This is a genomic window from Streptomyces sp. NPDC001732 (genome assembly GCF_053596315.1).
Genome location: NZ_JBSFFY010000004.1, coordinates 168,016 through 211,339 on the forward strand (window position 1 = coordinate 168,016; position 43,324 = coordinate 211,339).

General features: G+C 71.7%; 40 protein-coding genes, 1 tRNA gene and 1 other RNA gene (1 of these 42 cut by a window edge). 13 read left to right on the plus strand and 29 right to left on the minus strand.

What is annotated here, in order from left to right:
- From ACWCXX_RS07275 to ACWCXX_RS07290, 4 genes are all read right to left on the minus strand, one after another.
- On the minus strand, positions 1 to 819 hold the 5' end (the start) of the coding sequence (locus tag ACWCXX_RS07275; RefSeq protein WP_451125216.1) for a DEAD/DEAH box helicase. It extends 963 nt beyond the left edge of the window; 819 of the gene's 1,782 nt are visible here — the first part of the coding sequence; its start codon is at positions 817 to 819; the stop codon falls past the left edge of the window.
- A 151-nt stretch (positions 820 to 970) separates the two neighbouring features.
- Positions 971 to 1,360 (minus strand): type II toxin-antitoxin system death-on-curing family toxin, encoded by a 390-nt coding sequence (locus ACWCXX_RS07280; protein WP_451125218.1) that lies wholly within the window; start codon positions 1,358 to 1,360, stop codon positions 971 to 973.
- Entirely contained in the window at positions 1,357 to 1,557 is a 201-nt protein-coding gene (locus ACWCXX_RS07285) for a ribbon-helix-helix protein, CopG family (protein WP_026290595.1), read from the minus strand. Before ACWCXX_RS07285 ends, ACWCXX_RS07280 begins: the two co-directional genes overlap by 4 nt.
- Before the next feature lie 40 nt (positions 1,558 to 1,597).
- Entirely contained in the window at positions 1,598 to 3,016 is a 1,419-nt protein-coding gene (locus tag ACWCXX_RS07290) for an MFS transporter (RefSeq protein WP_451125370.1), read from the minus strand.
- Between the two features lie 282 nt (positions 3,017 to 3,298).
- Between ACWCXX_RS07290 and ACWCXX_RS07295 the strand changes: the two genes are divergently transcribed.
- The 4 genes from ACWCXX_RS07295 (at position 3,299) to ACWCXX_RS07310 (ending at position 6,517) form a co-directional block, all read left to right on the plus strand.
- Positions 3,299 to 3,370: transfer RNA gene (locus ACWCXX_RS07295), tRNA-Cys, on the plus strand.
- 306 nt (positions 3,371 to 3,676) lie between these two features.
- Positions 3,677 to 4,570 carry a hypothetical protein gene (locus ACWCXX_RS07300; protein WP_451125220.1) on the plus strand — a complete coding sequence of 298 codons (894 nt, stop codon included), beginning with the start codon at positions 3,677 to 3,679 and terminating at the stop codon, positions 4,568 to 4,570.
- 57 nt (positions 4,571 to 4,627) lie between these two features.
- A complete protein-coding gene (locus ACWCXX_RS07305) occupies positions 4,628 to 5,158 on the plus strand; it encodes a carboxymuconolactone decarboxylase family protein (protein ID WP_451125222.1) in 531 nt (176 codons plus the stop codon).
- 84 nt (positions 5,159 to 5,242) lie between these two features.
- Positions 5,243 to 6,517 carry an MFS transporter gene (locus ACWCXX_RS07310; RefSeq protein ID WP_451125224.1) on the plus strand — a complete coding sequence of 425 codons (1,275 nt, stop codon included), beginning with the start codon at positions 5,243 to 5,245 and terminating at the stop codon, positions 6,515 to 6,517.
- Between the two features lie 463 nt (positions 6,518 to 6,980).
- Here ACWCXX_RS07310 and ACWCXX_RS07315 read toward each other — a convergent pair whose 3' ends face one another.
- From ACWCXX_RS07315 to ACWCXX_RS07355, 9 genes are all read right to left on the minus strand, one after another.
- Positions 6,981 to 9,320 (minus strand): xanthine dehydrogenase family protein molybdopterin-binding subunit, encoded by a 2,340-nt coding sequence (locus ACWCXX_RS07315; RefSeq protein ID WP_451125226.1) that lies wholly within the window; start codon positions 9,318 to 9,320, stop codon positions 6,981 to 6,983.
- On the minus strand, positions 9,317 to 11,764 hold the full coding sequence (locus tag ACWCXX_RS07320; protein WP_451125228.1) for a 2Fe-2S iron-sulfur cluster-binding protein: 2,448 nt from the start codon (positions 11,762 to 11,764) through the stop codon (positions 9,317 to 9,319). The genes ACWCXX_RS07315 and ACWCXX_RS07320 overlap by 4 nt, the downstream gene beginning before the upstream one ends.
- Entirely contained in the window at positions 11,761 to 12,657 is an 897-nt protein-coding gene (locus ACWCXX_RS07325) for an FAD binding domain-containing protein (RefSeq protein ID WP_451125230.1), read from the minus strand. The genes ACWCXX_RS07320 and ACWCXX_RS07325 overlap by 4 nt, the downstream gene beginning before the upstream one ends.
- 335 nt (positions 12,658 to 12,992) lie before the next feature.
- Positions 12,993 to 14,627: a beta-N-acetylhexosaminidase gene (locus tag ACWCXX_RS07330; RefSeq protein WP_451125232.1), complete on the minus strand. Its 1,635-nt coding sequence runs from the start codon at positions 14,625 to 14,627 to the stop codon at positions 12,993 to 12,995.
- A 4-nt stretch (positions 14,628 to 14,631) separates the two neighbouring features.
- Positions 14,632 to 15,480 carry a carbohydrate ABC transporter permease gene (locus tag ACWCXX_RS07335; protein ID WP_451125234.1) on the minus strand — a complete coding sequence of 283 codons (849 nt, stop codon included), beginning with the start codon at positions 15,478 to 15,480 and terminating at the stop codon, positions 14,632 to 14,634.
- Positions 15,477 to 16,451, minus strand: coding sequence for a carbohydrate ABC transporter permease (locus tag ACWCXX_RS07340; RefSeq protein WP_451125236.1), 975 nt, complete (start codon positions 16,449 to 16,451; stop codon positions 15,477 to 15,479). Before ACWCXX_RS07340 ends, ACWCXX_RS07335 begins: the two co-directional genes overlap by 4 nt.
- Before the next feature lie 2 nt (positions 16,452 to 16,453).
- Positions 16,454 to 17,758, minus strand: coding sequence for an extracellular solute-binding protein (locus tag ACWCXX_RS07345; RefSeq protein ID WP_451125238.1), 1,305 nt, complete (start codon positions 17,756 to 17,758; stop codon positions 16,454 to 16,456).
- 248 nt (positions 17,759 to 18,006) lie between these two features.
- On the minus strand, positions 18,007 to 18,294 hold the full coding sequence (locus ACWCXX_RS07350; RefSeq protein WP_148838236.1) for a DUF3039 domain-containing protein: 288 nt from the start codon (positions 18,292 to 18,294) through the stop codon (positions 18,007 to 18,009).
- Positions 18,295 to 18,324: 30 nt separating this feature from the next.
- Entirely contained in the window at positions 18,325 to 18,885 is a 561-nt protein-coding gene (locus ACWCXX_RS07355; RefSeq protein WP_451125240.1) for a YqgE/AlgH family protein, read from the minus strand.
- Positions 18,886 to 19,161: 276 nt separating this feature from the next.
- Between ACWCXX_RS07355 and murA the strand changes: the two genes are divergently transcribed.
- The gene (gene murA, locus ACWCXX_RS07360) at positions 19,162 to 20,505 is read left to right on the plus strand and encodes a UDP-N-acetylglucosamine 1-carboxyvinyltransferase (RefSeq protein ID WP_451125242.1); all 1,344 of its coding nucleotides are present in this window, start codon (positions 19,162 to 19,164) and stop codon (positions 20,503 to 20,505) included.
- A 281-nt stretch (positions 20,506 to 20,786) separates the two neighbouring features.
- Here murA and ACWCXX_RS07365 read toward each other — a convergent pair whose 3' ends face one another.
- The 8 genes from ACWCXX_RS07365 to ACWCXX_RS07400 all read right to left on the minus strand — a co-directional run bounded on the left by ACWCXX_RS07365 (position 20,787) and on the right by ACWCXX_RS07400 (position 30,713).
- A complete protein-coding gene (locus ACWCXX_RS07365; RefSeq protein ID WP_017237029.1) occupies positions 20,787 to 21,068 on the minus strand; it encodes an HU family DNA-binding protein in 282 nt (93 codons plus the stop codon).
- Between the two features lie 419 nt (positions 21,069 to 21,487).
- Positions 21,488 to 22,921, minus strand: a complete 1,434-nt coding sequence (locus ACWCXX_RS07370; protein WP_451125244.1) for a malic enzyme-like NAD(P)-binding protein — start codon at positions 22,919 to 22,921, stop codon at positions 21,488 to 21,490.
- A gap of 585 nt (positions 22,922 to 23,506) precedes the next feature.
- A complete protein-coding gene (locus tag ACWCXX_RS07375; protein WP_451125246.1) occupies positions 23,507 to 25,954 on the minus strand; it encodes a HelD family protein in 2,448 nt (815 codons plus the stop codon).
- 270 nt (positions 25,955 to 26,224) lie between these two features.
- Complete coding sequence (locus ACWCXX_RS07380) at positions 26,225 to 26,836, minus strand: CGNR zinc finger domain-containing protein (RefSeq protein ID WP_451125372.1); 612 nt, start codon at positions 26,834 to 26,836, stop codon at positions 26,225 to 26,227.
- Between the two features lie 197 nt (positions 26,837 to 27,033).
- Positions 27,034 to 27,618 carry a GNAT family N-acetyltransferase gene (locus ACWCXX_RS07385; protein ID WP_451125248.1) on the minus strand — a complete coding sequence of 195 codons (585 nt, stop codon included), beginning with the start codon at positions 27,616 to 27,618 and terminating at the stop codon, positions 27,034 to 27,036.
- A 139-nt stretch (positions 27,619 to 27,757) separates the two neighbouring features.
- Positions 27,758 to 28,126, minus strand: coding sequence for a DUF4259 domain-containing protein (locus tag ACWCXX_RS07390; protein WP_451125250.1), 369 nt, complete (start codon positions 28,124 to 28,126; stop codon positions 27,758 to 27,760).
- A 79-nt stretch (positions 28,127 to 28,205) separates the two neighbouring features.
- Positions 28,206 to 29,414, minus strand: coding sequence for a uroporphyrinogen-III synthase (locus ACWCXX_RS07395; protein ID WP_451125374.1), 1,209 nt, complete (start codon positions 29,412 to 29,414; stop codon positions 28,206 to 28,208).
- A 300-nt stretch (positions 29,415 to 29,714) separates the two neighbouring features.
- A complete protein-coding gene (locus tag ACWCXX_RS07400) occupies positions 29,715 to 30,713 on the minus strand; it encodes a LysR family transcriptional regulator (RefSeq protein WP_451125252.1) in 999 nt (332 codons plus the stop codon).
- Positions 30,714 to 30,795: 82 nt separating this feature from the next.
- Between ACWCXX_RS07400 and ACWCXX_RS07405 the strand changes: the two genes are divergently transcribed.
- Complete coding sequence (locus ACWCXX_RS07405) at positions 30,796 to 32,058, plus strand: MFS transporter (protein WP_451125254.1); 1,263 nt, start codon at positions 30,796 to 30,798, stop codon at positions 32,056 to 32,058.
- Positions 32,059 to 32,091: 33 nt separating this feature from the next.
- Here ACWCXX_RS07405 and ACWCXX_RS07410 read toward each other — a convergent pair whose 3' ends face one another.
- Both ACWCXX_RS07410 and ACWCXX_RS07415 read right to left on the minus strand, forming a co-directional pair.
- Positions 32,092 to 32,571 (minus strand): TrmO family methyltransferase domain-containing protein, encoded by a 480-nt coding sequence (locus ACWCXX_RS07410; protein WP_451125256.1) that lies wholly within the window; start codon positions 32,569 to 32,571, stop codon positions 32,092 to 32,094.
- A 16-nt stretch (positions 32,572 to 32,587) separates the two neighbouring features.
- Positions 32,588 to 33,940 carry a Tat pathway signal protein gene (locus ACWCXX_RS07415; protein ID WP_451125258.1) on the minus strand — a complete coding sequence of 451 codons (1,353 nt, stop codon included), beginning with the start codon at positions 33,938 to 33,940 and terminating at the stop codon, positions 32,588 to 32,590.
- Positions 33,941 to 34,201: 261 nt separating this feature from the next.
- Here ACWCXX_RS07415 and ACWCXX_RS07420 point away from each other — a divergent pair, with 261 nt between their 5' ends.
- The 6 genes from ACWCXX_RS07420 (at position 34,202) to ACWCXX_RS07445 (ending at position 38,136) form a co-directional block, all read left to right on the plus strand.
- A complete protein-coding gene (locus ACWCXX_RS07420; protein ID WP_451125260.1) occupies positions 34,202 to 34,399 on the plus strand; it encodes a hypothetical protein in 198 nt (65 codons plus the stop codon).
- On the plus strand, positions 34,396 to 34,734 hold the full coding sequence (locus ACWCXX_RS07425) for a DUF6415 family natural product biosynthesis protein (protein WP_451125262.1): 339 nt from the start codon (positions 34,396 to 34,398) through the stop codon (positions 34,732 to 34,734). Before ACWCXX_RS07420 ends, ACWCXX_RS07425 begins: the two co-directional genes overlap by 4 nt.
- Before the next feature lie 65 nt (positions 34,735 to 34,799).
- Positions 34,800 to 34,955, plus strand: a complete 156-nt coding sequence (locus ACWCXX_RS07430; RefSeq protein WP_451125264.1) for an albusnodin family lasso peptide — start codon at positions 34,800 to 34,802, stop codon at positions 34,953 to 34,955.
- A gap of 79 nt (positions 34,956 to 35,034) precedes the next feature.
- Complete coding sequence (locus ACWCXX_RS07435) at positions 35,035 to 36,855, plus strand: albusnodin/ikarugamycin family macrolactam cyclase (protein ID WP_451125266.1); 1,821 nt, start codon at positions 35,035 to 35,037, stop codon at positions 36,853 to 36,855.
- A complete protein-coding gene (locus tag ACWCXX_RS07440) occupies positions 36,852 to 37,574 on the plus strand; it encodes a lasso peptide biosynthesis B2 protein (protein ID WP_451125268.1) in 723 nt (240 codons plus the stop codon). The genes ACWCXX_RS07435 and ACWCXX_RS07440 overlap by 4 nt, the downstream gene beginning before the upstream one ends.
- 4 nt (positions 37,575 to 37,578) lie before the next feature.
- A complete protein-coding gene (locus tag ACWCXX_RS07445; RefSeq protein ID WP_451125376.1) occupies positions 37,579 to 38,136 on the plus strand; it encodes a GNAT family N-acetyltransferase in 558 nt (185 codons plus the stop codon).
- Positions 38,137 to 38,217: 81 nt separating this feature from the next.
- Here ACWCXX_RS07445 and ssrA read toward each other — a convergent pair.
- The 5 genes from ssrA to ftsE all read right to left on the minus strand — a co-directional run bounded on the left by ssrA (position 38,218) and on the right by ftsE (position 42,126).
- Positions 38,218 to 38,587: a transfer-messenger RNA gene (gene ssrA, locus ACWCXX_RS07450) on the minus strand.
- A gap of 139 nt (positions 38,588 to 38,726) precedes the next feature.
- Positions 38,727 to 39,215 carry an SsrA-binding protein SmpB gene (gene smpB / locus ACWCXX_RS07455; protein WP_451125270.1) on the minus strand — a complete coding sequence of 163 codons (489 nt, stop codon included), beginning with the start codon at positions 39,213 to 39,215 and terminating at the stop codon, positions 38,727 to 38,729.
- Between the two features lie 18 nt (positions 39,216 to 39,233).
- Entirely contained in the window at positions 39,234 to 40,427 is a 1,194-nt protein-coding gene (locus ACWCXX_RS07460) for a S41 family peptidase (RefSeq protein ID WP_451125272.1), read from the minus strand.
- A gap of 68 nt (positions 40,428 to 40,495) precedes the next feature.
- Entirely contained in the window at positions 40,496 to 41,413 is a 918-nt protein-coding gene (ftsX, locus tag ACWCXX_RS07465; protein ID WP_451125274.1) for a permease-like cell division protein FtsX, read from the minus strand.
- 23 nt (positions 41,414 to 41,436) lie between these two features.
- Complete coding sequence (gene ftsE, locus ACWCXX_RS07470; protein WP_451125276.1) at positions 41,437 to 42,126, minus strand: cell division ATP-binding protein FtsE; 690 nt, start codon at positions 42,124 to 42,126, stop codon at positions 41,437 to 41,439.
- Between the two features lie 270 nt (positions 42,127 to 42,396).
- Between ftsE and ACWCXX_RS07475 the strand changes: the two genes are divergently transcribed.
- Positions 42,397 to 42,597, plus strand: coding sequence for a hypothetical protein (locus tag ACWCXX_RS07475; RefSeq protein ID WP_451125278.1), 201 nt, complete (start codon positions 42,397 to 42,399; stop codon positions 42,595 to 42,597).
- A gap of 146 nt (positions 42,598 to 42,743) precedes the next feature.
- On the opposite strand, the gene ACWCXX_RS07480 is transcribed toward ACWCXX_RS07475, so the two are convergent.
- A partial coding sequence (locus tag ACWCXX_RS07480; protein WP_451125279.1) for an LPXTG cell wall anchor domain-containing protein occupies positions 42,744 to 43,324 on the minus strand: 581 nt, incomplete at its 5' end.

Below are 43,324 nucleotides of genomic sequence, written 5' to 3' on the forward strand. Positions count from 1 at the left end.
CTTGTCGGCGGCGGCCAGCACATTGGGGATCCACTCCCCGGTGGGCGCCAGGGCGGTGCGCCAGGCCTGCCCGATGGCGTCCTTGGTCATCGGTTCGCCGAGCCGGGCGGCGATCTCGTCACCGGCCTTGGTGCGCCAGCGCATGTTGCCGCTGTAGCTGAGGAAGATCACGGGCCGGACGACGCCGTCGGCGAGCGCGTTGCCGTAGCCGTACGTGTAGTCGGCCGAGGAGCGCCGGATGCCCTCGTTGTCCTCCTCGTACGCGACGAAGGGGATCGGGTTGGTGTCGGACCGGAACGGCGTACCGGTGAGCGCGAGCCGCCGGGTGGCCGGGTCGAACGCCTCCTGGCACGCCTCGCCCCAGGACTTCGAGTCACCGGCGTGGTGGATCTCGTCCAGGATCACCAGGGTCTTGCGCTGCTCGCAGCGGTTGCGGTGCAGCATCGGGCGGACGCCGACACCGGCGTAGGTGACCGCGACGCCGTCGTACTCCTTGCTCAGCGGACCGGCGCTGTAGTCGGGGTCGAGCTTGATGCCTATCCGGGCCGCCGCCTCGGCCCACTGCTTCTTCAGGTGCTCGGTCGGCGCCACGACGGTCACCTGCTGCACGACGTGGTGGTGCAGCAGCCATGAGGCGAGGGTCAGCGCGAAGGTCGTCTTCCCCGCGCCGGGGGTGGCGACCGCGAGGAAGTCGCGCGGTTGCTCCTGGATGTACTTCTCCATGGCGCCCTGCTGCCAGGCTCGCAGCTTGCCGGCCGTGCCCCAGGGGGCGCGGCCGGGAAAGGCGGGTGAGAGGTGGTGGGAGGCGGTAGTAGTCACGGTCTCCGGTTCGGGTCTCTCGGGTACGTGGGGCGCTGTCCGGCCGGGCCGGAACCGACCCGCACGCGATACGACAACCGGGCCACCCTACCGGGGGGCGGCGCGTGAACCGCCCCGAACTACGCCGCCCCGTACGGAACTGCGATGGCTCTCACACGTCGTCGACGACCAGTTCGCGCAGCCCCTGGGAGATGGCTTTCACCTCGTCCATTTCCCCGGTGGCCACCGCGACGACCAGGCGTTCCGCGGCATCGATGTCCGGGTGCAGGTCGATCCCGTTCATCGCCAGGAAGGTCACGCAGGACAGCCAGGCCGTGCGTTTGTTGCCGTCGAAGAGCGGGCGATTGACCGCCAAGGACTGCAGGAGCGCGGACGCCTTGTCGATCACGTCCGGGTACGCCTCCTCGCCGAACATGGCTGCGGACGGGCGGTGTGCCGCCGATTCGAGGAGCCCGGCATCGCGCACGACGATGTGCATGTCCGAGCAGGCGTGTTCGGCGATGACGAGGATGTCCTCGGAGCTCAGGTAGACGCAGGTCACTTGAGCCGCTCCATGAGCTCGCTCCACTTGGCCGCCTGCTCCTTGGCCGTCTTGCGGACGATGGCCTGCTGAGCGGTCCTGGCGAGGTAGTCGTCCACGGCCTGGAGCAGTATGGCGTGCATGCTGGTCCCCTCCTGCTCCGCACGCTGCTTGAGGGCTTCGGTCTGGTCGTCACGGAGACGCAGGTTCATGGCCATACCAAAACGGTACCATCCGATGGGGCCAGACTGGTACCAGCTACCGCGCCCGCACCCGGGCCGCCACCCACGCCCCGACCAGCGCCACCCCCGCCATCGGCAGGAAGACCACCGCGAACGCCGCCGGGTGGGACCCCGAGGCCCCCGCCTCCACCACCTCGCGCACGGCCCCCACCGCGCCGCCGCCGAGCGCCGCGAAGGCCGCTCCGCCCGCGGCGAGCAGCAGCACGTTCGACAGCCCGTCGGAGATCTGGAGGGCGGCCGAGTTCGCCCCCGCCTCCTCCGGCGCCGACAGCTTCAGCAGCAGCACGCTCGTCGAGGCGATCACCATGCCCATGCCGAAGCACCCGAAGGCCCAGCCCACGGCCACGGTCCAGACCGGCACCCAGCCGATCAGCACGGACGGCGCGGCCGCTATCGCCGCGGCGACCAGCACCATGCCGCCCACCATCAGACGTTCCCGGTACGGCTCCAGGCGCGGCCGGGACTGCACGTACGAACCCAGCGCCCAGGTCACGCCCCCGGCCGCGAGCGAGAAACCGGCCATCGTCGGGCTGAGCCCGCGCTGGGTCACCAGCATCAGCGGCACGAACGACTCGGCGGCGATGAACGACCCGGCCGCCACCCCGCGCAGCAGCACCACCGAGGGCAGCCCGCGCGCCGCCCGGATCGTCCCGGTGGGCAGCAGTCCGCGCACCGCGGGCACGAGCAGCACGAAGCCGGCGGCGGCCGGCAGCAGCGCGAACCAGTTCCGCTCCTGCCCGGCGTACTGGAGCAGCGCCGCACCCAGCGAGATCCCGAGCGCGAGCAGGATGCGCCGCCGGTCGTACGGCTCGACGGGGGCCGCGGGATCGGCCGGCCCGGACGCCCGCCGCCGGATCGCGGGCAGGGCGAGGGCCAGCGGGAACACCACGAGGGCGGGGATGCCGACGAAGACCCAGCGCCACCCCAGGTGCTCGGTCACGGTCCCGGCGGCGAGCGGCCCGACGACCGACGGGATCACCCAGCTCGCGGCGAAGGCGGCCAGGATCGACGGCTGCAGCCGCTCCGGGTACGCCCGGCTGATCACCACGTACAGCGCCACGATCACCAGCCCGCCGCCGAGCCCCTGGACGGCCCGGCCCGCGACGAACACCCACATGCTCCCGGCGGTCCCGCAGAGCAGCAGACCCGCCGCGAACGCGCTCATCCCGGCGGCGAGCGGCCCCAGCGGACCGCGCCGGTCCGCCCACTGCCCGGAGAGCACCATGGCGAAGAGGCTGGTCGTGAAGTACGCCGAGAACGCGTACGCGTACAACGGAATGCCGTGCAGCTCCCGGGCGGCGACCGGCATCGCAGTGCCCACGGCGGTCGCCTCGAAGGCGATCAGGAACACGACGGAGACGATGCCGACACTGAGCGCCCGATAGGTGCGCCCGAGCACTCCCCCGGCCCCGGCGGACGGGGCGGCCTTCGTCATGTCGACCCCGGTATCGGTACGGGTACCGGGGGCCGTCGCCGTGTCCGTGTCGGTACCGGCGTCGTTACCGGCGTCTCGGGGATCCAGGGCACTCATGAGCCCAAGAGTAAGGGGCAAGACTTCAGGTGAACCCTGTCGTGGGGCGGTCCCTCGCTCCACCCTTGGTCGTAGGACCACCCGGCCGGTCGTGAACGCCGCATGGCAGTCGTGTTGCGCCCCGCCCCCTTCCCTTGAGCCGCGCGGACGCCGGGCCCTACGGTCGAGACGCAACCAGGAACACACGGCCGTGTGCCCGAGTGGTTGAGGGGCTCGACTGCAACTCGAGTTACACCGGTTCGAATCCGGTCACGGCCTCCGCGCACGGGGTCCGGGATCTCTTGATCCCGGACCCCGTGCCCTTTTCCCACCGGCGCCGCTCGGGCACGTACTCACGGGGCCCGGCCCCCTCCGATTCGCCCCTCCCCTTCACACCGCTCCCGCCCTCACCGTCTTGCGTGACGGGTCGGCAGGCGGGCGACCCCCTCGGCGGACCCGCCTCGGCAGACCCCTTCGCGAAATTTCGACCACCAGGACTCCCGGAATACCCCTGGGGGGTATACGGTTGTGCTCAACGTCCTGAACGAACGGCGCCGGAAGGCGCATCACACCAGGGGAGATGTCATGAGGAACCACTCCGACCACGACCGGACCAACCACGGTGCCCACGGCGGTCACGGCGGTCACGGCGCTCATGGCAGCCACGGTGCTCACGGGGGCCACGCCGGTCACGGCGGCGCCCAGCCCGGTGGGCTGTCGGTCTCCGAGAACGGGTACACCCTCGAACTCGACTCGACGATCCTCACCGCCGGTGTGCAGCCGATCAGCTTCCGGGTGACCGGCCCCGACGGGCAGCCGGTGACCGAGTTCGTGTCCGAGCACGAGAAGGAACTGCACTTCATCGCCGTCCGGCGCGACACGGCCGGGTTCCAGCACGTGCACCCCGTGATGGACGAGAAGGGCACCTGGAGCGTCGAACTGGCCCTGGAGCCGGGGGACTGGAGGTTCTTCGCCGACGTCCACCCGGTCGGCCACGACGGGACCATGACGCTGGGGATCGACGTCGCGGTCGCCGGGTCGTACGAACCGCGCCCGCTCCCCGGGGCCACGGGGATCGCGCAGATCGGCGAGTACACCGTCTCGCTCGACGGCGAGCTCCTGCCCGGCGCGGCGAGCGAACTGACCCTCACCGTCAGCCGGAACAACCGTCCCGTCACCGACCTTCAGCCCTACCTGGCCGCGTACGGGCACCTGGTGGCACTGCGGGTCGGCGACCTGGGCTACCTCCACGTCCACCCGGAGGGCGGGCCCCGTGACGGCACCACCGCACCGGGACCCGAGATCTCCTTCATGGCGGTCGCGCCCTCGGCCGGCACCTACCGCCTGTACCTGGACTTCCAGCACGACGACGCCGTCCGGACGGCCGAGTTCACGGTGCGGACCACCGCGACCGCTGCCCGCCCGGACGCCTCGCCCGAGCACACGAGCCACCACCACGGCCACCATGCGCACCACTGACCGCGCGGGCGAACGCCCCTGCAAACACACGCCCCTGCATCGGAAGGAAGGAGCGTCATGCCCCGCCTGACCCGACTCACGCCCGACACGGCGGTCGGCGCCTCGCGCGACCTCCTCGCCGACCTGGTCTCACGCCATGGCCAGATCGGTGACATGGTCTCCACGATGGCGCACTCGCCGGCCGTGCTGGGCGGCTACCTCCAGCTCAGCCGGGCCATGGGGCGAGCCAAACTCGACCGCAGGATCAGCGAACGGATCTCGATCGCCGTCCAGGCCCTGCAGGGCTGCGGGCTGTGTCTCGACGCGCACGTCGGTGCCGCCCGCGCCCTGGGAGTGGACGAGGAGGAGATCGAGCGGGCCCACGCGGGCACCTCGGCCGATCCCGCGATCGCGGCGATCATCGCCCTCGCCCTCCGGATCCACCGCGAGCCGACGTCGATCACCGACGAACAGGTCACCGCGCTGCGCGAGCACGGCTACAGCGATCGTGCGATCGCCGATGTCGTCGGCGTCGTCGCACTCAACGTCCTCACCGGCGCCTTCAATCTGCTCGCGGGCCTCACACCCGGGAGCGACACCGGTGCATAGCAAGAACACCCCCGCCTGTACTCGCGGGGCTCGGTCTCCGCCCCGGGGCCGTGCCCCGCCGCCTGGACACGGAAGGAACCCGCCATGCGTCTGTTCGCCATCCGCGACTACCGCCATCTGTTCGGCGCCCAGGTCATCGCCCTGTTCGGTACCGGGCTGACCACCGTGGCCCTCGGGCTGCTCGCCTACGACTTCGCCGGCCCGCGTGCGGGCACGGTCCTCGGCACCGCCCTGACCATCAAGATGGTCATGTACGTACTCATGGCCCCGCTGGCTGCCGCGTACGTCGACCGGCTCCCCCGAAGAACCCTCCTGGTCCTCCTCGACGTGGTCCGCGGTGCGGTGGTCCTGGCGCTGCCGCTGGTCACCGAGGTCTGGCACGTCTACGTCCTGATCGGCCTGCTCCAGGCCGCCTCCGCGGCATTCACCCCGACGTTCCAGGCCGTCATCCCCGACGTCGTCACCGCCGAGTCCGACTACACGCGCGCCCTGTCCGCCTCCCAGGTCGCCTCCACCATGGAGAGCCTGCTCAGCCCCGTGCTGGCGGCCGTCGCCCTGACGTTCATGAGCTTCGACCGACTGTTCCTGGGCACCTCCGCCGGATTCCTCGTCTCCGCCCTGCTCATCCTGTCGACACGCATTCCCGACGCCCGTCCCAGCACCCACACCAAGGCGTGGGACAAGGCGGCAGCGGGGATCAGGACCTTCCTCAGGACACCGCGGCTGCGCGGCATCATGGCGCTCAACCTCGTGGTCGCGGCGGCCGGGTCGATCGTCGTCGTCAACACCGTCAACTACGTCCGTGACGAACTCGGCGGCTCGCAGTCGGACGTCGCCTGGATGCTCGCCGCCTCCGGCACCGGAACCCTCCTGGCCGCCCTCGTACTGCCCCGTGTGCTCGACCGGGTCCCGGCCCGCACCGTCATGACGACCGGCGCCGGAGTCCTCGTCGGCGGCACGGCCGCCGCGGTGACGCTCATCGCGGCCGGCCTCACCACCTGGACCGGTACGGCGATCGTCTGGACCATGATCGGCATCGGCATGGCGCTGATCATCACCCCGACCGGCAAGGTCCTGCGCGCCTCCGTCGGACGGAACTCGATCCCCGAGGCGTTCGCGGCCCAGTTCTCCCTGTCGCACCTGGCCTGGCTGGTCACCTACCCCATCGCGGGGTGGCTCGGCACGACCGCCGGCTTCGCCCTCGCCTGGTCCGTCCTCGCGGTCCTCGCCGGGGCGGGAGCGATCGGTGCCCTCCTCCTGTGGCCGCGCCACGACGGCCGAGGAACCGTGGTCAGCCTCGCGACACCCGCCCGGCACGCTCCCGGCAAGGACCGGTCCACCCTGTCCAAGGCCGCGTGAAACACCACGCGAGACCCCACGCACAGCACGCACCGGCCAGACCCACCGAGAAGGCCGTGGCCGCCGTGTACACCCCGGCACCATCTCGGCCCGGATGAGAACGACAGCGGCTCCCGGCCCGCCTTCTTCTCCACCTTCACCACGCACCGACACCACCGCACCATCGCCCGCCTTTCTCTGTTGGGCCTGGTAGATGCGCTCGAAGTCGGGGATGTCATCGGCTTCGGAGACACCACGCATCATGCGGATCAGGCTGCTGCGGCCGTTCTGGATCTGCGATTCGTCGCCCTGGCCGATCTCCCCCCGTGCGCTGCGCGACACGTGAACGTCAGCAGCGTTCGATCGACCGGTCAACCCGAAACGGTGATCGAAGGGGGGCAGTTCCAGGGGACGGGGCCGCAGCGGAGTCGATGGTGCGATCCGGGTTGCACCCGCGCCCCGGATCGCACCGTCCGTGCAGGGCTCAGGAGTTGGGGACCGCCACCGCTGCCTGGGGGCGGATCGGGAGGCGGTTGATCGGGCGGCCGGTTGCCGCGCGTACGGCTGCCGCCACGGCTGCCGGGGAGGTCACCACGGGTACCGCCGAGGCGGGCTTGGCGCCGAAGGGGGCGACCACGTCCCGTTCCTCGACGAGCTGGACGATGCGGATGTCCGGGGCGTCCAGGGCGGTCGGCAGTGTGTAGCCGGTGAGGTCGGGGTGGCGGATCAGGCCGCGTGCGCTGCGGAGGTTCTCGGTGAGGGCCGCGCCGATGCCCTGGGTGACGCCGGCCTCGATGCGGATCGCCAGCTGGGCCGGGTTGAGGACCCGGCCGACGTCCTGGGCGAGTGCCATCTCCACGACCCGCACGGAGCCGATCTCGATGTCGACGTCCACCACCGCGCGGATCGCGCAGAAGGCGAGGCCGACGAAGGCGTCGCCCTGGCCGGACTCGTCGAGGGGCTCGGTGGGGTGCGGGCGGCACTGGGCGGTGGCCCAGAGCTCCTTGCCGTCCATGGCTTCCGTGACCGTCGTGGAGAGCACCCCGTCGTACGAGGTGATCTTGCCGTCGGCGATCTGCAGCAGCTCCGTGGACATGCCGAACTTGTGGGCCAGGGGCTGGAGGAGCTGGGTGCGGACCATCTTCGCGGCCCGTTCCACCGCTCCGGCCGAGACCCAGGTGTGACGGCCGTGGGCCGCCGGGCCGGCCGGGGGCTGGTCGGTGTCGACGGAGGCCACGTGGACCTCTTCGATGCCCAGGGTCTCCTGGACGACCTGGCGGGCGAGGGTCGAGAAGCCCTGGCCCGTCTCGACCGCGGCGCAGATGACCGTGGCGACGCCGTCGTGGACCCTGACCGTGGCCGTGGAGACCTCGTCGGCGCCCTCCGCGCCGAGCATGTGGACCATGCCGAGCGCGTAGCCGACCCCTCGGCGCACCGCGCCCGGTTCGCCCGCGCCCTCCGGGCCGCCGGGGAGCAGCCAGTCGTCCTCGGGGGTGTCCTTGGGCAGCTCGGGCAGCGGGAAGTCCCGTACTGCGGTGAGGAGTTCGGAGACGGGCGCGGGGCAGGTCACCGTCTGGCCGGTGGGCAGGATGTCGCCGGTGGCCAGGGCGTTGCGCAGGCGCAGCTCGGCCGGGTCGATGCCGAGCTTGGCGGCCAGCTTGTCCATCTGGCCCTCGTACGCCGCGCAGACCTGCATCGCGCCCTCGCCGCGCACATGGCCCGACGGCGGGTTGTTCGTGCGGACCGCCCAGCCCTCGATGAAGGCGTGCGGGACGACGTAGGGGCCGCAGGCGAACGCGACCGCCGCGGCCAGCGACTCGGACGATGCCTCGGCGTACGCGCCCGCGTCGAGCAGGATCTGTGCCTCGACCTTCACCAGCCGGCCCTCGGCGTCCGCGTGGTGGCGGTAGCGCAGCAGCGTCGGGTGGCGGTGGGAGTGGCCGAGGAAGGACTCCTCGCGGGTGGCGGTCAGTTTGACGGGGCAGCCGGTGCGCAGCGCGAGCAGGCCGAGCGGGAGCTGGAAGCCGGGGTCCTCGCGGTCGCCGGTCGCGCCGGGCACTCCGGTGACGACGATCTTCACCCGTTCCGGTTCGAGGCCGAAACAAGCGGCGGCCAGGTCTCGGTCGGTGTGCGGGTCGGTGGAGGCGGTGTAGATCTCCACGCCGCCGTCGGGGCGGGGCACGGCGAGTCCGGCCTCGGCACCGATCGGGGCCGGGTCCTGGCGGCCGATGCGGTACAGGCCCTCGACGACGACCTCGCCGGTGGCCTCGGGGTCCCCGTAGCGCAGCGGGATGTGGCGGATCAGATTCCCGTCGGGGTGCAGCGGTTCGGCGGCGAAGGACTTCTCCGGATCGGTGACCGGTTCGAGGACCTCGTACTCGACGGCGATGGCTGCGGCGGCGAGCCGGGCCGTGTCGGGGTGGTCGGCGGCGACCGCGGCGATCGGCTCGCCGTGGTGGCGGACCAGGTCGGAGGCGAAGACCGGGCGGTCGACGATCCTGCGCCCGTACTCCCGCTCGCCGGGGATGTCCTCGTGCGTGACGACCGCCCGTACCCCCGGCATTGCGGCGGCGGCCGAGGTGTCGACGGACAGGATGCGGGCGTGCGGGTGCGGGGACCGCAGCACGGCCGCCCACAGCAGGCCCTCGGCCCAGAGGTCGGCGGCGTACGGGAAGGTGCCCTCGGTCTTGGCACGGGCGTCGGCGGACGGCAGGGAGACGCCCAGCCCGAGCACGGGCTGCTCGGCCTCGGGGCCCTCGAACGCCGGGGCGGTGATCCGGGTGCTGGTCGTGCTGTTGGCAGCGGTGGCCGCGTCGTTGCTCACGCCATGCCTCCGTCCTGCGAGTTCGGCTGGACGCCGCCGACGGCGCCCGGGGACACGTCCGGTGCGGGCCCGGCGGGGTGCGGGGAGTCGGCGTGGGGGCTCCACACCTCGTCGGCGCCGGGGGTCGCCTGGGACGGGACGCGGTTCGCGTCGGCCTCCGGGGAGGGGGAGTCCGGCGCGGCGGGATCGGCGGCCGCCTCGCGGCCCGCGATGACCTCGTTCACCGCGTCGAGGACGCCCCGGTAGCCGGAGCAGCGGCAGAGGTTGCCGCAGAGCGCCTTGCGCGTTTCGAGTTCGCTGGGGGCGTGGTTGCCCTCCAGCAGGTCGTGGACGGTCATCGCCATGCCGGGGATGCAGAAGCCGCACTGGACGGCCCCGCACTTGGCGAGGGCGCGCTGGACGTCGGACGGTTCGCCGTCCACGGCCAGGCCCTCGACCGTACGGACCTCGCTTCCGGCCGCGGTCGCCGCGGGGACCAGGCAGGAGGCGACGAGCCGGCCGTCCACCTGGACGTTGCACGCGCCGCACTCGCCCTGTGAGCAGCCGTCCTTGGCACCGGCGAGGCCGAGCCGCTCCCGGAGCACGTAGAGGAGCGATTCGCCGATCCAGGCGTCGGTGACGGGTCGGTCGGCGCCGTTCACGTGCAGGACGTACGAAACGGCGGGGCGCTCGTCGGGTACGCCGAAGGGCGGGGACTCGACGGGACCTGCGGAGTCGGCGGAGTCGGTGAGACTTGCGGGATCGGCAGGTTCGGCGAGTTCTGCGGGTCCGGTGAGATCTGTGGGGTCGGCGGGCTCGGCCTCGGTGGGGCCGGGCTCCCCCGGCTCCACGGACCCGACGGCCTCGGGTCCGGACTCCACCCCGGGCTCGGAACCGGACCCGGCGGGCCGGGCCTCGGGCTCGGGGTTCTCGGCCCCGGGCTCGGGGGACTGTGCCTCCGGGGCCGGTTCGGCCTCGGCCTCGGCCTCGGGTACGTCGTCGGCCGAAGGCGCGGTGGCGGGCGGGGCTTCGGAGAGGGCCTCGGACGGCTCGCCGGACACGGCCTTTGCCGGGTGCTCGGCCGGAGCGTCGTCCGGGGCGGCGGCGGGAGAGGTGTCGGAGGGCATCCCCTGCGCGGAGTCCGCACCCGCGGAATCCGTACTCGCGGAATCCGTATCCGTGCCTGCGGGGTCCGCACCCCGGGCGGGGGCCTCTTCGGCAGCGGGCGCGGAGTCGTCCGCCGCGTCCGCCGGTTCCGGCGTCGGCTCGGGAGAGGGGGCCGCCCCGGGGACCTGCGCCGCTTCCGGGAACGATGCCGCCCCGGAGTCCCGCAGGGCGTCCTCGTAGGTCATGGACGACGTCACCGGCTCCACCGGAGGCGTCACGGCGGGCGCGGCGGGAGGCGCCGCGGCGGGCGTCGGCGCGAATGCGGCGCCCGGCACGTGCTCCGGCTCGACGTCCGTGTCGGGCGCCGGTCCCGTCGCGGGCTCGGCTCCGGGTTCGGGCACGGGCGCGGGCTCCGCGACCGGCTGCTGCGTCGCCCACGGGGCGGGCGCGCCGCCCGGCAGCGTGGCCGGGGGGGTCCGGTCGCCGTACCACTGTGCGGCCAGGGCCGAGGCCGCGAACTCGCCGGACTCCTCCGGGAGATCGCCCTCGGCGACCGGAATCGTCCACTGCCCCGTGTGACCACTGTGGCCGGACTGACCGCTGTGGCCGGGCTGACCTCCGTGCTCCACGTGACCGAACTGGTCGTCGTGCCCGGTGTGACCGAACTGCTCACCGTGCCCGGCGTGGCCGTACTGGCCGCCGTGCTCCGTGTGACCGAACTGCTCACCGTGCCCAATGTGACCACTGTGCTCGCCGGGGCCGCCCTGCCCGCCGTGACCGCCCTGCCCGCCCTGCCCGCCGTGGCCCGTGTGGATGCCGTACTCGGCGGACTCGGCGAAGTTCCACTGGCCCGTCGCCGCAGAGGTCTCCGGGTACTGCTCGTGCGGCAGCCCGTCCTGCCCGGTGTGCTGTGGAACCTGCCCGGCGTGCGGGGCGGGCCCGGTCTCCGTGATCCGCGGGATCCGCTGGGTCTCCTGGTGCTGCGGGTACCCGTACCCGTACGGCGACTGCTGCTGGTTCGGGTCCGGCCAGTGCACCGTCCCGGGGGCCTGGTACTCCGGCTCCGCGCCGGGCTCCTGCCCGTCCGGCGTCCGCGCGACCCAGTTGCCCGTGGACGCCGGGTCGAACCCGGCCGCGGGCGTCAGCGGCAGGATCATCGGCGGCACGAAGCCCTGGCCCGGTGCGGCCAGCGGGACGTTCGCCAGGTCCTCCGGCGGCAGGTGGACGAAGGCGGTCGCGTCGGCGTCGTACTCGCCGCCCTGCGGCGTCGGCTGCCAGCCCCCGTACTGCAGTGATTCCTGCTGCCCGTGCTGATCCTGCCGGTCGTGCCGGTCGTTGTGGTCCTCGTTGTTGCTCACGACAGTGCCCTCCCCAGCGCGCGTCGGGCGAGCGCGGCGACGGTGCGCCGCAGGTGCAGTACGGCCGGGGGCAGTGGTGGTGCCTCTCCCCCGTCGGCGGGCGGTGCCTGGTCCGGGATGCAGGCCGCGGCGACGTACTCGCCGAAGGCGGCCAGCGCGTCGGGGGCCAGCCCCCGTTCCCCGTCCCAGTCGATCAGCGAGGCGATCCAGTGCTCGGCCTCCAGCGGCCGCAGCGGCATCGGCGCGATGGCGCCGACCGCGCAGCGCACCCCGCGCCGGGCGGGGTCGAGGACTATCGCGACGGACGCGGTGGCACGGCCGGGGCCGGTGCGGCCGGTGGCCTTCAGGAAGACCTGCGGGGCGTGCAGGAGCGGCACCCGGACGAAGCCGATCAGCTCGGCGGGTTCGAGCATGGCGCGGCCGGCCAGCAGGTGCGAGACCGGGATCTCGCGGCGGGCGCCGCCCGGACCCGCGACGACCAGATCGGCCTCCAGTGCGGCGAGCACCGGCAGGGTGTCACCGGTCGGGGCCGCGGTGGCGATGTTGCCGCCGAGCGTCCCGGCGTTGCGGATCTGGGGCGGGCCGGCGGCACGGGCCGACGCGGCCAGGGCCGGGATGAGGGCGGCGAAGTCGGGCCGCCCCATGCGCGCGTGGGTGAGTCCGGCGCCGAGCAGGGCGTGGCCGTCCTGGTAGTGCCAGCCGCGCAGCTCGCTGATCCGGCCGAGACCGACCAGCCCCGAGGGGCGCAGCAGCCCCTTGTTGACGGCCGCCATCAGGTCCGTGCCGCCCGCCACGGGAACGGCGGCGGGCATGGCGCCGAGCGCCGCCACGGCCTCGTCGAGCGAGGCCGGCAGCGTCACGGACTGCGTCGCCTGCGGTGCGTGCGTGGTCAACCCAGCTGCCCCTTCCCGGTGTCCGGCTGTCCGGCTGTTTCGCCGTACGGTACGTGCTCAAGGCCTGGACGTGGCAACTCTGGCACATCTTCGGATCGGACCGACGCGAGGGTCCGCGAAGGACATGTTCGTACCCGGTCACGGGAATACTCCCGTTTCGTACTGCTTCGGCGCGGAGTACGAATTGATGCTCTTCACCATGGCTTGTACTGGTTGTTCTGTTCCGGTTGTTCCCTGTGCACGGGGCGAGGCGCACAGGGCGAGTTCCGGACAAAAATCGACGGCCGGCACGCCCGTCGGGGGGCGTGCCGGCCGCGTGCCGGTTGCGATCGGGATCACACGTTCGGGGGTGGTCCCTCCAGCGGGCGTCCCAGGACGCCGGGGCGCTGCTGGCGGGGCAGCGGGCCGCCCGGCGGCCGGTAGTCGACGCCCAGGGCGTCGAGTCGGGCGTAGTGCGCGGTCATCCGGCGTTCGAAACCGGCGTAGTCCCGCTCGGCGGAGTGCGGCAGCGGCGACCAGGCGACCTCCGCGAACGCCGCCAGGCGCGGGAAGACCTGGTAGTCGACGCGGGCCCGGTTCTGCATCACCTCGGTCCACACGTTGGCCTGGGTGCCGAGGATGTGACGGGCCGCCTCCTCGGAGAGGCCCGGCGGTACGGGCTCGAAGCGGTAGACGTCCTCCAGGGTGCGGACGAAGCCGATGGGCATCGGTTCGTCGGGGCCGCCGTCCTGACGGTGGTCCAGGTAGACGTGCTGCTCCGGGCACATCACGACGTCGTGGCCGGCCTCGGCGGCGGTGATGCCGCCGCCGTAGCCCCGCCAGGAGGAGACCGCGGCGCCCGTCGGGAGGCCGCCTTCGAGGATCTCGTCCCAGCCGATGAGCCGGCGTCCGCGCGCGGTGAGCCAGCTGTCGAAGTGCCGGATGATCCAGGACTGCAGCTCGTCCTCGTTGGCCAGGCCGAGTTCCCCGATCCGGCTCTGGGCGGTCGCGGATTCCTTCCACTGCTCCTTGCGGCACTCGTCGCCGCCGATGTGGACGAACGGCGAGGTGGCGGCGGGGAAGAGGTCGAGCACCTCTTCGAGGACGCCCTCGAAGAAGCGCAGGGTGTGGTCGGTGGGGGCGAGTACGTTCGCGTTGATGCCCCAGGTGTCCCAGACGGTCAGGGCAGTGGTGTCGACGACGTCGGTGTTGCCCAGTTCGGGGTAGGCGGCGATGGCGGCCTGCGAGTGGCCGGGAATGTCGATCTCGGGGACGACCCGGATGTGCCGCTCGGCGGCGTACGCGACGATCTCCCGGATGTCGTCCTGCGTGTAGAAGCCCCCGTGCGGGGTCTCGTCCCACAGCTCCGACGCCCGGTGGCCGTGCTTCGTGCGGGACCGCCAGGAGCCGACCTCGGTGAGCCGGGGGTGGCGCTTGATCTCGATGCGCCAGCCCTGGTCGTCGGTCAGGTGGAAGTGGAAGACGTTCAGTTTGTGCGCGGCGAGGAGGTCGAGGTAGCGCAGCACGTCGTCCTTGGGCAGGAAGTGCCGTGCCACGTCGAGCATCATGCCGCGCCAGGAGAAGCGGGGCCGGTCCTCGATGTCCGCGAAGGGGACGGCGCGCCGTGCGCCGGGGCTGACGGGTGCGCGGCGGAAGGCTTCGGGGCCCAGGAGCTGACGGAGGGTCTGGGCGCCCCAGAAGACGCCCGCGGGTCCGCCTCCGGTGATCTCGACGCTCTCCCCGGTCCCGGTGGACAGCCGGTAGCCCTCGGCCTCCAGGGCCGGGTCGATGCGCAGCCGGACGGTGTTCGTGGCGTTCTCGCCGCCGGGGGCGAGCGGCAGGCCGAAGGCGGCGCCGAGGGTGGCGCGCAGCCAGCGTTCGGTGTTCTCCGTGCCGGGGGCCGCGGTGATGGTGGTGGACGGGTCGAACAGGAAACCGCACCGCCCGTCGTCACCGATGTGCACGGGGGCCGGGATCAGTTCCATGTCCATGGCGTCAGTCCTTTACCGCTCCGCCGAGTCCCGAGACCAGGCGGCGCTGTACGAGTACGAAGAAGACCAGCACGGGAACGGTCATCACCGTCGATGCGGCCATGATCCCTCCCCAGTCGTTCTCCTCGGGCTTGAAGAAGACCAGCAACGCCATCGGGAGCGTCGACTGCGAGGTGTCGCTGATGATGAACGACTTCGCGAACAGGAAGTCGTTCCAGGTGGAGATGAACGAGAAGACGCTGGTGGCCACGAGGCCGGGGAGGACCAGCGGGAAGAGGATCTGCCACAGGAAGCGGGTGCGGCTCGCGCCGTCGATGTACGCGGCCTCCTCCAGTGCCTCGGGCACGGCCCTGACGAAGCCGCGCAGCATCCAGATCGCGAACGGCAGCGAGAGGGCGAGGTGCGGCAGGATCAGCGAGCCGAGGGTGTTCAGCTGGCCGAGGTCCCGCATCAGGAAGAACAGCGGGATGGTCAGCGCCTCGACCGGCACCATCTGCGCGATCAGGAACATGATCAGCAGTGTGGTGCGGAAGCGGAACCTGAACCGGGTCACGGCCGTGGCCGCCAGGAAGGCGACCAGCGCGGAGGCGATGACGACGGTGCCGGCGACGATCAGGCTGTTGAGGAAGTAGCGGCCGAAGTCGTTCTGTTCGAAGACCCGGCGGAACGAGTCCAGGGACGGCGCCAGGGTCCAGGGGCGGGCCTCGGTGGACTGGATCTCGCCTGCCGGTTTGAAGGCGGAGAGCACCATCCAGTAGAGCGGGAAGGCGACCGCGGCGGCGATCAGCAGGGCCGCCGCCTCGGCGGCCGTTCGGCCGGGCCTGCGGAGCCGCGGCGCGTTCCGTGCGTTCACAGTTCCTCCCCCTGACGCCGCACCAGGCGCAGATGGACGAGCGTGACGGCCAGCAGGATCAGCAGCATCACGACGCCGATCGCCGAGCCCAGGCTGTACTGCGAGGACGCGAACGCCTTCTGGTAGGCGTAGACGTTGAGCACCAGGTTCTGTCCGGCGATGCCGCCGCCGTTCGTCATGACGTAGATCTGGGTGAAGACCTTGAAGTCCCAGATGATCGACTGGATGGTGACGACGACGAGGATCGGCCGCAGCATCGGGGCGGTGACCGACCGCCAGGTCCGCCACTGCGAGGCGCCGTCCAGCGCCGCCGCCTCCAGCACCTCGGCGGGGATCGCCCGGATGCCTGCGTACACGGTCACCATCACGAACGGGAACGAGCACCACAGGACTTCCAGGAGCACCAGGGCGAAGGCGCTGTAGCGCCCGTACGTCCAGGAGAGGTCGCCGAGTCCCAGGACCCGGTTGACCGGGCCGAAGTCGGGGTCGAAGAGGAAGACCCAGACGGTGGAGCCGGTGACGGCGGGGGTCGCCCACGCGCCGAGCGCGGCCAGCATCAGCGCGAGCCGCGGCACGGCCCGGACCCGGGTCAGCAGGACGGCGAGTGCGCAGCCGACCAGCAGGGTGGCCAGGACGCAGGCGGCGGCGAAGACCACGGTCGCCAGGAGCACCTGCCAGAACTGGCCGTCGCCGAAGAGGGTCGCGTAGTTCCCGAACCCCCGGAAGGTGGTCGGTTCGCCGCCGCTCACCTGGGCCTGGGTGTACTCCAGGAAGGAGATCAGGCCGAGTTGGTAGACCGGGTAGACGAGCAGCCCGCCGAGGAGGACGAGTGCGGGCAGGAGGTAGAGCCAGGGGGTCCGGCCGGGGCGGTTCGCGGACGGGGCGGGGCGGCGGCGCCGGGGCGGCCGGGGGGAGGTGCCGCCCGCCCCGACCGCGCCGGGCGTCTTGCGCGCCGTGCTGTTCGCGGTCATGGTCAGCCCGCGTCGGCGAACGCGGCGTCCATCTTCTTCGCCGCGTCGTCCGCGGCATCCGCCACGTCCTTGCGGCCGCTGACGACCTCCTGGAACATCGTCGGCAGGACCAGCGAGGCGTCGATCTGTCCCCAGCCCGGTGAGGCGGGGACGAATTTGGCGCCCGCGCCGAGCGTTTCGACGAACGGCTCGACGAACGGCTCCTTCTTCGCGGCGGCGGCCCGCACGTCCGTGTACGTCGGCAGGAAGCCCATCGCGTCGAACATCTTCGCCTGGGTCCGCTTGCCGGTCAGGGACTTCATCAGGTCCACGGCCAGGGTGCGGTGCGAACTGCTCTTCAGCACACCGATGTTGTTCCCGCCCGCGAACGCCGGGGCGACGGAGCCCTTCGCCACGCCGGGCAGCGGGACGACCGCGTACTTGCCCTTCACCGCGCCCGCCTCGACGGCCGCGTGGCTGAAGTCGCCGCCGATCGCCATGGCGGCCTTGCCGGAGGCGAAGGCGGTGACGGTCGCGTTGCCGCCCATGGACGCGCACTTGGCGGCCGGGCAGTTGTCGTCGCCGAAGAGCGAGGTGTACGCCTCGATGCCCTTGCGGGCCTTGTCGCCGTTGATGGCCGAGGTGTACGTGCCGCCCTTCTCCTCGGCGAGTTCGCCGCCGTGGGCCCAGATGAACGGCATCGCGCCGTAGGTGTACGCGCCGCCGACCGCCAGCCCGTACAGCTCCGGCTTCTTCTTGTGGATCCTCTTCGCGGTGGAGATCAGTTCGGCCTGCGACTTGGGGGCCCCGATGCCCAGTTCGTCGAAGACGTCGGTGCGGTAGTACAGCGCGCGGACGCCGACGAAGAGCGGCGCTCCGTAGACCTTGCCGTCGACCGTCACGGACTGCCGGGCGGTCGGGTCGGTGTCCTTCGCCTCGTCCCAGGCGGCGAACTCGGCGCTCACATCGGCGAGTCCGCCGTCCTTGACGTATCCGGCGGTGTCGGTGTTCCCGTACTCGATGAGGTCCGGGGCGCTTCCGGGGTCGTTGAACGCCGCCTTGATGCGCTGCGCGCGGGTGTCGACCGGTATGTACTCGACCTTCACCTCCGCGCCCTCGTGGGTCTTCTCGAACTCGGCGACCGCCGCGTCGACGACCTGTTCCTTGGGCTTGTTGCCGACCTCCTGGAACAGCCAGACCCGCAGGGTGCCGGTCTTCTCGTCCCCCTCGGCCCCGGTGTCGGAGGTCTGCGGCGCGCAGGCGGTGGCGGTGAGACCCGCCAGCACAAGCGCCGCCGCCGGAGCAGCAATTCGGGCAGAAAGCTTCATATCGGAACCCCTACCGATAGGCGTTGCAACATGCGCAACGCACGTTTCGTTCTGCACAACTTGCAGGAGAGTAGGGGGGCGTGCGGACGCCGACAAGTGGTCTCAACCACTCTGTGACCCGTGGAAGCAGCCCGTGCAACGCGAAAGGCCCCCCGGGGCGTGCGTCGACGCACGCCCCGGGGGGCCTCGAACGGTGGTGGGCGAACGGCCGGTGCCAGAAGGGGCACCGGGGCCGTCCGCCCTCCGGACTACTTCTTGTCCTTGCCGCCCTTGTCCTTGTCGCCGCCGGCGCCCATGGACTCGTAGATCTCCTTGCACATCGGACAGACCGGGTACTTCTTGGGGTCGCGCCCCGGCACCCAGACCTTGCCGCACAGTGCGACCACGGGGGTGCCCTCCAGGGCACTCGCCATGATCTTGTCCTTCTGGACGTAATGGGCGAAGCGCTCGTGGTCGCCGTCGCCGTTCGACACCTGCGGTGTCGGCTCCACGAGGGTGCCTGTTCCTGCCCCGCGCTCGGGCTCGAGAGTGCTCATAACCGCCAAGGGTACTGAAAGCCCGGAGCTTCAGTTGAGCGAAGGGTCGTCGGGGTACGTGGCGATCATCGCCAGTTCGCTGCGCTGGCGGCGCAGGACCGCGCGCCAGAGGTGTTCGGGGTGCGGGGACGAGACGTCACCGGGTTCGGACTCGACCACGTACCAGGCGCCCCCGGTCAGTTCCGTCTCCAGCTGTCCGGGGCCCCAGCCGGCGTACCCGGCGAAGATCCGCAGCGAGCCGAGCGCCGCGGCCAGCAGCTCCGGGGGTGCCTCCAGGTCCACCAGGCCGATCGCCCCGTACACCCGGCGCCAGCCGAGGGGGCCCTCGTCGCCCGGGATGACGGCCACGCCGAGCGCCGAGTCAAGGGAGACCGGGCCGCCCTGGAAGACGACGTCCGGCTCGCCCGCCAGAGCGGCCCAGGGGGTGAGGATGTCGCGGACCCCGACCGGGGTCGGACGGTTCAGGACCACACCGAGCGAGCCCTCCTCGTCGTGGTCGAGGAGCAGCACCACCGCACGGTCGAAATTCGGGTCCGCGAGCGCGGGTGTGGCCACGAGCAGTCGCCCTGTGAGCGAGGACACCTCGGTCATGGCAGAAATGATCCCGCATCTTCGCCTCCTGCGGGGGCCGAGTGGGCCACCCGACCCCCGAACGGGCCGCGGCGCAGCTCAGGGCGCGCGGGTGCACGGGGAGCGCGCATTCCGGAGAGCCATGCGGACGGTAACCCTCCGCAAGAGTCGGGGAGCAGAGCGTGTTGCGGCGGATTCATGACGTTCGTGCACCCCCGGCTCTCTTACGGGATGGGGGCGGTCGGCCATTACCCTTTCGTTTGGCCCCCTGCCCGACCACTCCGGAACGCGAGATTCATGACCGGCACAGACGATGTCCTGCTTGTCCACGGCGGAACCCCGCTGGAGGGCGAGATCCGCGTCAGAGGCGCCAAGAACCTGGTGCCGAAGGCGATGGTCGCCGCGCTGCTCGGCAGCGGTCCCAGCCGGCTGCGCAACGTGCCCGACATCCGCGACGTGCGGGTGGTGCGCGGGCTGTTGCAGCTGCACGGGGTGACGGTCCGGCCCGGGGACGAACCGGGTGAGCTGATCCTGGACCCGACCCACGTGGAGAGCGCCAACGTCGCCGACATCGACGCCCACGCGGGCTCCTCGCGCATCCCGATCCTCTTCTGCGGCCCGCTGCTGCACCGGCTGGGCCACGCGTTCATCCCGGGGCTCGGCGGCTGCGACATCGGCGGCCGGCCGATCGACTTCCACTTCGACGTGCTGCGGCAGTTCGGCGCGACCATCGAGAAGCGGGCGGACGGCCAGTACCTGGAGGCCCCGCAGCGGCTGCGCGGCACGAAGATCCGGCTGCCGTACCCGTCGGTGGGCTCCACCGAGCAGGTACTGCTGACGGCGGTGCTCGCCGAGGGCGTCACCGAGCTGTCCAACGCGGCCGTGGAGCCGGAGATCGAGGACCTCATCTGCGTTCTGCAGAAGATGGGCGCGATCATCTCCATGGACACCGACCGGACGATCCGGATCACGGGTGTCGACCGGCTGGACGGCTACACGCACCGGGCGATCCCGGACCGTCTGGAGGCGGCCTCCTGGGCGTCCGCGGCGCTGGCCACCGAGGGCAACATCTACGTACGGGGCGCGCAGCAGCGCTCGATGATGACCTTCCTGAACACCTTCCGCAGGGTCGGCGGCGCGTTCGAGATCGACGACGAGGGCATCCGCTTCTGGCACCCGGGCGGTGCGCTGAACGCCATCGCCCTGGAGACGGACGTGCACCCCGGCTTCCAGACCGACTGGCAGCAGCCGCTGGTCGTGGCGCTGACGCAGGCCTCGGGGCTGTCCATCGTCCACGAGACGGTGTACGAGTCCCGGCTCGGCTTCACCTCCGCGCTCAACCAGATGGGCGCGCACATCCAGCTCTACCGGGAGTGCCTGGGCGGCTCCGACTGCCGCTTCGGCCAGCGCAACTTCCTCCACTCCGCGGTCGTGTCCGGGCCGACCCGGCTCCAGGGCGCGGATCTGGTCATCCCCGACCTGCGCGGCGGCTTCTCGTACCTGATCGCGGCGCTGGCGGCGCAGGGCACCTCGCGGGTGCACGGCATCGACCTGATCAACCGCGGCTACGAGAACTTCATGGAGAAGCTGGAGAAGCTCGGCGCGAAGGTGGAGCTGCCGAGCAGCGCGCCGCTGGTCTGAGGCCGGGCGGCCAGGAGCTGCTGACGGGGGTTCGGGGCATCGCCCCGGGCCCCCGTCGCCGTTGTGCGCTCCCGTGCGCGGACGGGACCCGCTCCCGTGTGCGGGCGGGCCCGGAGCGGCCCGTCGGCCCGACAGCCGGGGCGTGAACGGGCGGAGTACGGCCGACGGCGGCCGGGACCGGGGCGAAGAGGCCCGCAGCGGGGCCTCTCGGGCCGGTACACCGAAGGGCGGTCACCCTGGATGGGTGACCGCCCTTCGTCGCGCCTGTGGGGCTGTGGGGCTTACTTGCCCTTGGCGGCTTCCTTGAGCTTGGAGCCCGCGGAGACCTTCACGCTGTAGCCGGCCGGGATGTTGATCGGGTCGCCGGTCTGCGGGTTACGAGCGGTGCGAGCGGCACGGTGGGTGCGCTCGAAGGTCAGGAAGCCGGGGATGGTGACCTTCTCGTCGCCCTTGGCGACGACCTCACCGACGGTCTCGGCGAGCGCGGCCAGCACGGCGTCGGCGTCCTTGCGAGTCACCTCGGCGCGGTCGGCCAGGGCGGCCACCAGCTCACTGCGGTTCATGTTGTTACTCCCGTGTTCTTCTTGCCTGTGAGGCGTGAGATCGAAGCCGATGCTGCCAGGGCCCTCGGACAGTCCCCGGACCCGGGTCTGTCGTCAGACCCTCGCGCCCGATTACGCATCCTGCCCCCACCTGCGGCGGTAACGCCAATCCGGCACCCTTCGGAGTCACACGAAAAGCGCCACCGCCTCGTCGTGGTGACGTTTTGTCGACTCCGCGGAAGCGGTCCGCAGCGGGTGCGGGGCTCGGTGGGACGCGCCGCCCGCCCACCCTAAAGGGGCGTTTGGGGCATCGCACCCCGCGACGCGCCGGGGCCGGACCCACGTACGGGCGCCGGGGGCGTGGTCCACGCCACAGAGCCCTCGGCGGGTGTTGTGACGTGGACCTCAGCCCGGGGGCCCGGTCGGGGCCCGCCCGGACCTCAGCCGAGGTTCCCCTGCACCGCCGCGGCGCCGGCCGCCTTCGCCGCGTCCCGGACCGCACCGGCGACCGCGCCCGCGACCCGGTCGTTGAAGACCGACGGGATGATGTAGTTCGCGTTCAGCTCGTCCTCGGCGACCACGTCGGCGAGCGCACCCGCGGCGGCGAGCATCATCTCCGTGTTGACGGTGCTGGACTGGGCGTCCAGCAGACCGCGGAAGACGCCCGGGAAGACCAGCACGTTGTTGATCTGGTTCGGGAAGTCGGAGCGCCCGGTGGCGACAACTGCCGCCGTCTGACGGGCGATTGCCGGGTCCACCTCGGGGTCCGGGTTCGCGAGCGCGAACACGATCGCACCCTCGGCCATGGCGGCGACGTCGACACCGTCCAGCACGTTGGGGGCGGAGACGCCGATGAAGACGTCGGCGCCGACGACGGCCTGCTTGAGGGTGCCGGTGACGGACTCCGGGTTGGTGTTGTCGGCGATCCAGCGCAGCGGCGAGTCGGCGGCGGCGGAGACCAGGTCCTCGCGGCCGGCGTGCACCACTCCGTGGATGTCGGCGACGACGGCGTGCTTGACGCCGGCCGCGAGGAGCAGCTTCAGGATGGCCGTACCGGCCGCCCCGGCACCGGACATGACGACCCGCACGTCACCGATGGACTTGCCGACCACGCGCAGGGCGTTGGTCAGCGCGGCCAGGACGACGATCGCGGTGCCGTGCTGGTCGTCGTGGAAGACGGGGATGTCCAGGGCCTCGCGCAGCCGCGCCTCGATCTCGAAGCAGCGGGGGGCGGAGATGTCCTCCAGGTTGATGCCCGCGAAGCCGGGGGCGATCGCCTTGACGATCTCGACGATGGCGTCGCTGTCCTGGGTGTCCAGGCAGATCGGCCAGGCGTCGATGCCCGCGAACCGCTTGAAGAGGGCGGCCTTGCCCTCCATCACGGGGAGGGCGGCCTTCGGGCCGATGTTGCCGAGACCCAGCACGGCGGAACCGTCCGTCACGACCGCGACGGAGTTGCGCTTGATGGTGAGGCGGCGGGCGTCCTCGGGGTTCTCGGCGATCGCCATGCACACCCGGGCCACGCCCGGGGTGTAGATCATCGAGAGGTCGTCACGGTTGCGGATGGGGTGCTTGGACGCCATCTCGATCTTGCCGCCGAGGTGCATCAGGAACGTACGGTCGGAGACCTTGCCCAGCACGACGCCCTCGATGCCGCGCAGCCCCTCGACGATCTCGTCGGCGTGCGAGGTGGAGGTGGCCGCGATGGTGACGTCGATACGCAGCTTCTCGTGGCCGGACGCGGTCACGTCGAGGCCGGTGACCGAACCGCCGGAGGACTCCACGGCCGTGGTGAGCTGGGAGACCGCGGTGCCGCTCGCGGGCACCTCCAGCCTGACCGTCATCGAGTACGAGACGCTGGGCGCCGTTGCCATGGCCGAGTCCTTCGCTTTCCTTAGCTTCATTGCCGTGCGACCGGGGCGCTCGCCTCGGACACGCTTTCCGATCGTCGCACCTACTAGCGGGTAGCCGTTAATGACTGCCACTGTTCGGAAAGTGTTTTCCACCATACGAGATAAGACGGCTCCAGTGGAAGGCCCGAGGGCACTTGGGCCTGACAGTTATCGGCCACACGGGAGCGGTGCGGGGTCGCGGGCGCGGGCGGGCCGGTAAACGAGAACAGACCCGCGCCACCGGAGGGTGACGTGGGTCTGTCTGTCGAGCGAAGTGGCACCGACCCGCCATGCTCGCCTCGCGGCAAGTGGTCGCTCGTAGCGACGAAGGTTGGGCCCGGGGGCTTGGATCGAGCCGGTGCCGACACCAGGCTAACAAAGACCCCGAAGAAGTGATTCCCACAGCGCAGGTTGACTGCAAAAACAATCCTGCACGCGGCCTCCCGGTACCTTCCCGCCCGCGCTCCGGTCCTGCGCTCCGGTCCCGTGCGCCCGCCCCTCCGGGGCGCCCTCCCGTGGGCCCGGGAGGGCGCCCCGGGACCGGTGCTGGGTGGGCAGCCCCGGCGGTCAGTCCCTCAGCAGGTCCGGGACGCCGTCCTCGTCGGGCAGGTCCCGCTCCCCCGAGACCACGGTGAGCTGCTGCGTCGCCCGGGTGAGCGCCACGTACAGCACCCGCAGGCCGGCCGGGGACTCGTCGGCGATCTCCGCGGGCGAGACGACCACCGTGGCGTCGTACTCCAGCCCCTTCGCCTCCAGGCTGCCCAGCGCCACCACCCGCTCGCCGAGCTCGGCCAGCCAGTCCCGGGCCTGCGCCCGGCGGTTCATCGCCACGACCACGCCCACCGTGCCGTCCACCTCGCCGAGCAGCCGCCGGGCCTCCTCGCGCACCGCGGCGGCCAGGTCGCCGTCCCGCACGGTCTCGAAGCGCGGCCGTACGCCGGTGGAGCGGACCGCGGCCGGTGACGCCGTCCCGGGCATCGCGAGCGCCAGGACCTTGGCGGCCAGCTCGGCGATCTCCGCCGGGTTGCGGTAGTTGACCGTGAGGGTGAAGCGGCGGCGCGGCCGGTTGCCGAGCGCCTCGTCGCGAGCGAGGGCGGCCTCGTCCGGGTCGGACCAGGAGGACTGCGCCGGGTCACCGACGATCGTCCAGGTGGCGTGCCGGCCGCGGCGGCCGACCATGCGCCACTGCATGGGTGTGAGGTCCTGCGCCTCGTCGACGATGACGTGCGCGTACTCGGTGCGCTCCGCCGCCAGCCGCTCGGCCCGCTCGCGCTGGGTCTCCTCGCGCTGCGGCATCAGCTCCTCCAGGCCGGTGAGCTGGTCCAGCGGGTCGAGCTCGCGCTTCTGCTTCTTCGGCCGGGCGGGGGTGCCGAGCAGCATCTGGAGCTCGTCGAGGAGGGCCACGTCGTGCACGGAGAGCGGACCGTTCCCCGCGCTGTCGAGCCGCTTCAGGGAGCGGGCGAGGCGCCGCACCTCGCCCTGGTTGAGCACCCGGCGCGCCCAGCGGCCGAGCCGCTTCTCGTCGGCCATCGCGGCGAGCACCCCGCGCGGGGTGAGTTCGGGCCACCAGGCGTTCAGGAAGTCGAGGAAGGGCGTCTCGGTGGACACGTCCTCGTCGAAGGAGGAGCGCAGTTCGGCGGCGAGTTCGGGGTCGGTGTAGCGACCGCGGCCCGAGGACTTGTTCCACAGGGCGTCCAGGAGCATTCTGCGGGCGCGCGGGCGCAGCAGGTTGACGGGGGCGGTACCGCCGAGGACGGACTGCCGGATGCGGCGCAGTTCGTCGGCCTCCAGCTCGATGCGGGCGCCGAACGCGACGACGCGCAGCCGGGTCGGGGTGGCCGGGGCGGCGGCGCCGCTGCCGGCCCCGTCCGCCCTGTCCGTCCCGCTCGTCCCGGCCCTCCCGTCGCCCTCGTCCCCGAAGGCCAGTTGGCCGTCCTGCTCCTTCTCCCTGCTCTTCGGGCCGCGGGGGGTGCCGGGCTGTTCCAGCGCGCCGCGGGCGGCCTTGCGCAGCACCGCAAGCATCCGCGAGGAGCCCTTGATCCGGGCGACGGCGGGTTCGTCGTAGGTGGTGGCGCCCTCGACGCCCGCCGCCTCGTCGGAGAGCGAGCCGACCGCGCGGATCGCGACCTGCCCCTCCTCGCCGAGCGAGGGCAGCACGCCTTCGGTGTACGCGACCAGGAGCGGGGTCGGCGAGACGACGAGGATGCCGCCCGCGTACCGCCTGCGGTCCTGGTAGAGGAGGTACGCGGCCCGGTGCAGGGCGACGGCGGTCTTGCCGGTGCCGGGACCGCCGGAGACCTCGGTGACGGAGGCGGCGGGGGCTCGGATCACCAGGTCCTGCTCGGCCTGGATGGAGGAGACGATGTCCCGCATGGTGTGGCTGCGGGCCTGGCCGAGCGCCGCCATCAGGGCGCCGTCGCCGATGACGGGGAGCCGGTCGCCGTCGAGGTACGCGGTCAGCTCGGGGCGCATCAGGTCGTCCTCGACGCCGAGGACCCTGCGCCCCTTGGAACGGATGACGCGGCGGCGCACCACCCGGCCCGGTTCCTTCGGCGTCGACCGGTAGAACGGGGCGGCGGCGGGGGCGCGCCAGTCGATGACCAGCGGCGCGTAGTCGGCGTCGAGGACCCCGATGCGGCCGATGTGCAGGGTCTCCGCGATGTCGGCCGAGTTGTCGTCGCGCACGGCGTCGTCGGCGGGTTCGACGGAGGTGTAGGCGCCGTCGGGGCCGCGTTCGCCGTCCTTGCCGAGCAGCAGGTCGATCCTCCCGAAGAGGAAGTCCTCGAACTCGCTGTTCAGCCGGTTGAGGTGGATGCCGGCCCGGAACACCTGGGCGTCGCGCTCGGCGAGCGCCCCCGGGGTGCCGACCTGGCCCCGCTTGACGGCGTCATTCATGAGAAATTCCGCCTCGTGGATCTTCTCCTCGAGGCGGTGGTACACCCGGTCGAGATGTTCCTGCTCGACACCGATTTCCCGGTCCCGCAACGAATCGACAGCGGCATCCTGCGCGGCCACCGAGGCCCCCTTCTGACGTGCATTGGGCAGCCGTCAACCCTATGCGAAGGGGGCCCACCGCGCACCTGCGAGGTGCGCCGACGCACCGGGCGGAGGTTTCGCCGTGCCGTCACCGCCGGTCCGGGCCGGGATCTTGCGGCGCCGTGCCACCGGTACGGGCCGGGTTTCACGGTGCCGTCGGTGCCGGTACCGGCCGGAGGTCTCGCGGCGCCGCCGCCGTATCGGCCGGGGGTTTCGGGGTGCCGTCGCCACCAGTGCCGGCCGGAAGTTTCACGGTGCCGTCGGTGCCGGTACCACCACGGCCGCGGCCCTGCGCCGGTGCCGGGCCACCCGCTCCCGGTTCCCGCACACCTCACTGGAGCACCAGCGGCGTCGGCGTCCGCGCGAGGTGTCCAGGTAGAGGCGGCGGCAGCTGTCGGCCTCGCAGCGGCGCAGTCCGGCCCGCGCCACGGGGTCGGTCAGGAGCTCCACCGCGTCGCGGGCGACGGCGGCCAGGAGGGCCCCGCACTCGGGGTCGGCGCTCAGCGTCCGCACCAGTGCCCCGCTCCTGCCGCGCACGGCCCGCAGCCCCGGTGGCGCCCCGGCGGCGAGCGCGTTGACCCGTTCCAGCGCGGCGTCGGCCCTGCGTCCGCCGAGCTCGGCGCTCAGCAGCCGGTCCACCCCCGCCCTCAGCTGCCGGAAGCGCATCACCCAGGTGTCGTCCACGGCATCGAGGCGGGTGCCGCTCGGTACGAGTCCGGCGGCGACCAGCCAGTCCGCGAGCCGCTCGGCACCGTCGAGCAGCTCACAGGCGCCGGAGGTGCCGATCCCCGTCGCCACCAGGTCGAGGCAGGGCCGACCCGAGTCGAACCGCCAGTCGCACGAACTCCTACCCGCCGTCATGCGCATGTCACCACCTCGGGGTCTCCGATGGGCCTCCCCCAGAGTGCCCCTCAAGCCGCCCACCCGGAACCCCTGACGCCCCACGGGCCGTCGCACGGGACCCTGCGGTGGCCGGGTGCGCGGAACCGACACGGCCCGGGTGCACGGAACCGTACGGCGCCCGCCGGTCACCGATCCCGCGCCGCGTCGGCCGCCGGTCAGCCCTTGCCGGCCGTCGGCCAGCCCTTCGGCGGGCCGTCGTGCAGGATGCGCTGGAACAGCCGGTGGTCGCGCCACTGGCCGTTGATGTACAGGAAGTCCGGGGCCAGGCCGTACTCCTCGAAGCCGCACTTGGCGAGCACCCGCTGCGACGCGACGTTGTCGAGCACCGTGCCCGCCTCGATCCGGTGCAGGCCCAGCTCGTCCCGGGCCACCTCGCAGATCCGTCGAACGGCGGCCGTGGCCAGGCCCCGGCCCGCGTACTCGACGTCGACCCAGTAGCCGAGAATGCCGCTGTGGACGGGGCCGAGCACGATGCCGGAGAGGTTGAACCCGCCCACCGCACGGTCCTGTTCGTCGGCGAGCACCCATGGCATCGCCCGGCCCGCATCACGGTCCGCGAACAGGGTGGCCAGCCGTTCCCGCTGCCCCTGCTCGGTGTAGAAGGCGTCGGGCCTGATGGGTTCCCAGGGCTGCATGTACGCGCGGCTGCGGGCCAGCGCGAGGGCGAGGGAGGCCGCGTCGGACGGGACGGTGGGGCGGAGCCGTATCTCCGCGTCGAGCCGGTGGACGTCAGAAGTCATCCCCGCACGCTATCCCGGCGCGTCCGGCCGCGTACCCGTCCCGCGCCCCCTCCCCGCCCGCTTCGGCCCCGGACTCTTCTGCTCCGCTCCCCCGGCTGCTTCCGCTCCGGCCCGGTCGCGTACCCGCCCCGCCTCCCGGTTACTTCTGCTCCGCCAAGACCGCCAGCCGGTCGAAGGTGCGGATCAGCTCCGCGCGTCTGCCCTTTTTGTACTCCGGCTTGGGCCCCAGCTCGTCGATGGTCCGCTCCCACACGTCCATGAACGTCTTCCGCCAGCCAGCGACCACCGCCGCGCCCGGCACCGCCGAACCGACGTGCCCCTGCTCCGCGATCAGGCACAGCAGCTCGATGTCGCACGGCACCGTGACGCCGTCGTACTCGTCGGGCTCCAGACCGACCGGGTCGCCCGCCATCGCCTCCTCGATCCGCGCGACGAGCCGTCCGGTGACGGCCGACAGATGGTCCGCTGCCGTGTCGCTGTCGAAATTCCCCGTGCCCCACGTACCCACAAGACCTCCCGAGCCGTCGTCCCCCTGTCCCTTTCGGTTCTAACAGGCGGGACTGACAACGGGCTTTCCCGCAGACGTTCTAACGGACGGGGCCGGTGGCGGCGGGGGCGCCGCCCGGCCCGTCCCCCGGTGTGTCCAGCGCCAGCCGGTAGCCGCGCTTGACGACCGTCTGGACGAGGTGGGGCACGCCCAGCGCCGTGCGCAGCCGCGCCACGGCCGTCTCCACCGCGTGCTCGTCCGTGCTGCCGCCGGGCAGGGCGCGCAGCAGGTCGGCGCGGGAGACCACCCAGCCGGGGCGGCGGGCCAGGGCGTGCAGCAGCGACATTCCGGCGGGCGGCACCGGACGCGGCACGCCGTCCACGAGCACCGCGTGCCCCCGGACCTCGACCTGGTGCCCGACCACCGGCAACACGCTTGCCCCTGCGGGGAGTTCACGGCACAGCAACTGGACGAGCGGGGCGAGTCGGAAACGTTCGGGCTGGACGGTGTCGATGCCTCGGGCCCGCAGCGGCAGGGCGGTGACGGGTCCGACGCAGGCCACGAGGACGTCGTCCCGCAGGGCGCCCAGGAGTTCGGGGAGCAGCCCGCGCTTCTCGGCCCGGCGGAGCAGCGCGGTGGCGGCCGGGGCGCTGGTGAAGGTGAGGGCGTCCAGGCCCCGGGCCAGGGTGGTGTCGAGCAGCCGGTCGAGCGGGGCGATGTCCTCGGGGTCCTCCCAGCGGTAGACGGGTACGGCGACCACCTCGGCACCCGCGTCGCGGAGCGCCTCGACGAAGCCGGGGATGGGTTCGCCGTGCAGCTGAACGGCGATGCGGCGGCCCGCCACACCCTCGGCCAGGAGCCGGTCCAGCACCTCGGCCATGGACTCGGAGGCGGGCGACCACGTCTCGGTCAGCCCGGCGGCCCGGACGGCGCCCTTGGCCTTGGGGCCGCGGGCCAGCAGCTCGACGCCGCGCAGCACCGACGTCAGCCGGTCGCCGAGGCCCCAGCCCTCGGCGGCCTCGATCCAGCCCCGGAAGCCGACCGCGGTGGTGGCGACGACGGTGTCGGGGGCGGAGTCGACGATTCCGCGGGTGGCCGCGAGGAGTTCGGTGTCGTCGGCGAGCGGTACGGTCCGCAGGGCCGGCGCGTGCAGGACCCTGGCGCCCCGCCGTTCCAGCAGCGCGCCGAACTCCTCCGCGCGCCGTGCGGCGGTGACCCCGACGGTGAAGCCCATGAGGGGGCCGCCCCGCTCGTCCCGGCGCAGCCCGCCCCCGCGCCGCTCGTCCCCGTACTGCTCGTCCTCGTGCATGTGGTCTTCCCGGCTCTCGTCCCGCTGCTGCCCGATGATGCCGATCCGCGAGCCTGCCAACGACGCGTGACGGCTCTGGTTCACCCGTATTTCCCGCTTGTTACGTCACATGACATCGAACGGCCACGCTCGCCCCCGTGCGGCCGGGCAGGGGCGCGCCGGACGCGTACCGGCGTACGCCCCCGACCGCCGCGCCGACCCTCACACCCGCACCCGCCCACCGGACCGGGACACCGCCCCCTCACCCGCACCCACCCACCGAACACCACCAGCCGCCCCCCACCACCGAACCGGGCACCGTCAGCCGGCGGCCCCCGCCATGAGGAGCGCGTCGGCCTCGGGAAGCCAGCTTCCCTCCGGCCGGGTCATCCAGCCCTCCTCGGCCCCCAGCCGGACCGCGGCCTCGCGCAGCGCGTCGAGGCCGGGGTGGCTGAGCCCCTTGCGCCAGATCAGCAGCAGCGGCGAGAGCGGCACCGGCCGGGCCAGCGGGCGCACCACGGTGTCCGGCATCGGAGGAAAGTCGACGACGACCAGCACCGGGTTCCGGGCCTTGGCCGTGACCCGCTGGAACTCGGCGACGCCCACGGCGAGCGGGGCGGGGGGCGCCAGTTCGATGCCCCACTCCGCGAAGAGCAACCGGGCGAGGTCCGTCCATTCCTCGGTGCGCGGGTTGCCCGCGCCCGCGTACACCGTCTCCCCGGCCAGTTCGCCCGGCTCCACGGTCTCCCGTCCGGCGAGGGGGTGGTCGGCGGAGAGCATGACGGCCATCGGCTCGTACCGCACCGGCTGCATGCCGAGCCGGGCCCGCACCGCCGGGGCGAGCCCGGCGGCGCGACCGAAGGAGATGTCGAGCCGCCCGGCGAGGATCTCGCCCGCCGCCCAGGTCAGCCCGCTCTCGAAGCGCGCCATCAGCTCGCACTCCGGGGCCAGTTCCCGGGCGCGGGCGAGCACCCGGGCGGCCGTCATGCCGTCGGTGTTGAGGTCCACGAAGAGCGGCCGGGCGGCCGGGTCGGCGAAGGCCGCCGCGAGATCGGCGTGGGCCTCCAGCACCCGTCGCGCGTGGGGCAGGAGCCGTTCGCCGTCGGCGGAGAGGGCGACCTGCCGGGTGGTCCGTACGAACAGCTCCGTGTCCAGCTCGCGCTCCAGTCGGCGGATGTCCCGGCTCAGTGCCTGCTGGGCGATGTAGAGCCGGGCGGCGGCCCGGGTGAAGTGCAGCTCCTCGGCGACCGCGACGAACGCGCGGAGCAGCCGGGGATCGGTGTGCGTCCGGAAGCCCGGACCGGCGGCGGAGGAGGTCACACCAGAATTTACAACACAGGTGCGTCAATCGGTGCGGAGAAGGTGTTGGACCCCGTACACCACGCGCCCCGAGGGTTGAAGCATGCCGTACGAGAGAAACCCCGCCACCGATCCCGTGCTCGCCCTCTCCGGTGACCTGCTGGTCATCGCCCCGCGCGCCGCCGCCCCCGCCCGGCGGGCCTCCACCAACCCGTACCGCAGGCTGCTCGCCACCCCGGGCGCCCGCGCCTTCACCGCGGGCAACCTCCTCGCCCGGCTGCCCATGGGGATGTTCAGCGTCAGCGCGGTCATCATGATCGCCGGTTCGCGGGGCTCGTACGCCCTGGCCGGCGCCGTCACCGCGACCGGCCTCGCCGCCACGGCGGTGGTCGCCCCGTGGACGGCCCGGCTCGTCGACCGGTACGGACAGGCCCGGGTCGCGGTGCCCGCCACCGCGATCGCCGCACTCGGCTCGCTGGCCCTGCTGCTCTGCGTGCACTACGGGGCCCCGTCCTGGACCCTCTTCGCCTCCTACGCCGCGACCGCCACGACCCCCAACACCGGCGGGATGTCCCGGGCCCGCTGGGCCCATCTGCACCGGGGCGACCCGGCCACCCTGCACACCGCGAACTCCTTCGAACAGGCCGTGGACGAGCTCTGCTTCATGCTCGGCCCGGCCCTGGCCGCCCTGCTGTGCGCGACGCTCTTCCCGGAGGCCGGAACGCTCGTCGGGGCGATCCTGCTGATGACCGGCATCCTGATCTTCGCCGCCCAGCGCGCCACCGAGCCGCCCGTGTCCCCCCGCACGTCCGCGGGCTCCCCGCTCCGCGCCTCGGGCATGCCGGCCCTGCTCATCGCCTTCCTCGCCACCGGCGCGGTCTTCGGCTCGATGGAGGTCGTCACGATCGCCCACGCCGGAGGTGCGATCCTCGCCCTCCAGGCGGCCGGATCGTGCGTGGCGGGACTGCTGTACGGCTCCCTGCGCCCGGCCACGGACATCCGGCGCCGACTGCTGGTCTGCCTGACGGGGATGACTGCGCTGATGTCCCTGCCCCTGCTCACCGCCTCCTCGACCGATTCCCTGCTCCCCCTCGCCGGTGCCCTGCTCCTGGCCGGCGCGGCAACCGCCCCGACCATGGTCACCGGCATGACCCTGGTGCAACGCCTCACCCCGGAAGGCCAGTTGAACGAGGGCATGACCCTGGCCGTGACCGCCCTGCTGGGCGGAATCGCGGCGGGCTCGGCGACCGGCGGCTGGTTCGTGGAACACATCGGCCGCGTACCGGGCTACGCCGTACCGATCTGCGCGGCGGCCCTGGCACTGGCCGTCACGGCGATCGGGGTACGGCCCTCCCGGAACCGATGACGAACCCGGCGGGGCGGCCCGGGTGCGCGGCAGTCAGTCCCTGACGGGGGCGTAGTAATCACCGAGCATGTCGCTGACCCACCGGGGCTGGCGGACCTCGCCCCGGGGGCCCATCTCCTCGAACCAGGGCTTCACTTCGACAACCGGGGTGCCGTCCACCGCGTCGAGATCCTCGACGTGGAGGTCCAGCCCGTCCACCCCGACCAGTCGGCAGCGCGAGACACCGAGCCGGTTGACGCGGCGCATGTTGCGGTGCCCGACGAAGCCGACCTCGGGCCAGTCGGGGTTGTCCCGGGGCCGACGGGGATGGAGAGGCAGGTCAGCGGGGTCGGTCAGGTGGAACCGGAAGACCACATCCAGATGGGAGAACTCCTCCAGCCCCTTCGTGGCCCCCAATGGGAAGCGGCCGTCCAGACGAATGATCGCGCGGGTGCCGCCCCAGTAGTCGTCGGTCGGCTCGGTACGACCTCCGACGACACGGCCCAGAACCTCGACCTCGAACTTCTCTGCCATCAGGTTCCTTTCGCTGTCAGGCCGTGGCGGCCAGGTAGGCCGTGGCTCGAGTGTGCACGGCGGCGACGGACCGGATGCCTCGTCGGTGCAGCGGGGAGAGAGCGGCCCGCATGTCGGAGGCAGCCTTGCGGGTGCGTGCGGACCGGACGCCGTCCATGGCGTCCAAGGACGCGGACCATGTCGCGCAGGCCTCTTCGGTGCGGTGCTGACGTGCCTGGATTTCCCCCAGGTAGCCGAGGGTCACGGCGTGGGTTCGGGTGAACTTATCCGCCTTGCGGGTGCGGACGGATCGGCGGAGCTGCTGCTCGGCACCGGCCAGATCTCCTGTGTCCCGAAGCGCCAGCGCGGTCTCATGGGCAAGAGAGGCTTCCTGGAAGAAGAACACGCGGCTCGGCTCGTCGTCCCCCTGCGCTGCGGCGGAGAGGTCGTCCTCAGCTCGGAGCAAGGCCTGCACAGCAGTTCGGTTTGCGCCCGTGGAGGCGAGAGCACGAGCGTGGACGACTCCGAGGAGGGCACGCTCACGCGGGCTGGCCTCTGTGTACCGCCTGCCGTCGATGGACGCGGCAGCAAGGTCCAGAGCCGACTTGGGGTGGCCGAGGTCGTTCGCCTGGTGCGCCATCGCTCTGATCACGTGTGCGGCCATGGGGGCGTCATCGGCCTCGGCAGCGAGCTTCACCGCGACAGTGAAGTGTCGTTGGGCAGTGGGGTGTTCACCGTTGTCGAATGCCATCCACCCCGAGAGGTAAGCGAGTTCCGCCGCGGTGGAGAACATGCCACGCCGTACGCCGTCGTCGGCGAAGGTGCCGTTGAGGTAGCCGGCAACTTCGGTGGTGAGGTAACGGACCACAGCCGTACGGGCGTGACCCCCGCCGTGTCGCTGGTCCATGGCTGATAACAGGGTCGCCATGTCGCGAGCGGCCCGGAGGTCACCCGGACCGACGGAGCGCCCCGAGGTCCGTCGTCCGCTGCCCCGATCGGCCATGCGCGCCCACCAGGCATCGGCGGGCAGGACGAGGGCGGCGAGCGAATAGGCCGCGTTCCCCAGTGCCTGCCTGCGGTCCATGTCCACGGTGTCGGTCCTCCCGAGAGCAGCCAAGGCGCTCAGCGTATCCGTATGCCAATCCAGCGGATCGCGTGTGGGTTCGGGCAGCCCGATCTCTCCGAGGGTGACGATGCGCCCCAGGCGACGCGAGAGCGCTTCGACCAAGTACCGTCCGGCACAACCGGACGGCTGCACACCGTAGCGAACCCAGTGGGTCACGGTGGACTTGTTCGTCTGGATGGTTTCACCGTTCTCCACTGCCACGCGTCGCACGGCATGGGCCAACGCCTCATTGGTCATGCCCGCTTCGGCGATGGCACGGGCCAACGCCGCGTTGGGTTCACGTACAGATGCCATGACGCCCCCTCCGAACGATAAACCGCATAAACCACTGTGAGTAGCCAACACGGTACTCCTGGCAGTGGTTCGAGGGTTCACTGATCACAGCCGCTCAGGGCTGGGGAAACCTGATCCGTCTCGTGCCTCCCGCCTCCCGTCCGCGCGGTTCCTTTGTGTCGCTTCCGGGCTTGCCGTCCCCCGGCGGGCCCTGCGGCGGCCGTCCACCACATCCAGCCACCGGAGACCTCGATGACTGATCGTCCAGAGAGCGGCCCGCCTCTCGCCCAAGCCCCCGACTCGAACTTGCCCGGCAGCCATCCGTCCACCGAGCTCCTCGCCCGGGCCCAGCACGGTTGGGACGCTTTCCTCGCCCGCACCGGGCCGCTGCCGGGCGAGGGCGAAGGCGCCGAGCACCGCAGGCGCGACGACGAAAGCGCCGCGCGGTGAGCGCCGTACCCGGGGCGTCCCCGACCGACATGGTCCGGGACGCGGACCTGGCACTCGCGCTCGCTCAGGGCCGACCGGCCGGACCGGCCGCCGACGAGGTTCGCAAACGGCTCCGCTCCCACATCGGGCTGCTTGTCGACCCGGCAGAGGAATACGCGAAGGGCCTGGCCGACTCCCGGGCCCGGGGCATCGCCACCGCCACCGTGGAACACGCACGCGGTCTGCTCCGCGACCAGGACGGCGACCCGGCCGCCATGCTCCGCCTCCTGGGCAAGGCGGTCCACCACCTGATGCGGTACGCCTCCCACGTTCAGCGGCACAGCCAGTTGCGGTGAGGAATTGCAGCCGAGGCAGCCGGAACCCGTCCAGGTCATTGCCCTCCGAAGAAGGAGAAGAGCCGATGCGCAAGCTGATCACCACCGAGAACGCCCGGAGCAAGCCCACCGAGACCGATGAGGAGGAAACCCCTCTGGTCGAGATCGGCGACGCTGCCGTGCTGACCGAGGGCCAGGGCGGTGGCCACAGCGAGGACAAGCGCCGCGCCTACAACTGCTGACCGGTCCGACCGGCAGAGGGGTGCGGGCCGGGCATGTCCGGCCCGCCCCACCTGTCCCACCCACCTCTGGAGGAGTTCCGTGGCCCTCGGCGGCTTCAGCACAACAGAGGACCCAAGTCCTTTGCCTCTCGGCGCAGAGCCGATCGCCCCGGTGTCATCCACGTGGCGACTCGGCACTACCCCCATCCGTACGCTGACCACCGGCGGAGGCGCCCGTCGAGTGCTGCTTCTCGGCTGGTGCGGAGCCACCGACGCGCAGGTGTCCGCCCTGACCGATCGGCCCGTCCCCACCGACGCGACGTGGCGCTGGCCGGGTGCCTACGCGGTTGTCGAGGAGGACGCCGACAAGGTGGTGCTGTACACCGACCCGGCATCGGCCTTCCCCTTGTACTCCGTGCCCTGGCGGTCGGGCTGGGCATGGTCCACCTCTGCCCGGCTGCTCGCGTCCCTCATCGGTTCCACCCCGGACGTGCAGCGGCTTGCCTGTGCGATCTTGACTCCCTCGGTACCGACGTCGGCTGCTGGGCGCAGCTTCTTCACCGACGTGGAGCAGGTGGCACCGGGCTGCCGTACGGAACTGCCACGCATCGGCACTGCTCCCCGCAGCATCAACCTGTGGCGACCCGATCCCGAGGTGCCCCGTCTTGCCCACCGGCACCTGCGGCACACCCTCACGAAAGCTGTCGCGTTACGGGCCGAGGCCGACCCGACGCTTTCCAGCGACCTTTCCGGCGGCCTGGACTCCACCGCTGTCGCCGTCCTCGCCGCAGATGCTCTGCCTGCCCCGCACCGACTGAACGCCATCACTGTCCATCCCAAGGACAACCGGGACGGAGCCGACCTCCGCCACGCCCGGCTGACCGTTGCCGCGTCCGACGGCCGGATCGCGCACCACCTGCTCCCCCTGAGTGCCCGGCACCTGCCCTATACCCTCATCGCCGCTGTGCCGCCCACCGACGAACCCGCCCCGTCGACCCTGACCCAGGCCAGGCTGCAGGGACAGTTCCGGTGGATGCGCGACCACCTCGGTACCCGGACCCATCTGACCGGCGACGGTGGGGACAGCGTCCTCTTCCAACCTCCGGCGCACCTCGCCGACCTCATTCGTCATCGGCATCTCCGGCGGGTGTCGAGCGAAGTCTTCGGCTGGGCACGGCTGCGTCGCACCTCCGTGACATCTCTCCTGCGGGATGCCACCGCCATGGCGTGTACGCCCCGCCGGAAAGCCCTCTTCGACCTCGCCGGGCAGCTGGCTGGGCGGGAGGGCATCGACAATCGAGGCAACGTGCGCTGGTTCTCGCCGCTGCCCCTGCCCGACTGGGCTGAACCAGCCGCCGTCGAGTACGTCGCCGATGCCGCCCGACAGGCAGCCGAGCGCCCCGATCCGCTGACCGGGCTCGACGCATCCGTACGGAGCCTCGTGGACGAGATCCGGGAGGTGGCTCGTACGGCGGTGGCCGACGCGGAGCTCGCGGCGAACTTCGGCATCGACCTCCACAATCCCTTTCTGGATCCAGCCGTGGTGAACGCGGTGCTCACCAACCCGCTGGAACGCCGACCGGCCGTCCACGCGTACAAGCCGCTCCTGGTCCGTGCCGTCGGGGATCTGCTGCCGCCCGAAGTGGCCGCCCGCACCACGAAGGGCGGCTTCGACGCCGACCACTACGCGGGGATGCGAACCAACCTGGGTGATCTCTCGGCGCTGGCCGACGGTCACCTCGCCGGGCTCGGGCTCATCGAACCCCGACGCCTGAGGAGCCATCTGCGCCGGGCCGCCGCAGGAATCCCCATGCCGCTCGCCGTGATCGAACAGGTGCTGACCGCTGAGGCGTGGCTCGTCGCGCACCACCGGGAACCTGCCCGGGCCTGGGCCTCCTCGTCCGCACGGAGCGCTCCGTGACCGACTCCCCTTCTCACGCCACCGCACCCGACCACGTCCGTGCCGTGGACTTCGGACACGTCCTGGTCCTGATCGACTACCGCACCGGCCGCGTCCACTGCCTGCTCCCCGAAGCCGGAGCCTGGTGGCGGGCAGCAGCCGCCACCGGGCGGTTGGACCCGATACCGCCCAATGCCGTACGTCGGCTCCTTGCCGCTGGGCTCCTGGCCCCCACGCCGGTGGCAAAACCGTGGAGACTCCCCGTGGACGCACCCGCGCCCGAAGCAAGCTGGGGCAGCTCCGAGCACCTCGCTGGCCTCGTCCGGCCGCCCCAGGGCCCTTCCGCCACCGCCTCGTGGGCCCTGGCCATGGTGTTCGCCATCAAACGAGCAGGCCCGGCGCCGACCACCATGCACCGCCTCACCGCCACCGTGCGGTGGGCCGCGTCAGCCTGCCTCCGCCCCGCCGCCCCCGCCCAGGCCGCCCGGGCCGTCGAAGCCGTGCGCCGGGCCGGGTGGCGTTCCCCGGGGCGTACGGCCTGCCTGGAGGAGTCCGCTGCGGCGGTCCTCCTCCTCGCTGCCCGACGGCTCGCCGTCACCTGGTGCCACGGTGTCGCCGCCGACCCGGTGCGCCTGCACGCCTGGGTACAGACTTGGGACGGGACCGCAGTCGCGGAGCCCGAATCGACACGGGCGTACACACCCGTCCTCACGATCGGAGACCCCCATCACCAACCCTGACCCGATTCTCTGGATCGGTACCGACACCTGCGCCCTCGGGCCCTACCGGTCCGACCTCGTAGAGACGTACTGGCGGTGGGAACAGGACCCCTCGCTCCTGGTCGGCTACGGCCGGCAGGGGCCGGAGTCGCTGGAGGCCCGGACCGAGGGCATGGCGCACCAATTGCGCGGCGGGAACATCCGGTTCACGGTCTACGACCTGACGGGCGGCAGCCCGGTGCCGGCCGGGGTGAGCACGCTGCTCCCGGACCACGGGGTGCGGACGGCCGAGTTCGTCATCATGCTCGCCCCCGAGGCACGCGGGCGGGGGCTGGGCCGCGAGGCCACCCGGCTCACGCTCGATTACGCCTTCCACGTGACGAACCTGCGCATGGTGTGGCTCAAGGTCCTCGCCCCCAACGTCGCGGGGATCAACGCCTACGTGAAGGCGGGGTTCCAGAAGGCCGGGACGCTGCGCCGGGCCGGGTACTGGCTCGGCCAGGTCTGCGACGAGATCGTCATGGACGCGGTCGCGTCGGAGTTCGGCGGCCCGTCCGCGGTGAAGAACCTGCTCACGCCGTGATTCCGGCGGACGGCCGCCCGTCGGGAACGAAAAAGCCTCTGCCCCGCGAGGGGTCTCGCGGGGCAGAGGTTCACATGGGAATTGTGGAGATGGCGGGAATCGAACCCGCGTCCAACGGTGCGGAACCAGGGCTTCTCCGTGTGCAGTTCGCTGCGATTTTCTCGGCCCCGGAGATCACGCGAACAAGTCTCCGACGGGCTCAGTCACTGTTTGATTTCCTTCCAGGCCCCGTGACCGGGTCTAGAAGTTTAGATCCCTTGATGATGCCAGGATCCGGGTCGGGATCACCCCCGGGCTGACACTTCGCAAGTCGCTACTTAGGCAGCGAGGGCGAAGGAATCGCGCTTGGTGTTGGCGATTATTGGTTGCGACATATGGTTTACGAGATCATTGCCGCTTCCTCGACACGCTTCCCCTGCTTCGACATCCGCTGTCGAAACCGATCATCCCCATGTTGTGTTTTCAATGCGTGCACCTTCTGTGAGGTGCGTTGCCATCGTACGTGACCAACGCGCGACGATGCCAGCCCATTCCCGCCGGGCCCGGCGGGAGCCGGTCGGAAGCCGGGCGGGAGCCGTTCCCCGGGGGCCTCAGGCGCTGCGCTGGCGGCGGCGGGCCGCCGAGATCGCGCGGTTGGTCTCGCGCAGGTCCTGCTTCTCGCGCAGGGTCTGCCGCTTGTCGTACTCCTTCTTGCCCTTGGCGAGCGCGATCTCGACCTTGACCCGGCTGCCCCTGAAGTACAGCGCGAGCGGCACGATCGTGTGACCCGTCTCGCTCGCCTTCGACTCCAGCTTGTCGATCTCGGCCCGGTGCATCAGCAGCTTGCGCTTCCGCTTGGCGGAGTGGTTGGTCCAGGTCCCCTGCACGTACTCGGGGACGTGGATGTTGTGCAGCCACGCCTCGCCGCCGTCGATCTGGACGAAGCCGTCCACCAGGGAGGCCCGGCCCAGCCGCAGCGACTTGACCTCGGTGCCCATGAGCACGAGGCCGCACTCGTAGGTGTCGAGGATGTGGTAGTCGTGCCGCGCCTTCTTGTTCTGCGCGATGAGCTTGCGCCCCGTGTCCTTTTCCTTAGCCATAGTGCGGCCATTTTCGCACTACGACCCGCCCCCGAGGCCACTCAATACCGTCTCGGCCCGCTGCTCGGCCCGGGAGTCGACCGTGAGGTCCGGGGTTATGCCGCGTTCCTCCACGCTGCGCCCCGCCGGAGTGCGGTAGTGGCCGACGGTCAGCTCGGCGACCGAACCGTCCGGGAGCTTGCTGGGCATCTGGACCGAGCCCTTGCCGAAGGTGCGCGACCCGACGGTGACTGCGCGGCCCCGGTCCTGGAGGGCGCCGGTGAGGAGCTCGGCGGCGCTCATCGTCCCGCCGTCGACGAGGACGACGAGGGGCCGGCCCGTGTCGCCGCCCGGCTGCGCGTAGAGGGCGCGCTGCTCGCCGCGCACGTCGTACGTGGCGACCAGGCCGCCGTCCAGGAAGGCCGAGGCGGCGGTGACGGCCTCGGTGACCAGGCCGCCGGAGTTGCCGCGCAGGTCGAGGAGGACCCCGGCGCCCGTGGGGGCCTCCCGGACCGCGTCGCGGACCCGGCTGCCCGAGCCCCTGGTGAACGCGTCGACCTCGATCATCACGGCGGAGGAGGGCCCGGAGCCCTCCGGACCGATCCGGCGCACGGTGACGGGCTCGGTGCTGAGCCTGGCCCGGCGCAGCGTCTCGGTCCGCAGGGCGGTGCCGCGTTCGATGCCCAGGACGACGGTGCTGCCCGCGGCGGCCTCCGTGCGGTCCCCACGCAGCAGGGCGACGACCTCGGCGACGGGACGTCTGTCGACGCGGTGGCCGTCGATCGTGCGCAGCAGGTCGCCGGACTCGATGCCGGCCAGGTCGGCGGGGCCGCCGGGCTGCACCCGGGCCACCTCGACCCGGCCGGCGGCGGAGCGTCTCGCGGAGAGTCCGACACCGGTGTACGCACCGTCCAGGGCCTGCTCGAACTCCTCGTACTGCCGCTCGTCGTAGACCGCGCCCCAGCGGTCGCCGCTGCGGCTGACGACCTCCTCGGCCGCCTCCTTGCCGGACTTGCCCTCGGCCGCGGCCCTGGCCGCGGCCGAGGCCACCTCGTCGTCGTCGACGACGGAGGTGACGGCAGCGACGGAACGAGTGGCGATCTCCGAGGACTTGGGGCCGCGCGGCAGCGAGCCGGTGGCCGCCCCGGTGGCCAGCACGCTCGCGAAGACCAATGTCAGGGCCGCCCCGCGGCGTACACCGCGGGGCCCGGAACACTGCGCGGGGTCCGACATGTCGCCGAGTCTAGGACAACGCCCCCTGGCCGCACGGCCGGTCGGCCATGCATCACAGGGGGCGCATGTCACACCTTGAGGTACTTGCGGAGCGCGAAGAGCGCGGCAACGGCGGGCATCAGCAGGCCGATTGCCAGGACCAGGGGCAGCTTGGTGAACACCGCGTCCCAGCCGATGAAGTCGATCAGGTTCAGCTTGCTCTGGAGCGCCAGGCCGCCGTCGATCAGGAAGTACCGGCCGGCCACCAGCATCACGCAGGCCAGCACGCCGCCGATGAGACCGGCGAACGCGGCCTCCATGATGAACGGCATCTGGATGTAGAAGCCGGAGGCCCCGACGAGCCGCATGATGCCCGTCTCGCGCCGTCGGCTGAACGCGGACACCCGGACGGTGTTCACGATCAGCATCAACGCGATGACCAGCATCAGCGCCATCACGAAGAGGGCGGCCACGTTCATGCCGTTCATCAGCCCGAAGAGGTTGTCCAGGATGCTTCTCTGGTCCTGGACGGACTGCACTCCGTCACGGCCGGCGAAGGCGGTGGCGACGACCTTGTACTTCTTCGGGTCGTGGAGCTTGACCCGGAACGACTCCTGCATCTGGTCCGGCGTGATGTTGCTCGCCATGGGCGAGTCGCCGAACTGGTCCTGGTAGTGCTTGTACGCCTCGTCGGCCGACTCGTAGGTGACCTTCTCGACGGCGTCCATCTTGTCGAGATCGGCCTTGATGTCCTTCTTCTGCTGGGCGGTGACGGCCCCGGACGCGCACTTGGGCGTCGAGGTCACATCGCTCTTGCTGCAGAGGAAGATCGAGACGTTGACCTTGTCGTACCAGTAGTCCTTCATCGTGCTGACCTGCTCGCGCATGAGCAGCGCGCCGCCGAACAGGGCGAGCGAGAGGGCGACGGAGACGACGACGGCGAAGGTCATCGTGAGGTTGCGACGGAGGCCGACGCCGATCTCCGACAGGACGAACTGGGCGCGCATGGCGTCCTTTCAGTGCTCGATGCTCAGTGCTGGTAGCCGTAGACGCCGCGGGCCTGGTCGCGTACGAGACGGCCCTGCTCCAGCTCGATGACGCGCTTGCGCATCTGGTCGACGATGTTCTGGTCGTGGGTCGCCATGATCACGGTGGTGCCGGTCCGGTTGATCCGGTCCAGCAGCTTCATGATGCCGACGGAGGTCTGCGGGTCGAGGTTGCCGGTCGGCTCGTCCGCGATCAGCAGCATGGGGCGGTTCACGAACGCCCGCGCGATCGCCACGCGCTGCTGCTCACCGCCGGAGAGCTCGCCGGGCATCCGGTCCTCCTTGCCGCCGAGGCCGACCAGGTCGAGGACCTGGGGCACGGCCTTGCGGATCTCGCCGCGCGGCTTGCCGATGACCTCCTGTGCGAACGCCACGTTCTCCGCGACGGTCTTGTTGGGCAGGAGTCTGAAGTCCTGGAACACCGTGCCCAACTGGCGGCGCATGTGCGGCACCTTCCAGTTGGACAGGCGCGAGAGGTCCTTGCCCAGGACATGGACCATGCCCTGACTGGCGCGTTCCTCACGGAGGATGAGCCGCATGAAGGTGGACTTGCCGGAGCCGGATGAGCCCACCAGGAAGACGAACTCGCCCTTCTCGATATCGAGAGACACATCCCGTAGAGCGGGACGGCTCTGCTTCGGGTAGGTCTTGGAGACGTTGTCGAATCGGATCACGGATGCACCACGGTCGGCCGGGAGTAGGTGTGCGTGACCATACGCGAACCGGACCGGGGCATACAGGCGAGCGTCCGAGGACGGGTGATTTGTACCGGATCGGTACCGGCCGGAAGCGGTGCCGAAAGTACTACGGAACGGGCGATGTCCGGCGGGCCGCGCCGAAATCCGTGTGAGCTGGCACAGTGGTAGAGGGAACGGTTGCGTTTCCGTGAGCGTTGTGCGGAGAGAAGGCATGTGCGGCTCCGCCGCGCGGGAGGAGGAAAGCGCATGACCTATGACCGACTGGTGTGCGCGAGCTGCGCGGCACCCGTGAGCGAGGGCCGCTGCCCCGTGTGCCGGGCGAATCGCGAGCGGTTGCAGCAGGAGCACGGACAGGGAATGTTCGCCGGGCTGAATCCGGCGATGCTGGTGGCCCTGCTGGTGGTGCTGCTCGGCGCGGTGGCGCTGCTGGCGCACCAGACGGCGTAGAGAGGCCCTGCGCGCGGGCCGGACCCCGCCCCGCTCCGGGGTGGGCGGGCGCCGCCGCGAGGGTGTGTACGGGTGCACGGAGGGGCCCGGGAAGCCGATCGCTTCCCGGGCCCCTCCTGTGTGCGTGTCCGTACCGCTACGTGCCCTTAGACGGCCGCGCGGCCGTTCACCAGGCGCGGCAGGATGCGGAAGCCGATGCCTCCGGCAATCATCGTCGCGGCGCCGACCAGCAGGAACGTGGTCTCGGCCGCACCGGTCTCGGCGAGCTCGTCCTTGCCCTTGCCCTGCTCGACCGGCTGGTTGCCGACCGAGTCGGGGGTGGTGTTGTCCTCGCACGTCGCGCCGTCGAGGTCGACGGTGCAGCCGTCGCCACCGGTGGTGGAGCCGGAGGAACCGCTACCGGTGGTGCCACCGTTGCCGGAGGTGCCGCCGTTGTCGCCGCCCCCGTCGGTGTCGCCGCCACCATTGGCGTTGCCGCCATCGGTGTTGCCGCCGTTGTTGCCGTTGCCGCCGTTGTTGCCATTGCCGCCAGACTGGTGGCCACCGTTGGCGTTGCCACCGTTGTTGCCGTTGCCACCATCGGCGTTACCGCCGTCAGCGTTGCCACCATCGGCGTTGCCACCGTCGGCATTGCCACCATCGGCGTTACCGCCGTCAGCGTTGCCACCATCGGCGTTGCCACCGTCGGCATTGCCACCATCGGCGTTACCGCCGTCAGCGTTGCCGG

What these genes read in the sequence shown, in the direction of transcription:
- ACWCXX_RS07285 (WP_026290595.1), bottom strand. Translation starts at nt 1,557, where the DNA reads ATGGCCATGAACCTGCGTCTCCGTGACGACCAGACCGAAGCCCTCAAG.
- ACWCXX_RS07290 (WP_451125370.1), bottom strand. Translation starts at nt 3,016, where the DNA reads ATGACGAAGGCCGCCCCGTCCGCCGGGGCCGGGGGAGTGCTCGGGCGC.
- ACWCXX_RS07300 (WP_451125220.1), top strand. Translation starts at nt 3,677, where the DNA reads ATGAGGAACCACTCCGACCACGACCGGACCAACCACGGTGCCCACGGC.
- ACWCXX_RS07305 (WP_451125222.1), top strand. Translation starts at nt 4,628, where the DNA reads ATGCCCCGCCTGACCCGACTCACGCCCGACACGGCGGTCGGCGCCTCG.
- ACWCXX_RS07310 (WP_451125224.1), top strand. Translation starts at nt 5,243, where the DNA reads ATGCGTCTGTTCGCCATCCGCGACTACCGCCATCTGTTCGGCGCCCAG.
- ACWCXX_RS07330 (WP_451125232.1), bottom strand. Translation starts at nt 14,627, where the DNA reads ATGGACATGGAACTGATCCCGGCCCCCGTGCACATCGGTGACGACGGG.
- ACWCXX_RS07340 (WP_451125236.1), bottom strand. Translation starts at nt 16,451, where the DNA reads ATGACCGCGAACAGCACGGCGCGCAAGACGCCCGGCGCGGTCGGGGCG.
- ACWCXX_RS07345 (WP_451125238.1), bottom strand. Translation starts at nt 17,758, where the DNA reads ATGAAGCTTTCTGCCCGAATTGCTGCTCCGGCGGCGGCGCTTGTGCTG.
- ACWCXX_RS07350 (WP_148838236.1), bottom strand. Translation starts at nt 18,294, where the DNA reads ATGAGCACTCTCGAGCCCGAGCGCGGGGCAGGAACAGGCACCCTCGTG.
- ACWCXX_RS07355 (WP_451125240.1), bottom strand. Translation starts at nt 18,885, where the DNA reads ATGACCGAGGTGTCCTCGCTCACAGGGCGACTGCTCGTGGCCACACCC.
- murA (WP_451125242.1), top strand. Translation starts at nt 19,162, where the DNA reads ATGACCGGCACAGACGATGTCCTGCTTGTCCACGGCGGAACCCCGCTG.
- ACWCXX_RS07365 (WP_017237029.1), bottom strand. Translation starts at nt 21,068, where the DNA reads ATGAACCGCAGTGAGCTGGTGGCCGCCCTGGCCGACCGCGCCGAGGTG.
- ACWCXX_RS07370 (WP_451125244.1), bottom strand. Translation starts at nt 22,921, where the DNA reads ATGGCAACGGCGCCCAGCGTCTCGTACTCGATGACGGTCAGGCTGGAG.
- ACWCXX_RS07380 (WP_451125372.1), bottom strand. Translation starts at nt 26,836, where the DNA reads ATGACGGCGGGTAGGAGTTCGTGCGACTGGCGGTTCGACTCGGGTCGG.
- ACWCXX_RS07385 (WP_451125248.1), bottom strand. Translation starts at nt 27,618, where the DNA reads ATGACTTCTGACGTCCACCGGCTCGACGCGGAGATACGGCTCCGCCCC.
- ACWCXX_RS07395 (WP_451125374.1), bottom strand. Translation starts at nt 29,414, where the DNA reads ATGCACGAGGACGAGCAGTACGGGGACGAGCGGCGCGGGGGCGGGCTG.
- ACWCXX_RS07405 (WP_451125254.1), top strand. Translation starts at nt 30,796, where the DNA reads ATGCCGTACGAGAGAAACCCCGCCACCGATCCCGTGCTCGCCCTCTCC.
- ACWCXX_RS07410 (WP_451125256.1), bottom strand. Translation starts at nt 32,571, where the DNA reads ATGGCAGAGAAGTTCGAGGTCGAGGTTCTGGGCCGTGTCGTCGGAGGT.
- ACWCXX_RS07420 (WP_451125260.1), top strand. Translation starts at nt 34,202, where the DNA reads ATGACTGATCGTCCAGAGAGCGGCCCGCCTCTCGCCCAAGCCCCCGAC.
- ACWCXX_RS07430 (WP_451125264.1), top strand. Translation starts at nt 34,800, where the DNA reads ATGCGCAAGCTGATCACCACCGAGAACGCCCGGAGCAAGCCCACCGAG.
- smpB (WP_451125270.1), bottom strand. Translation starts at nt 39,215, where the DNA reads ATGGCTAAGGAAAAGGACACGGGGCGCAAGCTCATCGCGCAGAACAAG.
- ACWCXX_RS07460 (WP_451125272.1), bottom strand. Translation starts at nt 40,427, where the DNA reads ATGTCGGACCCCGCGCAGTGTTCCGGGCCCCGCGGTGTACGCCGCGGG.
- ftsX (WP_451125274.1), bottom strand. Translation starts at nt 41,413, where the DNA reads ATGCGCGCCCAGTTCGTCCTGTCGGAGATCGGCGTCGGCCTCCGTCGC.
- ACWCXX_RS07475 (WP_451125278.1), top strand. Translation starts at nt 42,397, where the DNA reads ATGACCTATGACCGACTGGTGTGCGCGAGCTGCGCGGCACCCGTGAGC.